We start from the raw sequence: 56,469 nt of genomic DNA, 5'->3' as shown, positions 1-56,469 counted from the left end.
GGTCACCGAGATTCCGTAGGCGGTGGCCAGAGCATCGGAGCTCTCGAAACCAAGAACCAGCGCGATGACGCCGACCAGAAGCAGCGTGTTGACGCCCGGCAGAAAGATCTGGCCGGTATTGGTTTCCGAGGTGAACAGGATCTGCATGCGCGGCAGATAGCCGAGATGGATCGCCTGGCGCACCAGCGAGAAGGCGCCGGTAATGACAGCCTGGCTTGCGATGATGGTGGCGCAGGTGGCGAGAATGATGACCGGAACGAGCGCCCATTGCGGGAACATCAAATAGAACGGATCGCTCATCGCTTCGGGATGGCTCAGCACCATGGCGCCCTGACCGAGATAATTCAGCGTCAGCGCCGGAAAGACCAAGACGAACCAAGCCCACTGGATGGGACGGCGACCGAAATGGCCGAGATCTGCATAAAGCGCTTCCGCACCTGTCACCGTCAGGAAGACGGCGCCGAGAACGACGACGCCGGCAAAGCCTTCTTCGCTCATGAACTGGAAGGCATGCAATGGATTGAAGGCGGCAAGAATACTAAGGTCGTCGAAAATATGCACCAGGCCGATGCCGCCCATCACGAGAAACCAGACGGCGGTGATCGGTCCGAAGAACTTCGCCACCATGCCGGTGCCCTTCGACTGGATGGCAAACAGCGCAACCAGGATGGCAATCGAAATCGGCAGAACGGCGCTTTCGAAATGCGGTGATACGTATTTCAGGCCTTCCACCGCAGACAGGACCGACAGCGCCGGCGTGATCATCGCATCGCCTAGAAACAGCGCGGCGCCGATCAGCCCGAGCAGCATCAGGACAGCCCGATGGCCGCACGCTCCTTTGGTCATGAGCGCCAGAAGCGACAGCGTGCCACCCTCTCCATCGTTATCGGCGCGCAGCAGGAAGAGAACGTATTTGAAGGTGACAATGATGGTCAGCGTCCAGATCATCAGCGAGATGAGGCTGATGATTTCCATCTGCGTGACGCCGTCATGGGCGACGGGCTTCAACGCCTCGCGAAAGGCATAGAGCGGGCTCGTGCCGATATCGCCATAGACGACACCGACAGAGCCGAGCGCAAGCGCGAACAGCCCATGTCCTTTGGTTTTCTCGGCGGCACTGTGTTCTGCTGGGTGGCCCATTCGGCATCTGGCGTTCGAGCCAGCCTTTCAACGGAAAAATGCGGATACTTCGCTCCGCCCGCGAAGAGCAAGGAAGCGCCCTCCGGCGGGAGGCGCCTATAAAGACAGCAATTGCACAAGGCAAGGGCTGCAACTGCATGCTTTCACTATCGCCGCAGACGTCTAGCGGCGATGTTTAACAATTTCGAAACGAAAAGAGAGGCGATTTCAGAGTATTGACCGCCACTGACCGTGTATTCCTGCCCGGGAGACCGTCCAAACTCGAATAGGTTCTATTCGAAAACGATGGCAGGCGCATTGCGCAGCGGCTTGCCCTTAATCTCTGCCCAGGCCTTGGATGCGATCTCCCGATAAACGGCGGCGGATGCACTGTCCGGGTCGGAAACGACGACCGGCGTGCCCGCGTCGGAGCGTTCGCGGATGTCCATCGTCAAAGGGATTTCGCCGAGGAAGGGAACGCCGATGCGCTCGGCTTCCGACTTTGCGCCACCATGGCCGAAGATGTCGTAGCGGGTGCCCGTATCGGGAGCGAGGAAGTAGCTCATGTTCTCGATGATGCCGAGGATTGGTATCTCGACCTTGCCGAACATGGCGATGGCCTTGCGGGCGTCGATCAGGGCGAGATCCTGCGGGGTCGAGACGATCACGGCACCGGCGAGTGGCACCTGCTGGGCGAGCGTGAGCTGCACGTCGCCAGTTCCAGGCGGCATGTCGATCACGAGAATATCGAGCTCGCCCCAGCCGACTTCGCGCAGCATCTGCAGCAGTGCCGACTGGATCATCGGGCCGCGCCAGATCATCGCGGTGCCCTCCTCGACCAGAAAGCCGATCGACATCGCCTTCAGACCATAGTTCTGCATCGGGGCGATCTTCCGGTCTTCAAGCTGCTGCGGCTTGCCGGAGATGTTGAGGAGACGCGGGATGGACGGGCCGTAGATGTCAGCATCGAGAATGCCGACCTTGAGACCGTTGGCCTGGAAACCCAGCGCCAGATTGACTGCTGTCGTCGACTTGCCGACGCCGCCCTTGCCGGACGCTACCGCGATGATGGCACCCACGCCCGGAACGCCGGCTTTCGGTGCGGGCTGTCTCGGCCCGGGTGTGGCGGGGGGGTGCGGATGCGCGTGACCGGCGGCAGGCGCTTGCGGCTTTGGCGGAGGTGCCGTCTTGGCAGGTGCCGTTCCAGCTCTGCGATCGGCCGTCAGCGTAACCAGCGCGCCGTTGACGCCCTGCATCGCGGCGACCGTCCGTTCGGCGGCCATGCGCAGCGGCTCGAGTTCGGTTGCGCGATCGGCCGGCACGGTAATCGAGAAATAGACCTTCTTGTCGGAGATAAAGACATCGGAGACCATTCCGCGAGAGACGATATCACCCTCGAGGTCGGGTCCACGAACCTTCGCGAGAACCGCCAGAACCTGTTCCTTGGTGACGTCGGACATTGCCTGCTCCTGATAGCGATCTCGACACAAACTGCCCGCGCCGGATCCAAGGCTTATATAGGAAGTGTCACCGGTCTCGAGCAAGACGCTTCGTTGAAACGCCCCACGTCAGAAAAAAGAAAGCCGCTACCCGGATGGCAGCCAGACGGCGCCCCGAATAGCGGCTTGTTTTTATCGCGCCTCTTGGGACGCTTTCAGCCCCCTCTGGACCTGCCTGTAAACAAGCACGAACCATGCCAGACCGTAATGCGGATGTTTACGTAGTCGAAACAGGGTGTTAGGGACAGGCAACTGGAGAGCGTTGGGAATTTGCCCAGTGAACGATCAATTGACCGCGTAGAAAACAGAGGCGTTGATCAAATAATGATCGCCGGCATCGTTACTTGATGATGCCGGATCTCAACGCCTTGGCAACCGCCTGGGTGCGGTTGACGGTGTCGAGCTTGCGGGCCGTGCGGTTGAGATAATGGTTTACGGTGTGCTCGGAGAGTCCAAGGATTTCGGCAATTTCCGCGCTGGTCTTACCCGCAGCCGTCCAGTTCAGGCAATCGACTTCGCGTTCGGTCAGGACATCGTTGGTCTTGACGTCGAGGCTGCGGATCTGCGCCAGCTGTTCATAGACGTGAACCGAGAGATAATGCAGTTCCATCATCTGCTGCTGGTCAAATGTCTTGCCCGTACCGCCGAAGCAAACGGCGCCGCGATTGCCGAGCCGGTCATGGACGGGGAAACAGGCGCCGCGCTGGATGCCGAACCCGGAAAAGATCTGCGTGACCTCGTCGCTCGAATTGATCACGCCGCGATCGCTCGAGAGATCGAAGACGAAGGGCGTCGTGAACTTGCGCAGATGTGCAAGGCCGGAGCTGGTCTGCATCAGACCGCTTTTGTCGAACTGCGACATCAGCTCTGCCGGCCAATTGGTAACGACGGTATTTTCGGACAGTTCGCGCGACGTGATCGACGGAAGGTTGAGAACCATGAAGGTGCGACAGTTATAATACTGCGTCACTCGCTTCAGGAACCGGATGACATCAAACTGGGTCTGCAGGGTGGCGATTTCGGCGACACTGCCGTCGAGAAAGGACATCTCTTCGGCTTTTTCGGTCTTAGACATATACTGCTTCTTGCTCCGGCCAGACCTTACGCACGCAAACGTCACCACGTGATGGTGATAGGTTCTCGCATTTGCGAATCTTGTCGCATGGTTTCAGGAATTTGTCAGGGAAAATCTGATGACGCGGCTAGCCATCGCGCCGGTTCGCGTTAATTCTGCAACGAACAGAAGCTTCTGCGGAGGATGCCCGTGACCACAGCCGATTTTGTCTCTCACCCGTTCCAGGGTAGCGTATTGTCCTCGACGCCTTGTGAACTTGGCGAAGGAGCCAGCTTTGATGCGGACACCGGGACGATCTGGTGGTTCAGCATTCTCGAAAAGCAGCTTCGCTCGCTCGACATCAACACCGGCAAAGAATCTGTGCAGATCCTCCCCATAATGGGAAGCGTTCTCGTGCCGGTCGACGCCGAGCGGCAGCTGATCGCCTCCGATCAAGGGCTCTTCATACGGGATCGCGCTACCGGCGAACTGACCCTGCACTGCGACCTCGAGAAGGACAAGCCGGACAACCGCTCCAACGACGGCCGGCTGCACCCTTCCGGTGCGCTGTGGATCGGCACGATGGGGCGCACCGCTGCGGAGGGCGCGGGTGCGATCTATCATGTCGTGGGCGGCAAGGTCACGACGCTGTTTGACAAGATGAGCATTCCGAATGCGATCTGCTTTTCGCCGGACGGAAGCACCGGCTATTATGTCGACACGCGCATCAACCACCTCATGCGTGTCGACCTTGATCCATTGACCGGACTCCCGACGTCAAAACCCACCCTCTTCATCGATGGCAGCGGCAGCCCCGGTGGAATGGATGGCGCGATCTGCGATCAGGACGGCACGATCTGGAACGCCCGCTGGGGTGAAGGTGCGGTCGACCATTATGGTCTGGACGGTGTCCTTCTCGCGCGTTTCGAAGTGCCCGCCAAGAGAACGACCTGCCCAGTCGTGATCGGAAATGGGCGCTTGGCTGTCACATCAGCCTGGGAGGGAATGGACCAGGACGCCCGAACCTCCGATCCGCTGGCGGGAGCGTTGTTCGAACTCGCCGTTCCAGTCACGCTTGGTCGGGAACCCCGATATTCGGCCTGACTTTAAGAATCTATATTTTCGCTGATGAGGCCCCCAACCCGCCAAGTGCTGAAATGTTCCGCAGTTTCTGCCTAATAAAACGGCATGGAAATGCGGAACCAAACCGGCGTTTCGGCCATTTCCCTACCGAAGCCAAGCAGAACGAACGCGTCCTTCTTGGTCGAGACGGCCCTTCAATCCGAGAAGCCGTCCTTCACGACGAATTAGATGGAAAAGGTAGGAACACGATGAAAAAGACTCTCAGCACGATCGCCGCAGCAGCCGTTCTCATGGCGTCCACCACACTTGCACCGGCTTTTGCCCAGACGGCACAGCCTGCTCCGGCGACACCGGCAGCACCTTCGGCACCGGCCGATACCACGACAACGACCCCGGCTGCACCAGCAGGTGGCATGGCTACCACTGCAGACGGCAATTACCTGACAGAACAGGCGACCACCCAGGTCAGCGCCAACGATTATATCGGCAAGTCGATCTACAACTCGGCTAACGAAAGCATCGGTGACGTCAACGACCTCCTGTTTGAAGAAAACGGCGGACTCGTTGCAGCAGTTGTCGGCGTCGGCGGCTTCCTCGGCATCGGCGAAAAGGATGTAGCCCTTCCGATCAGCAAGCTGACGCTCACCCGCGACGCACAGAACAACAACGAAGTGCGTCTGTCGACCACCGAAACGGCCGAAGCGCTGAAGTCTGCTCCAGAGTTCAAGACACTGGACGACAAGCAGGCAGCATCCGACACATCGACCACGTCGTCCACGATGAACCCGGCTCCGGGCACCCCGGCAGCACCGGCTGAAAATGGCGCCACAACGCCGTCGACGGCTCCTAAGAACTAATTTTTAGGGACCTGGAACGGGCTACACGCCGCGTGACAGACGATTGAATGGAAGAGGCGGCACTGATAATGCCGCCTTTTTCGTGCGCGGTTTACAAAAGCGAGCAGTATCGCAGCGCATCGTAGATTGCTGCATGGACATTGCGGCTTGCCACAGCGTCGCCGATCCTCACGAGATCGAAAGCGGCATTAGGGTTCTTCGGCAGCAGCGGTGCTTTTCTGTTAATCAGCATCGCGTAATCCACGGCGCCAAGATTGCGCGAGAGCGGCTTCAGCTCGAAATAGAGATCCGCGTTCGCGGCCGTGCCATGCTCGACCACGACCTGTGCGACACGCCTTTCCTCGACCACATCCCTTGCGTAATCGGATCCGAGGCTTGCCACCAATGCATTGCCGTCACGCCGCACCGACTTCAACCGCGTGTTGATCGTCACGCGGACACCCTTCTCGGCAAAAATCCGTGCGTAGGGGACATGGTTCATGCCCCCCATCTCAGGTGCGAAGAAGCGTTCGGGGGAGACAAGCTCGAGATCCGCGCCTGATGTGGCGATGACTTCGGCGGCACTCATACCCGGATGGCCGCCATTGTCATCGAACAGCAGAACCGGGCCTGCGGGTTTGGCAGATCCGGCGAGAATATCCCAGCTGGAGGTCAGAAGCTCTTCGCCCGCCTCAAGTTGCGGCGACTGCGGTATGCCGCCGGTCGCGACGACGACGAGATCTGGCTCGAGTTCGAGGACATCGTCGGCGCCGGCAAACACGTCGTAGCGGATCTCGACACCCAACCGCTCAAGCTCCGCCAGCCGCCAGTCGATGATGCCGATCATTTCGCGGCGGCGCGGATTGCGAACCAGAAGATTGATCTGACCACCCGCCTCCCCCGTTGCCTCGAGCACGGTGACTGCGTGGCCGCGCTCTGCCAGCACGCGGGCCGCCTCGAGCCCGGCAGGACCGGCACCGATCACGACGGCCCTTCGGACAGCTGCTGCCTTTTCGATCACATGCGGCAGCAAGGCTTCGCGCCCCGTCGCCGCATTGTGGATACAGAGAGCCTCTCCTCCCTCGTAGATGCGATCCAGACAGTAGGTCGCACCGACGCAGGGGCGAATGGTCGCCTCCTTGCCACTTGCTACCTTGTTCGCGATATGCGGATCGGCAATGTGGGCACGGGTCATGCCGACCATGTCGAGCTTACCTTCGGCGACCGCATGCCGGGCCGTTGCAACATCGGCGATACGGGCCGCATGAAAGACCGGGAATTTCATCGCCTTCCTGACATCGCCGACAAAGTCGAGATGCGGCGAGGATCGCATGCCCTGGATCGGGATCACCTCGTTCAGATCCGCATCGTGATCGATATGGCCGCGGATGACGTTCAGGAAGTCGATGCTGCCCGACGCCACCAGCCGGCGGGAGATCTCGATCCCCTCTTCGCGGGAAAAGCCCTTGTCCCAGTTCTCGTCGGCAACCAGGCGGATGCCGACGATGAAATCCGGACCGACGGATTTGCGCACCGCATCGATCACCATGGTCGAAAACCGCATGCGGTTTTCGAGCGATCCGCCGAACGCATCGTCGCGGTGGTTGGTGGCGGGCGACCAGAACTGGTCGATCAGGTGGCCATAGGCTTCGATCTCGATACCATCGAGACCCGCCGCCTGCATGCGGCTGGCGGCATCGGCATAGTCTGCAACGATGCGCTCGATATCCCAGTCCTCGATCTCCTTCGGGAAGGCGCGGTGGGCGGGTTCGCGAATGGGAGATGGCGCCAGCACAGGAAGCCAGGCGCCCTTGTTCCATCCGGTCCGGCGCCCGAGATGGGTGAGCTGGATCATCACCGCCGTGCCGTATTCATGACAGTCATCGGTGAGCTTCTTCAGCCACGGCACGATGTCGTCGCGATAGGCGTGCAGGTTGCCGAATGCGGGTGGACTGTCCTGCGAGACGATCGCGGAACCGGCGGTCATGGTGAGCGCGATGCCGCCCTTTGCCTTTTCGAGATGGTAGAGCCTGTAACGATCCTTCGGCATGCCGTCTTCGGAATAGGCCGGTTCGTGCGCCGTCGACATGAAGCGGTTCTTGAGGGTGAGATGCTTCAGCTGAAACGGCTGCAGAAGGGGATCGTTTGAAACGGACATGGTGATCTCGCAATGCGGCTTGCAAAACCACATCATCGCGCAGCGGACAGCCCCGTGCGAGCATCAGACGCGGCGCGGACTGTCCACTCCGCGCCCTCTCCTCAACGGTGGTGGAGGCGGAAGATCAGTCCCGTTCGGGGGTCATGAAGTCGCGGTGATGGGTGCTCAGATACCGCAGCGTCGAGGCCGTATCGGCGGGTCTGCCGTGGTAATAGCCCTGCCCCATGGCACAGCCCAGCGATCGCAGCATTTCCGCTTCTTCCGGCTGCTCGATGCCCTCGGCGACCACTTCCAGTTCCAGACCGTCGCACATGGCGATGATCGCCCTGACGATGTGTCCAGAGGCACGGTCCGAGGTGATGCGGGAGACGAAGGCGCGATCGATCTTGACCTTGTCGAAGGTGAAGTCGCGGAGACGTCCGAGACTGGACTGACCGGTGCCGAAATCATCGAGCGAGATGCGCGCGCCTGCCTTGCGAAGATCCGTGATGATGCGCTCTGCCGTATCGGCCGAGGTCATCACAGCAGTCTCGGTGATCTCGAATTCCAGCCGATGCGGATCGAGCCCGACGCGGGCGAGCGTCGAAAGGATGCTTTCCGTGGTCGTCGGGTCCATCAGCTGGGCGGAGGACAGATTAAAGGACAGGAACAGATCCCGCGGCCAGGACAGCGCTGCCTCGGCTGCCTTGCGCAGCAGGGTTTCCGACAGCGCATCGATGAAACCGCGCTCTTCGGCAAGCGGCACGAAGACGGCAGGCGATACGAAACCGAGATCCTTGTCGTTCCATCTCGCGAGTGCCTCGAACCCGACGACCGATCCATCGTCCAGGCGCACGATAGGCTGGAAATGGACATCCACGGCATCGCTGATGATCGCATGGCGCAGCGCCTGTTCAAGCTGCGTCGCGCGCATCATCTCCTGCGCGATTTCCTGGGAATAGACCGTGATCTGGCCGCGACCGCGGCGTTTGGACCGGTAAAGCGCGGTTTCAGCGCTCTTCAGCAGTTCCTCGAAATGCTCGCCGGCGAAGGGGTAGATGGCAAAGCCGAAGGACGCCGAGAGACGCACATTGCGATCCCCCAGATCATAGGGTGCGGAAAGAACATCCCGGATCATCTGGCCGATCCGTTCGGCACCGGTGCGCTCGAAGACGAGCGGCAGCACGAAGGCAAACTCGTCGCCGTCGTGACGAGTGACCGTTGCGCCATCCGGAATGCAGGCCTTGAGGCGATGCGCCACCTGGCAGAGGATCTCGTCGCCCGCTTCCATACCGAACAGGTCGTTGATCGGCTTGAAACCATCGAGATTGGCAATGCAAACAGTAAACGGGGCGGGATCGGCTGCACGCTCTGCGGCGAGAAGGTGAACCTTGTCGCGCATACGGTGTCGGTTTCCAAGACCCGTAAGCGGGTCGCTATAAGCCTTGGCCTGCAGCTCATGCTGACGGAGCTGCGGCAACGGGTTTTCCGCCAACGTCATAAGTTTATCCGCTTGCACCACATTTGATAGGCGACGATGCGGGACAAAGCTTAACATTTCATAGCGGAACCGTAGCGTTTCGGGATAGCCGTCCGCGCTTCCGATCCATGCTCAAGACAGCATCTGCTGCGAACCGGCAACGACGAGAAATTTCGCGAACAGGGTTTCCAGCACATCGGGACTGATCGGCTTCAGGATCACGTCGTCCATTCCCGATGCAAAGCATTCCTCGCGGTCGCGGTCGAATGCCTGGGCGAGGACGCCCACGATCGGTGTCGACGCTTGCCCTTCTTCCTCGAGCGTGCGGATCGCCCGCGCTGCCTCGAAGCCGTTCAGGGTCGGCAGAGTGACATCCATCAGCACCAGCGAGGGACGAAGCTCGTGCCACATCCTGACCACCTCTTCTCCATCGACCGCAATCGCATAGCGGTACCCGAGGCTTTCGAGGATTTGCGAGAACACGATCTGGTTCACCTCGTTATCTTCAGCAACAAGGATATCGACGCAGGGCTGAGGGTCATCGGGCAGGATCTGCCAGTTGTCTTCTTCGTCCTGTTCGACAGGTCCACGCAACTTGGTCAGTTCGCGGCTGAGGGTGGGAACGAGATGCTCTTCGAGAGCCGCAGCATCGAAGGCCACGACCTGTTTGTCGTAATTTGAGCCGATGGCGCGGCAGGCGGATGCCAGATCGCGATCCGCGACGATGAGATCGACCCTGACCGCGGCGTTGGACACGAGTTCGAGGCAAAGCGCCAGTTCGTGTTCATCAACGACCGAGGATGCCTCGACCTGAAAATCCGAAAGGATCGCCTTCGCGGTTCCGGTGAAAAGCGGGTCGCTCGAGACGATCAGGATCTGGCTGCCGGCGATATCGGGATCCGCGCCCTGCAAAGCGTCCCGCATCTTGCTCTTGCGATGCAGCTTGGCGGAAAACAGATTGGGGTCGTCGAACAGGCGGATAAAGCCACGCCCGTCCTCTTCCACCTCCACCATTCGGGAAATGTCCTGCATGACGGTGACAAGATAGTACCGGCCCGGTTTGCCGATCCGGTACTTGTTGGCGACGATCACCATCTGCGAGCCATCCGGACGCGTCAGACGCTCCGGGAGCTGGATCTCCTCGCCGTCTTCCACCACCCGGCGGTTGATACCGTCGAGCCGCTGGGCCAAGGCCGGAGCATGGATGTCGGTCCCCGTGCAGCCGAGCAGCGCTTCGGCGGGGAGATCGTGAAAGCGGCAGGCAGCCTTGTTGACGGCGACGAAGGCGAGATTGGTGTCCTTGACCATGACCGGGAACGGCAGGTTGTCGAGGATATCCTCGGTCAACTGCACGCGCTCCATGTCGGCGCGCCACTGCTCTTCGCGCTTGCGCTGTTCGGACACGTCCCGGAGGATGCAGACGCCGTAGCCCGACGGCAGGCGCCGTTTGGCAAGACTGATCCAGCGATCGGCACCACGGCGCATCAGCGCCTCGTGCCGCTCCTTCCAGAGCGTGGCAATATTGTCGGAAATCCAGTCGTCGCGGCTGAGCAATCGTTTTGTGCCGCCGGTCTCGGACATGAACCGTCGGCCGCCGTCATAGATGGCACCAAGGAGATCGCGCAGCCGTGTACCGGGTGCAAGGACGCTGTCAGGAATGCCGAGAAGGATGGTCAGTTGTTGACCGGCAAAGATCAACAGGTCGTTCTTGTCGTAGACGACAAGGCCGCCTGAGTGCCCACCCGAGATCGCCTCGGAAATCACTTCCATCATCGCAGTCTGAATGTCCGCGTCCGCCGACGCCAAATCATTCATGTGACAAAACCCCCTGTGTGTTCACAGACTCGGCCAATCGCCGGCACCATGCGGTGCAATCCGTCTCAATTAATCAAGTCGGGTAAGACACATGCTGGCTTCAAGTCCTCGAACAAAGGGCCGATCCTCGTGTACGGGTGCCCAGCCGGCCCATACATCGGTTCCTCTGCGGAGAGCTGGCGCTCTCCCGGGTTCATCCTGTTCAACTCAGATTGAATATCGGTTTTCGGTTAAGGCCGAATTAAGATAGGCTTGCTGCAGGGCTTGCAGGGGACAAACCATCCGGCAGCCTTTCCTTCCCGCCGGAAATCCTTGAAAATAGCGCCATGTTCATCAAGCAGCTTTCCGAAACGCTCATCAACCAGATCGCTGCCGGCGAGGTCATCGAGCGACCCGCAAGCGCTGTCAAAGAACTTGTCGAAAACGCCATCGATGCGGGTGCGACGCGCATCGAGATCGCCACGGCGGGCGGTGGCAAGTCTCTTCTGCGCGTCACGGACAATGGATCGGGCATGGAGCCCGCCGATCTCAACCTCGCGATCCGCCGCCACTGCACCTCGAAGATCGCGACGACGCTCGACGATATCAGAACGCTCGGCTTTCGCGGCGAGGCACTGCCGTCGATCGGGTCGGTCGCGAAACTCACGATCACCAGCCGGCGCCAAGGTAGCGACAGCGGCTCGCAGGTGTCGGTGACCGGCGGCAAGACGACCGCGGCGCGGCCGGCACCGGCCAATCCCGGCACGGTGGTCGAAGTTCGTGACATCTTCTTTGCGACGCCGGCACGCCTGAAATTCCTCAAGACCGAACGGGCGGAAGCCGGTGCGATCACCGAAATCGTCAAGCGGATGGCGATCGCTTTTCCGCATGTGCGTTTCGTTCTGTCGGGCTCCGACCGCACCACGCTGGACCTGCCGGCGACCGGCGAGGACCATCTGGCGCGCATGGCGCAGGTTCTTGGACCCGAGTTTCGCGACAATGCGATCGAGATCGACGCGATGCGCGAGGATGTGGGGCTGACCGGCTTCGTCGGCCTGCCGACATTCCACCGGGGCAATTCGGGACATCAATACGCGTTCGTCAACGGACGGCCGGTGCAGGACAAGCTCATCCTGTCGGCCATCCGCGGCGCCTATGCGGAGCGGATGCCGTCCGGTCGCTATCCGGTGGCGGTGCTGTCGATCACGCTCGATCCGGCGCTGGTGGATGTCAACGTACACCCGGCCAAGGCCGACGTCCGGTTTCGCGATCCGGGCCTGGTGCGCGGGTTGATCGTCGGCGCCATCCGCGAGGCGTTGCACCGCGAGGGCGACCGGGCGAACACGACCGGCGCATCCGGCATGATGCAGGCGTTTAGGCCGGGGTTTTCATCCGGCCCCGCCTATCGGCCCCCGACGCCCGCTCCCTGGAGCCCTGCGGCATCGCCGTCGCGGCCGCTGCAGGCACCGTTCGGGTTCGGGGAACGGGCGCAGCAGAATTTCGACGGTTTGACCATGCCGGCGGCCCGCACGGACGATGCCATATCTGAAACGGTGCACGTTTCCGAAGACAGGCAGCGCCACCGGCTGGGTGCGGCGCGCGCGCAGGTGCACGAGAACTATATCGTCGCCCAGACGGAAAACGGCTTGGTCATCGTCGATCAGCATGCGGCCCATGAAAGGCTGGTCTACGAGGCGTTGCGTCAGGCTTTGAACGACAAGCGGCTGGCGTCCCAGGTTCTGCTCATTCCGGAGATCGTCGATCTGCCGGAAGAGGAGTGCGACCGGCTGATGCTGCATGCGGAGGAACTCGACCGGCTGGGGCTGGCGGTCGAGCGGTTCGGTCCCGGCGCGGTTGCGGTGCGCGAGACGCCGGCGATGCTGGGCGAAGTGGATGCATCCTCGCTGATCCGCGATCTCGCCGACGAAGTGGCTGAATGGGGAACCGCTGGGGCCCTGCGCGGCAAGCTCGAATATGTCGCGGCCACCATGGCCTGCCACGGCTCGGTGCGCTCAGGGCGCCGGCTTCGGCCCGACGAGATGAATGCACTTTTGCGCCAGATGGAGGCGACGCCGGGTTCCGGCACCTGCAACCACGGCCGCCCGACCTATATCGAACTCAAGCTCTCCGACATCGAACGCCTGTTCGGGCGGACTTGAAGGCGCGCCAGACGCGGTGTAGGGAATGACGGCATAACGCGCGAGCAATCCGATGTTTTTTCGCAGGAGACGCAGACAGATGAACCGGTTCGAAGGCGGCAGCTTCCGCGAGGCGAAAATCCGGTACCTGGATGGCGACTACCAGATCGTCAGCAGCGGTTCATACGTGATCTGCGCGATGACGGGTGCTCAGATCCCGGTTGACGAGCTCAAATACTGGAGCGTGGCGCGCCAGGAAGCCTATGCCGATTGCGCGTCCTCGCTGGAAGCCGACAAGCGCGCCGGCCTGCTGCCGAACCAGAGCCGGGCTTAAGCACAATCAACCGACGCGCGTTTGCGCCCTGATCAGGGTTTCACGCCGCTCTTCAGGCGACGCTCCCGAAACCTTGCGAAAGCCGCATCGATGATCTGGCCGGGCGCCTTCGGATTGTCGAAGCGCATCTCCACGTCCACCACCTGTACCCGGTTGAGCAGTTTTTCGGCCGGACCGTGATGACCGACGAGACGCACCGCGTCCTTGGCCGTCGTCACGAGATGGAGCCCGTCCCTGTCGGCTTCCTCTAGCAGGCTTTCGATTTCATCCGCCGTGAAGAAATGATGATCCGGGAACGACTGGCGCTCTGAAATCAACCCGCCGACGCTGTTGACGGTGCGGTAGAATTTCTCCGGATCGGCAATCCCGGTAAAGGCGAGAAGATTTGTGCCCGCCAGCGACTGGCCGGGGCTTGGATCGAGTGTCGCGACGTGGACCTGCTTGCCGGCGCGCGATGCCTGGCGCACGATCCTGTCGGCCGCGTCGCCGGTGCCGACCTTGAGGATGGCGGAGGCCTGGCGCATCTGCTCGGCCAGCGGTGCCCGCACGGGACCGCCCGGCACGAGATGGCCGTTGCCGATGCCGCGGACGGAATCGATCACGACAAGCGCGAAATCGATCGAGAGACGGGCGCTCTGGAACCCGTCATCCATGATGATGAGATCGACGCCGTTTTCCGCCAGCATCCTTGCACCATCAACGCGGCGGCGGGAAATGACGGTCATCGCTTCGCGCTCGAGAAGCAACGCTTCGTCACCGACGGCTTCGGCCCTGTGTTTGGAGCGATCGACCATTGTCGTGACGTCGAGCGATCCACCATAGCCGCGGGTGAGGAAACCGGGCGTGAGGCCTTTCTCCTTGGCAGCGCGGGCAAGCGTGATCGCCGTCGGTGTCTTGCCGGCACCGCCGACGGTGAAGTTTCCGACGCAGATGACCGGCAGGGGCGCCTGCGCCCGCTTCGACTTCGCCATGCGGCGGCCGGAGACGGCACCATAGACGAACGAAACCGGCGACAGCGCCCAGACGCGCCAGTCGGCCTTGGTCCACCAGAAGGGCGGCGCTTCGGAAACCACCGCTCAGCCCGCCGCAGCCGGTGCCGAGACCGGCAGGAGGGCGGCAAAGGCGGAGATATCGTCGAGGCAGAGATCGGCGGCAGTCGACAGCGTCTGGCGCGAACCGGTCCCGGTCAAAACCGCGACCTTGATGCCGGCGCCGGCCGCCTCGCCCATATGCATGTCGTGATTGTTGTCGCCGACCATCGCCACCTGTTCCGGTTCGAGACCGACGACCTCGCAGAATTTCAGGAACATGCCGGGTTTGGGCTTCACACCAAAACCGCTGTCATAGCCGCAGATGAAATCGACATGATCGATAAAGCCGAAACGGATCGCCGTCTGGCGGATGGCTTCCTCATTGTCGCTGGAGGCGATGCCGAGCTTCAGGCCGCGTGCCTTCAGCGCGCCGAAGAAGGCGGCGAGATCGGTGACCGGAACGGAATATTCGGCAGAGCGAACGAAGAGTGCATCGAGCTGACGGGTGAGATCTGCCACATCCATGGGGGCGCCTGCGGACACGAAACCTGCGGCGATCTCGGCGGCATTGCCGGCCGCAAGCAGGCTATCGGCACGGGTGTGGCCGGATACGGGATCCATGCCGCCGGCTTGCAGGAGGCGCATTTCGAGATCCGCATCGCCGCCCGACGCGATGCGGGCCGCTTCGCGGTTCACCGGGCCCCAGCTCGCATCATAGTGCAAAAGCGTGCCGTCCTTGTCGAACAGGATGCCGGCGATATGCGAGAAGTCCATATCCGCCACGTCGCTTGTCGCCCCGGCCATCAGCGTGCAGCACCGGCGGCGGCTGTCTTCGGCTGAAGCCTGGCGCTGACGGTGAGCGGATTGACGTAAGGTTCGAGCGCCTTGACGGTCTTTGCCAGTGCACCGCGCATTTCGTCCATCGCATCATGGCCGGCTTCGACCATCTTGCGGCGGGCAAGGTCGTTGATCATCAGGTAATGCACGGCCTTTGCCAGCATCTCGACATCGCGGACCATCCGGGCGCCGCCCTTCTTGACCAGATGCTGGTAGGCATCGCGGAAATTGTCGATGTTCGGGCCGGACAGAACCGCAGATCCGAGCATGGCCGGCTCCAGCGGGTTCTGGCCGCCCTCGTTGGTCAACGACTTGCCGACAAAGGAGATTTCGGTCAGCCGCAGATAAAGACCCATTTCACCGATGGAGTCGCCGAGGAAGATATCGGTTTCCGGCGTGATCGTGTCGTTGCGCGAGCGGCGCGCGACGGTGAGACCTTCCGCCTTCAGCATGTCCTCGATCGCATCTGCGCGATCCGGATGACGGGGCACGAGGATGGTCAACAGGTTGCTTTTCGGCTTCAGCGCCCGATGCACGGTGGCAGCGGCCTTTTCCTCACCATCGAAGGTGGAGATCGCAGCCCAGGTCTTGCGCTCGCCGATTTCGGCCTTGTAGCGGGCCAGAAGCTCCTCGTCGCATGGCGGCGGGTCGGTGTCGGTCTTGAGGTTGCCTGACACGATGACCGGCCAGGCGCCGAGATCACGGAAACGCTCGGCATCGAGATCGGACTGGGCCACAACGAGCGCCAGCTTTTCGAACAGCGCTTCGGCGATGGTATTGTGATTGTGCCAGCGCGTGAACGAGCGATCCGACAGCCGGGCGTTGACGCGGATCTGCGGGATCCGGCGGCGTGCCAGCTCGGCCACCGTCGTCGGCCAGATTTCGGACTCGGCCGTAATGCAGGCATCCGGTTTCCAGTAGGAGACGAAACGCTTGATGGAGAATTTCAGATCGAACGGCACATACTGATGAATGACTTCATCGCCGAGCCTGGCATCGACCAGCGCTGCGGATGTAACGGTCCCTGTCGTCAGCAGGACATGGATCTCGCGACGACGAAGTTCGCGGATCAGCGGCATGATCGACATGGTTTCGCCGACGCTTGCGGCATGAACCCAGACCAGCGGTCCGCGCGGGCGCGGGAGGCTGGCATAGCCGAGCCTTTCGAGACGGCGCGAGGAATCTTCCTTGCCCTTCATCGACCGGTACGTGAGGTACGGCCCGGCAAAGGGATAAAGCGCGATGCCGGCCAGGCGGTATCCCGCCAGGGCCATGCGAGCCATACTGCCGCTCATCGCTTTTGCCCCCACTGCATGATGGCCGTCATCAATCCCGGTCGTCCTTCTGATATCGTATCAGTCGCCGAATTTCTGTCATGCACAAATGCGTCAAAAAGGGGTCCCGGACCCTATGTTCCAGACCTTGGCATTTCGAAACCTGGCAGATCAGGCTTGCTTCAGCGTTACTTGGGGCCTGGCTCGAGCAGGCGATGCATGTGAACGATGAAATAGCGCATCTGGGCGTTGTCGACCGTCTGCTGTGCCTTGCTGCGCCAGGCCGTCAGGGCCGTTGCATAATCGGGATAGATGCCGACGATATCCAGCGCCGCAAGATCCTTGAACTGAACCTCTTCGAGGCTCGAAAGTTCGCCACCGAAAACCAGATGCAGAAGCTGTTTCTTGTCAGTCGTCGCGGTCATGTCCATCCTGTCCCGTTTATCCTCTCCGCCCGATCCTCATCTGCGGCATTACGCCACAAAGGTCAAGCGGCCGGAAATCGCTGGATCTGCGGCAATAGCCGTTCCAGTGCATGCTCTGCGCCAGCCACCAGCATCTCGTGGCGGACCTGCCGCCGGTTGTAGGTGAGCGGGCTTCCCGCAAGGTCGGTCAACCGGCCGCCTGCGCATTCCAGGATAAGGTCGGCGGCGGCGAGATCCCAGTCATGCGAGTTGCGCTTGACGACGGTGCCATCGAGGCGTCCGTCCGCGACCATCGCCAGCCGGTAGGCGAGCGACGGGATATGCCGATGGCGTTCGACATGGCTGCGGAACGGCAGATCAAATTTCTTCACAAGGTTTTCATCGGCAGCGATCACAAGCTTATCATGATCATCCTTGGTAACAGAGATCGGCGCACCGTTGCGGATCGCCTGACCGCCCTTGACGGCAAAGAACTCCTCGCCGAGCGCCGGCGCGACCAGAACACCCGCCACGGGTCGGCCGTGATGGACGACGGCGACCGAGACGCACCAGGTCTTTTCGCCATTGATGAAGGCGCGGGTGCCGTCGATCGGATCCACCACGAACAGCGTGTCGAGTGAAAGCCTGGCGTCGTCGTCATCCGTTTCTTCCGAGAGCCAGCCGTAATTGGGACGGGCGGTCAGAAGCAGGCTCTGGAGAATGTCGTTTGCCGCAAAGTCTGCGGCACTGACGGGCGACGAGCCCTCGTTTTTCCACCAGACTTCCGGCGACTGGCCGAAAAAGCCATGCGCGATCTCGCCGGCCTGACGGGCGGCATCCCGGATCAGGTCAAGATCCTCAAGCCACTGACCCTCCGCACCATCCATCGGTCAGCTTCCTGCCAGGGTCATGCCTTCGATGGCGATCGTCGGTGAGGCTGTGCCGAACTTGCGGTCGATATCGTTTGCCGGCGTCATCCGCATGAACATGTCCTTCAGGTTGGAGGCGATCGTCACTTCGGACACCGGATAGGCAAGCTCGCCGTTCTCGATCCAGAAGCCGGTCGCGCCGCGCGAATACTCGCCGGTGATCATGTTCACGCCCTGGCCGATCAGTTCGGTGATGTAGAAACCGGTGCCGATCTGGCGGATCAGGTCTTTGGGCGAAATATCGCCCGGTTCCAGCGCGAGGTTCGTGGAGGCCGGGGTGACCGACGTGCCGCCGCGCACGCCGCGGCCATTGGTCGGGAACCCGATCTCGCGGCCGGTCGAGGTAGAGAGGAACCAATGGTTCAGCACGCCGTCCTCGATCATCACGAGACGCTCGCCCTTCACACCCTCGCCATCGAAGGGGCGCGAGGAGGAACCGCGCACGATCAAAGGATCGTCGGTGATATTGAGGCCTGGTTTCAGCACCTGCTGGCCCATCTTGTCGCGCAGGAAGGATGTCTTGCGGGCAACCGATCCGCCGTTGATGGCGCCGGCGATATGGCTGACAAAGCCGCGCGCGATGCGCGGATCGAAGACCACGGTGACATTGCTGCCGGTATCGACCTGGCGCGGATTGATGCGCTTGACCACCCGCTCGCCGGCACGCCGGCCGATCAGCTTCGGATCGTCGAGATCGGCTGCAAACAGACGGCTGTCGAAATCGTAGTCGCGCTCCATCTTCGTGCCCTCGCCGGCGATGACGCTGACGGAGCGGCCGAAGCGGCTGGCCATATAGGCGCCGGAAAATCCGTGCGAAGTAACGAGAACCATTCCGCCCATGCCGGCAGAGGCGCCGGATCCCGACGAATTGGTGACGCCTGCGACATCGAGGGCCGCCTGTTCCATCTCGAGCGCCACGTCGCGCATCGTATCGGCGGAGACTTCGGTCGGATCGAACAGGTCGAGATCGGGGTAATCTCTCGCAAGGTCCTTTTCATCCGCGAGGCAGGCGAAGGGATCCTCGGGCGAGACCTTTGCCATGGCGACTGCGCGTTCGGCCAGCACCTTCAGATCGAAACCCGGATTGGCGGAAACGCTTGCAACCTTGTTGCCGACGAAGACACGCAGCGAGAAATCGTCGCTTTCCGACGATTCGGTTCCTTCCACCTTTCCGAGCCGGACGCTGACGGAACTGGAGCGGGAGCGGACGACCACCGCATCCGCCTTGTCGGCGCCCGCCGCCTTGGCCAGATCGATCAGTTCGCCGGCACGCGCCAGAAGGGAGGCGGAATCGATTTGCGAGGTCATGTTTGCAAGCCTTTCGTTTGCACCCCATTTATTGTGCACCGACCAAAGCATCAAGGGCAGCGCTCCGATTCCCCGGTTGACCTTCCGCATTCCCGACCCGAAAGTGCCCCATGACTGCAAACGGCTCCCACTTTACCGAAATGTTGATGCTGCTTGCCGGTGCGGTGATCGCCGCCCCGCTGTTTCGCAGGCTCGGTCTTGGCACCGTGCTTGGATATCTCGCGGCCGGCATCCTGATCGGTCCGGTGCTGCAACAGGTGACCGATACGCAGGAAGTGCTACATGTCGCCGAATTCGGCGTCGTGTTCCTGCTCTTCGTCATCGGGCTGGAGCTGAAACCCTCGCGTCTGTGGCAGATGCGGGCCGATGTGTTCGGGCTTGGGCCGGCGCAGGTGGCGATATCGGGTGGCATCCTGAGCGGTTTCGCCTACCTGTCGGCGATGGCGGACTGGCGCGGCAGCCTGATGATCGGCTTCGGGCTTGCCCTGTCGTCCACCGCCTTTGCGCTGCAGATCCTCAATGACACAGGTGAGATGAACAGCCGCTACGGCCAGCGCTCCTTCTCCGTTCTCTTGTTCCAGGATCTCGCGATCGTGCCGCTTCTGGCGTTGATCACAATCCTGGCACCCGGCACGAGCGAGGCTGCCGCCACCCCGATGCTGGACTTTGCAATCGCTGTCGCTGCCGTGGGCGCCATGGTGGTTGCCGGCAAGTACCTGCTGACACCGATGTTCCAGATCATTGCCAGCAGCGGTGCCCGCGAGGTGATGATTGCCGCCGCCCTTCTCGTCGTGCTCGGTTCGGCGGCTGCGATGCAGGCCGTCGGTCTGTCGATGGCGATGGGTGCTTTCCTCTCCGGCGTCATGCTGGCGGAATCCTCCTATCGGCACGAGCTGGAAGCGGATATCGAACCCTTCCGCGGCCTGCTTCTGGCGCTGTTCTTCGTCGCTGTCGGGCTTTCGCTCGAAGTCCAGGTGATCTTCGAAAACCTTGCCTTCCTGATCCCGGCCGTTGCCGTGTTCATGGGCGTGAAGGCGGCCGTGGTCTACGCTCTCTCGCGTCTGTGGGGTTCGCCGCCCAATGACGCGCTGAAGATCGCGTTCCTGTTGCCGCAGGGTGGCGAGTTCGGCTTCGTGCTGTTTACCACCGCGACCGCGGCGGGCCTCCTCTCTTCCGCCACCGCTTCGCTTCTGATTGCCGGCGTGACGCTGTCGATGGCGCTGACGCCGCTTGGCTCTGCGCTTGCTAGGCGCCTGCAGAAGAGCGAGACGCGCGAACATCTGGAGGAGGATTTCGAAGGCGCCGGAGCCGATGTGCTGATGATCGGCTTTTCCCGTTTCGGCCAGATCGCGGCGCAGATCCTGCTTGCCGGCGGCAGTTCCGTGACTGTCATCGACGACAGTCCGGAGCGTATCCGGCAGGCGGCCAATTTCGGCTTCCGGATCTATTTCGGCGACGGTGCCCGCAAGGACGTTCTGATCGCGTCCGGTATCGAGAAGACGAAGATCGTCGTCGTAGCAACCCAGAAACGGGAAACGACGGACCGGATCGTCGACCTGATTGCGTCGGAATTTCCCGATGTGCGCCTGTTCGTGCGGTCCTACGACCGGGTTCATTCGCTGGCGCTGCGCGAAAAGAACGTCGAATACGAGTTGCGCGAAACGCTGGAGTCCGGGCTGCTGTTTGGGCGACGGACGCTGGAAGCGCTCGGCATGAGCGAGGCTGCCGCCTCCGAGATCGGCGACGATATCCGCCGTCGCGACGAGGAACGGCTGCAGGTCCAGGCCGTGCAGGGTTTGGGCGCCGGCCGCGAGATGCTCTTCAACAGTCCCGTTCGCCCCGAGCCGCTGATCAAGCCGAAACGCACCGGCAAAAGCCCGGAGGAAAAGGCTTCCGGTGTTTCGATCGGCAAGTGGTGATCAGGCAGCCCTTTCCAGAGCCTCGATCGCACGCTTCAGCTCTTCTCTTGTGCCTTCTGAGGCTTCGAGGATGTCGCGCGCCTTGTAGAAATCCATTACGCCGAAGCGATTGACGCTGGGACGCAGGAAGATGTGCGGCGGATTGAGTTTCAGCTTGAGGGCGATGCTGGCCTGCATGGTGAGCTGGCTTGCGCCGAACAGGCTGTCGAAGCGGTTGGGTGGATGCAGGCCATCGCCTTCCGGCGCGCCGACCACATCGATGCCGATCACCACGTCGGCGAGATCCATCAACTGCTCGTAAGGGACGGGATTGAAGACGCCGCCATCGATCATGATGCGGTTGTTGACCCTGACCGGCATGAACAGGCCGGGAATGGCGGCAGAGGCCGCGATCGCCTTGCGCAGATTGCCCGTCTCGAGGATCACCTCCGCCTGGCCATAATAATCGGTGGCGGAGATCTTCAAGGGTATGACGAGATCGGCAAAATCCTGCGGGATCTGGCTCGGCAGGAAGGCCTCGAGGATCGGCTCCAGATTGAAGTGACCGAAGCGAAAGCCGCCGAGTGCATCGCGCATCGTGGACGGGCCAAGGCCCCAGAGCCGGTTCACCAGCGAGCCGCGGTTGCCGACGGTCTCGACGGTATAGTCGCGAATCTCGCGGCCCGACATGCCCGATGCCATGGCGGCACCCATGATCGCGCCGATCGAAGAGCCGGAAATTGCTACCGGCCGGATGCCGAGTTCGTCCAGCGCTTCAATGACATGGATATGGGAAATGCCGCGTGCGCCGCCGCCGCCGAAGGCGACCGCGTAGCGCAGATCGCCCTTCTTGCCGCCAGGGCGATCCGCAGTCTCATGATCAGCAAGGGTCAGCCTCGTGTTCATGGATCGCCTCCCGCCTTTGCTCAGGCCGGCTCGTAGCGGAAGAAATCCATCCGCGTATCGCCGAATGTTCGGCTTTCGAGCAGCTTGTAGGCCGGATCGACTTCAACCGTCACATCGGCGCGTTCTTCGAGAATCGCGAGTGCGCCGGGCACCAGCCAGCCGCCGACATGGGCGGCAAACAGAGCCCCCTCACCCAGCTTCTGACCATAAGGCGGATCGGCGAAGAGGAAGTTGTAGGGTTCCAGCGTACCGACCGGGCCGAGCTTGGTGGCATCGCGGCGCAGGATGCGGGCGCGGCCATGCAGGCCGAAAGCGTCGATGTTCTCCCACAGGAGACCGCGACCTTCGACACCGTTTTCGACGAACAGCGCATGACGACAGCCGCGCGAGACGGCTTCCAGTCCGACGGCACCGGTGCCGGCGAAAAGATCGATCACCCGCGTGCCATCCAGCGCCTGCGGATAGACATGGCCGATGATGTTGAACAGGCTTTCGCGCGTCCGGTCGATGGTCGGCCGGATCGCGCTGGTTTTCGGCGTGGCGAGCGTGCGGCCGCGGAATTCACCCCCTACGATGCGCACGGATCAGCCTCTCGGGGTCCGCGGTTTTCCACCTGGGCCGCCTGATCGAGCGCCAGCCGGACGTCCGCCTGGCTTGCCACCCGAGGGACGGCCACCCGAAGGCTTGCCACCGGACGGCTTACCGCCAAAGCTTGGCTTACCACCGCTCGGCTTGCCACCGAAGGATTTGCCGGCAGGCCGTGCACCTCTGGGCTTATCGCCGAACGCGGGCTTGTCACCGAACGGACGATCCGAGCGCGGACGATCGGGACGACCTTCTCCAGCACTGAACGAGCGGGCTGGACGATCACCATCCTCGCGCGGGCGACGGTCACCAGTCGGGCGGTCACGCGTTGGGCGGTCACCGGTGGGGCGATCACCGCGCGCCGGCCTGTCGCCATAAGGGCGATCCGAGCGCGGACGATCGGAACGGCCCTCGCCGGCGTTGAAAGCACGGGCGGGACGGTCGCCATCCTGACGTGGGCGACGGTCGCCGGTCGGGCGGTCACCTGTCGGGCGGTCACCACGGGAAGGACGATCCCCAAACGAACGCTCGCCGCGGGGCTTGTCGCCATAGGCACGATCGCCGCTTTCGCGCGGCTTGCGGTCGCCGAAGGAGCGCTCGCCTCTCGGGCTGTCACCGCGGGGGCTATCGCTGCGGGGTCTGTCGCTTCTCGGCTTATCGCCGCGGGGTTTGTCGCCGCGCGGCTTGTCACCGAAGGAACGCTTGGCGCCGAATTCGCCCTTTTCCGGCTCCGGCGGAGAATCCGCACGGATCCAGTCGGCGTCGTCATCGGCGCGCTTCACGATCACGCGGCGGTCATTTTCCGGCACCTGTTTCCTGAACAGCTGCTCTGCCTGGGCACGAGCGGAAACCGCCCGGACGCTGCCGTCGGCGTTTGGACGCGCACCCGGCGCCATCCAGACATTGGCGGTGCGGCTGGTGCCCATCGGCGGACGCTTCTTCGGCTTTTCGTCGCCGAGATCACGGTCGTTGGACTTGAAGCCTGGCTTTGCGCCGAACTTGCCCTCGGGCTTTGCGCCGAATTTGCCGGCCGGCTTTTCGGAGAACTTGCGTTCGGTCGCCTTGGTATCGAGACGGCCGAGCGAGCGCTCGCGTCTGTCCTCGTCGCGAGGACGTGCCGGGCGATCCGCCGGGCTCGACCATTCGGAGCGGGAGGAGCGCGCCGGCTTCTCGTCTTCAGCAGCGGCAGGCGTTTCGTTGTAGATCGGCGCGTCGAAATTCGCCTTCGCTTCTTCGATCAGGCGCGGACCGAGCTGGTCGCGCAGCGTGCGGCCGCGCACTTCCATGACCTCGCCTTCCGGCAGGTCACCGAGCTGGAACGGGCCGTAGGAGATACGGATCAGGCGGTTGACTTCAAGCCCGAGCGCGCCGAGGACGTTCTTGATCTCGCGGTTCTTGCCTTCGCGAAGACCCATGGTGATCCAGACGTTGCGGCCCTGCGAACGGTCGAGCGTGGCTTCGATCGAGCCGTAGAGAACGCCATCGACGGCAATGCCGTCCTTCAGCTTGTCGAGCGCTTCCTGATCCACCTCGCCATGGGCGCGGACGCGGTAGCGACGCAGCCAGCCGGTGGTCGGAAGTTCCAGCACGCGCGACAGACCGCCGTCGTTGGTCAGAAGCAGCAGGCCTTCGGTATTGATGTCGAGACGGCCGATGGAGAGAACCCGCGGCAGTTCGCCGGGCAGGTTTTCAAACACGGTCGGACGTCCTTCCGGATCGGAATTCGTCGTCACCAGGCCGCCGGGCTTGTGGTAGAGCCACAGGCGCGTGCGCTCGACACCGCGGATCGGCACGCCATCCACCTCGATCGCATCGTCGAAGGTGACGTTGACGACAGGCGTATCGAGAACCTTGCCGTTGAGCGACACACGGCCATCCATGATCATCCGCTCGATATCGCGGCGGGACGCCACGCCGACGCGGGCGAGGATCTTGGAAATGCGCTCGGGCTTGCCATCCGACGCTGCCGTTTCGGCAGAGGCTGCCTGACGGCGCATCGGCTTTGCCGGCTTGTCGGCGGCAGCGTTTTCGCCACGGGGCTTTTCAGCGCGCGGCGCAACGGAGCGCGGACGTTCTGAGCGGGGCGCGTCGGAACCGGGCTTTGCGGGCGCCCGTTTCTTGAAGCCCGTCCCCGTCTTTGTCTTGCCGGCTGCAGCATCTGCAGATTTCGGCTTGATCTCGCGGATGAAGGTTTTGGCTTCGCCGCGCTTCGGCTTGTCTTTTGAAGTCATTTGTTGTTTGCCTGAAGCATGATGTCTACGGAAACGAACCGGACATTCGTGTTCGTGGATGGTGATGAAACACGCGCACAGCGCGCTTCGTGTTGAATGCTTCCTACCAGTTCATGCGAGCCGGGTTAAGAGGAAATCGCGGAAATGCCCAAGAGCGACGGTTTCATGGATGCCGCACTCACAGAAGCCAGGCTTGCAGCGGCACAGGGCGAAGTTCCCGTGGGTGCCGTGCTGGTCATGGACGGCCAGATTATCGCCAGATCCGGCAACCTGACCCGCACCAAGAACGACGTGACGGCGCATGCCGAGATTGCGGTTATCCGGGCTGCGGCCGGGGTTCTCGGCCAGGAACGGCTTAGTGGTGCCGATCTTTACGTGACGCTGGAACCATGCACCATGTGTGCGGCGGCGATTTCGTTCGCGCGAATTCGCCGGCTGTATTACGGCGCGGGAGATCCGAAGGGGGGCGCTGTGGAAAATGGCGTGCGTTTCTTTGCACAACCGAGCTGCCATCACGCGCCGGACGTCTATTCCGGGCTCGGAGAGCGGGAAGCCGCCGACATTCTGACAGGCTTCTTTCGCTCACGCCGGGATTAGGCAAGACAAGGTCTTACTGGAAGGGCTTCCACCAGCTGCTGTTCGACGCCTGGGTTGCGCTCTGCGCTTCCTTCTTGCGACGGCGCTCCTTCTCGTTCTCGGGTTCTCCGAGATCCTGAAGCGTTGCGGCATCGGCGGCACGGAATTCAGCCGGCGGCTCGGACAGGGAACGGCGGCGCGAGCCCATGTTGACCGTTTCGACATCCTGCTTGGCCTTGCGGAAGGCTTCCCATTTTTCCGTTTCGGTCATCTGACCGCCCTGGCCACGACCGGCCATCAGCGGCGAACGGTAATTGTTGTTGCCTTCGTTTTCCTTGGCTTCCAGACGCAGGCGCGCACGGGTCTCTTCCGGAGATTCAACCCAGTTCGGGTTGCTTTCGCGGTTGGCGAGCGACTGCTGGGGTGCAGGAAGACTGCTCTGACCCTTGCCGGCAACGACCAGCGTCGGGCGAGGATTGTAGCGCAGCTTTTCTTTCTCTTCATCGCGGGCGCTGCCGAGAGCGACAGCTGCTCCAAGATCGTCGCCGAGCTGGGCCATTGCCGTCTTGTCGGTGCCATAGGTCGGGCCGCCCATGCAGCCGGAAAGAGACACGGTTGCAGCCAGCATGCCAACCGCACCGATCGCGGCACGAAACGCATAAGTCGTTTTCATCAAACCCCTACCATCGGCGCCCGTCCTGACGCCTTCAAAACCGGAAGTCATCTCGTGCCGGAACATTCCGGCCAATTTCAGGCAGGAATACCGGATGACGCGGCCAAGCGCAATCATCCGGTAATCTGCAAGCCATCAGAGCCGGCCAAGCTTGGCCAGTTCTGTCAATGCAGCCGCATCGCGGGCCGAAACATCCGGCCAGGCGGGATCTGACCCGACATCCGTCGTCACCCGCCACGAGCGGGCGCATTTGACGCCGTCAGCAGGCTTCGGCTCAACCGACACGCCGGACACTTCCGCCAGACGGAACGCCGTCTGCGGGCCTTCGTCTGCCACGATCGTGATCGCGGACGTGATGCAGGTCTCTTCGAAATCCAGTCCTTCCAGCGCCTTCAAAAGCTCGGCATCGGCGACATGGACGACGGGAGCGGCTTCAAGCGACGACCCGATGCGCTTGTCCTTGCGCTCGATTTCCAGCGCGCCTGTGACGACAGAGCGAACCTTGCGGATCTTTGCCCATTTCTCGGCAACCGCATCGTTCTTCCACTCGGCAGGCACATCCGGGAACTGTTCCAGATGCACGGAGACGGCATCGGGCTTCAGGGACAGCCACGCCTCTTCCGTGGTGAAGGGCAGCATGGGTGCAAGCCACGTGACCGTGCATTCGAAGATCTTGCGGATGACCGCAAGCGAGGCGCGTCGGCGCAGCGACGACGGAGCGTCGCAATAGAGCGCATCCTTGCGGATGTCGAAGTAGAAGGCCGACAGTTCGATATTGCTAAAATCGATCAGTGCGCGGGCGATCTTCTTGAATTCGAACGCATCGTAACCGGTGCGCACGACTTCATCGAGTTCGGACAGCCGATGCAGCATGAGCTTTTCAAGTTCCGGGAGCTCGGCATAAGCGATCTCTTCGCCGTCGTCGTGGGCCAGCGTGCCGAGCATCCAGCGAATGGTGTTGCGCAGCTTTCTGTAAGCATCGACATTGGTCTGGATGATCGTCTTGCCGAGGCGCTGGTCTTCCCAGTAATCGGTGGTCATGACCCACAGGCGCAGGATATCGGCGCCGGCATCCTTCATGACGTCCTGAGGCGCCACGACATTGCCGAGCGACTTCGACATTTTCTGGCCCTTCTCATCCATGGTGAAACCATGGGTGACGACCGTGTCATAGGGCGCGCGGCCGCGGGTGGCGGCCGATTCCAGAAGCGACGAATGGAACCAGCCGCGATGCTGGTCGGAGCCTTCGAGATAGACGTCGGCCGGCCATTTCAGGTCCGGACGGTCTTCGAGGGTAAACGTGTGCGTCGAGCCTGAATCGAACCAGACGTCGAGGATATCCATGACCTGCGTCCACTTGGCGCCGTCATGGGCATTGCCGAGGAAGCGTTCCTTGGCGCCTTCGGCAAACCAGGCATCGGCCCCTTCGGCGTCGAAGGCTTCCAGGATGCGGGCATTGACCTCTTCATCCTGCAGGACATTGCCTTCCTCATCGGCAAACACGCAGATCGGGACGCCCCAGGCGCGCTGGCGCGACAGGACCCAATCCGGGCGCTGCTCGATCATGGCGCGCAGGCGGTTCTGGCCGGCGGCGGGCACGAAGCGGGTATCGTCGATGGCGGTCAGCGCACGGGTGCGAAGCGTCGTTCCGTCCGCGAGGTCCTTGTCCATATAGACGAACCACTGCGGCGTATTGCGGAAGATGATCGGCTTCTTGGAGCGCCACGAATGCGGATAGGAGTGCTTCAGGCGGCCACGGGCAAACAGCGCTTTGCGTTCGATCAGCGCCTTGATGACGCGATCGTTGGCATCGCCCTTCTTGCCGTTGTCATCCATGACGCGAGCACCCTCGAAACCGGGGGCGTCGGTCGTGTAGGTGCCGCTATCATCGACCGGGAACGGGATGCGCGGATCGATGCCGCGGGCTTCGAGTTCCTTGACGCTGGACATCCAGGCCTCAAAGTCCTCGCGGCCGTGGGATGGGGCGGTGTGGACAAAACCGGTACCGGCATCATCGGTGACGTGGTCGCCGGCGAGGAGTGGGACGGCGAAGTCGTAGCCGAGATCCTTGAGGGGATGAGAGAGCGTCATCGCAGCGAGGTGAGCAGCGGAAACGCCGCGCAACTTTTTAAGGGAAAGCTTGGCCTTCGTTGCCGATTCTTCAGCCAGCGAGTCAGCAAAAATTAGCTTTTCGCCCGGCTGCGGACCAAACTCATTGGTGGCTTCCGTCACCTCATAAAGGCCGTAAGCAACCTTTGGCGAGTAAGCGACGGCACGGTTGCCCGGGATGGTCCAAGGGGTGGTCGTCCAGATGACGACATGCGCGTCGCGCAGGTCTTTCTTTATCGCTAAGTCATCCTCGGCAAGTTTCTGTAGATCCTCGTCGCCAACCCACTGGCCGCCAGTCCCAAAGGCAGCAGTTGTCACCGGGAACTTCACCCAGATCGTGTCGCTCTCGTAGTCGTGGTATTCCACCTCGGCTTCGGCAAGCGCCGTGCGCTCGACCACCGACCACATGATCGGCTTCGAGCCGCGATAGAGCTGGCCGCTCATGGCGATCTTCAGAAGTTCGCCGGCGATCCGGCTTTCCGAATGGAAATCCATGGTCAGGTAGGGTTTGTCGAAATCGCCGACGATGCCGAGGCGCTTGAATTCTTCGGCCTGGATGGCGATCCACTTCTGCGCATAGGCGCGGCATTCCTTGCGGAACTCGATCATCGCGTCCGGCTGCTTCAGGTCGGGCTTGGCCTTGCCCTTGGCGCGGTAATTCTCTTCCTCGATCTTCCACTCGATCGGCAGACCGTGGCAATCCCAGCCGGGAACGTAGTTCGCATCATAGCCGCGCATCTGGAACGAGCGGGTGATGACGTCCTTGAGGATCTTGTTCAGCGCATGGCCGATATGGATGTTGCCGTTGGCGTAAGGAGGGCCATCGTGCAGCACGAATTTTTCGCGACCGGCGGCGGAGGTGCGCAGCTTCTTGTATAGGTCCATCTCGCGCCAGCGGGCAACGGTTTCCGGCTCTTTCTGCGGCAGGCCTGCCCGCATCGGAAACTCGGTCTCGGGCAGATAGAGGGTCTTCGAGTAATCGAGCTTTTCAGTCACTGTATCGGTCATATTGGCTATCGTCTCTGGCGCCGGGACAGGGGCGCATGCGGATGAATTCGGTGGCAGAAGCGCTCCTGGAAGCGCCGAAAACCCGGACCCTCCGGCCGACTGTTCAAGCCGCGCGGAAGGCCGGGCCGATAATTCGTATGATCATCGCGGCCATGATCCTGGCCCGCCGGAAATCTGTCATGGGGGCGGTTATTACGGTGTTTTTCGGGTGAAAGGAAGGGGCAAAACGGTAGCCCGTCCTGCGCGCTTGTTGGCAATTCGGACAGCGTGTATCTTCCAGCCTGAGAGGTAACGCCGATGACGAAAGACGCTTCGTTGACACTGCAGATCGATCGGTCGCTGCATGACGAGTTCATGGAAGCTGCCGAGGCTGCCAATCAATCGCCATCGAAAGTTCTGCTGGGCCTGATGCAGGACTATATCCTGCAGCAGAAGATGGCTCCGGATTATCTCGCATTTCTGCAGAAGAAGGCAGACATTGCTCGCGGCGAACTGACCGCGGGCGAAAGTTTTTCGGGCTAGGACCGTTAATCCTTCGGGTTCGCCTTCATCACCGCCACCAAGGCATCGTTGATGCGATCCTGCCAGCCGGGGCCGTCGTCCTGGAAATATTCGATCACGGCGCTGTCGAGCTTCAGGGACACGAGTTCCTTTGCCTGAGGAGCGGCGCGTCGTTCCACTGCCGGAGCAGCGGGTTTCTTGACCGGCTTGAACAGCGCTTCGGCCGCTTCCATCGGGTTTACGGGCCTGCGGGGTGGAGTTGCCATGGGATATCATTCCTGCGTTGCGGACTACTGATGACAGATATATGGTTTTCGGGAAACCGCAGACCTTCAGAGTAGACACCGTGAAGAGAACATTCTTTATCAAAGCTGTCTGGGATGAAGAAGCCAGGGTCTTCTATTCGGAGAGCGACATCGAGGGCCTTCATATCGAGGCGCCCGACGTGGATTCTTTTGAAGACGTCATCTTCGATGCAGCCATCGATCTCATCGTTGCCAATCATATATCCGCAGAGGATCTGGCACAGACGCCGGTGAAGGACCTCATCCCGGCAATTCTCTGGCAACGGCCCGCCGAGATGACGGCGGCCGCCTGATGGTGGACGGTTTTTACAAGACCGTCCGCTCGATCATTTCAGAACTCGGCTATGTTTACCTGACGAATGCCAAGGGCTCTCACGAAAAGTGGCAATCGAAGGCGACGGGGAAGATAATTCTCGTACCCCGCACTCTTCTCAGCCGCCACACAGCGAATGCCATTCTGAAAGACGCCGGGTCGGACAGGCGCCTCTAAAGCCTAAAACGCGATCTTCATGTCCAGCTCGCCGAGCGGCTTTACGCCTGACAGCAGTGCCCTCGCCTCTGCCTCGTCGTTTTTCATCTGGGCGACCAGGGGGTCGAGGCCGTCGAATTTGAGTTCGGGGCGCAGGTAGCCGAAGAAGGAGACCGAGCAGATTTCGCCGTAAAGGTTTCCGGAGAAATCGAACAGAAAGGTTTCGAGAAGCGGCGCGCCGTCTTCCGTCACCGTCGGGCGGCGGCCGTAGCTTGCGACGCCGTCGTGAAGCGTGCCGTCGGCTCGTCTGAAGCGCACGGCGTAGATGCCGGGTTTCAGTTCCGTTTCAGGTGCAAGCTTCATGTTCGCGGTGGGATAGCCGAGCTGGCGGCCGAGCTGTTCGCCGCCGATCACCTCTGCCTCGACCGTATAGCGATAGCCGAGCAGACCTGCGGCAGCCACGACGTCTCCTTCGGCGATCAGATCGCGGATGCGGCTCGACGAGACGACTTCTGCGTTTTCATCGCGAAAGGCATCCACCAGCGACACGGTGAAGCCGTGACGATCTCCGGCCGTCATCAGGAAGGCCGGTCCGCCTTCACGGCCCTTGCCGAAATGGAAATCGAAGCCCGTGACGACGGCGCTTGCGCCCAGCCAGTCGGTCAGGATCGTCTTCACGAAATCCTCGGCCGAACGGGTCGCGAAGTCGCGATCGAACGGGTACTCGATGACCGAGCGGAACCCCATCGCTTCCAAGAGCCGTGCCTTGAGTGGCGCCGGCGTCAGCCGGAAGACAGGCTGGTCGGGCTTGAAGACGGTGCGCGGATGCGGCTCGAAGGTCAGAACGAGTGCTGGCACGCCGCGGCTGGCGGCAAGCTCCAGCGCACGATCGAGCACGCTGCGATGGCCGCGATGGACGCCATCGAAATTGCCGATCGCGACGACGCCGCCCTTCAGGCTTTCGGGCAGCGGCTCCTTCATTTCGTTGCGGTGAAATACGGTCATGACAGGTTCCGGATCAGGCGAGGCGCGGCATCCAGAATTTTGGCGCCGCGTTCTCGCTTTTCAGCCATTCCTGCATGATCGCCTCATCGGTTTCGCCATCGACGGAATATTCCGCGATGTGAATGCCGGCACTGATATAAAGCAGGTCGAGGCCTTGCGAAAGCGCGCCACGAACATCGGTCGGCATGCCGTCGCCGATCGCGAGAACCCTCGCCTTGTCGACATCGCCGCGCTCCTGGCGGGCAATCGAGAGCGCCTCGTCGTAGATCGGCTTGTGCGGCTTGCCGGCCACGCGCACCTGGCCGCCGAGTTGTTCGTAATAGGCGGCGACCGCACCGGCGCAGGGGATGATCCGGTGACCGCGCTCGACCACCAGATCCGGGTTCGCGCAGATCATCGGCACGTCGCGGTTGATGAAGGTGGTCAGCATCTGGGTATAGTCTTCGGGCACTTCCTTCTCGTCGTCGAAGAAGCCGGTGCAGACGACGCAATCGGCGTCGGCTTCAGAAACGATCTCGATACCCAGTCCATCGAAGAAGTTGAGGTCGCGTTCAGGCCCCAGCAGAAACACCTTCTTCGGGCCTTCGGCGACCAGATGCCGGGTGACATCGCCAGACGTGACGATCCGGTCATAGGTTCCATCGGGAACACCGAGGTGCCTCATCTGTTCGATGACGCCGGGTGCGGGACGCGGCGAGTTGGTGATCAGGACGACAGTGGCGCCGGCTTCTCTGGCGGCGGCCAGGGCCGTGCAGGAATGCTGGAAGGCTTCGACGCCGTTATGGACCACGCCCCAGACGTCCGAAAGCACGACATCGTAGCCCTCGATCACGTCGTTCAAATTCTGGATGCGATTTGCCATGTCAAAAGTTCCTGCCGGTTTTGCCTGCTCGATTAGGAGGCTGACATCGCAAACCGTTGGCGAGATTACAAGGGAGAAGGCGGTGAAAGCGGGCCGCGCGACGTAGATCCCGGCAAAACTTCATATTTTTGCAATGATACGATCCTCACGACATCAGGAAGATCTGGGCGAGAAAACCCGCCGCCGCGCTGATGGCGAGCACCGGCACCATGCCGAGCTTCAGGACGAACAGCATGATGGCGGAGGCTGCGAAAAGCAAAAGAGCGACGGGATCGAGGCTGGACCAGACCGGGACGGAAAGGCCAAATGCTGCTGGCGCAAAGAGATCGACGTGGCGAACCTCTCTGAACAGAACATGCAGGCCGAACCAGATCGCGAGGTTGAGGATGACGCCGACGACCGCGGCGGTGATGACAGACAGCGCGCCGGAGAAAAGGGCGTTGCCGCGCAGGCGCTCGATCAGAGGGGCGCCCGCAAAGATGAAGACGAAGCTCGGCACGAAGGTTGCCCAGGCGACAAGCAGGCCGCCGATTATTCCGCCCGTGACGGGGCCGAGACCGGAGGCTTCGCGGAAGCCGACGAGGAACCCGACAAAGGACAGAACCAGCACGAGCGGGCCCGGCGTGGTTTCGGCAAGCGCCAGTCCGTCCAGCATCTCGCCCGGCTTCAGCCAGCCGTAATCGGCGACTGCAACCTGCGCCACATAGGCCAGCACCGCATAGGCGCCGCCGAAGGTGACCAGTGCCATCTTGGAGAAAAACGCGAACAGGCTGGACAGGCTTTCCGGCGCACCGAAGGCCCAGAGCGCCAGAACAGGCGACTGCCAGACAAGGATCCAGAATACAAGCGTTGCGATCGTGCGGGCGACACCAGGTGTTTTCGCGCCGGGATGACTGTCCTCTTTGGCGACGCTGCCTTGCGGTTGCTGCCCCCCTGCCCGCGTCATCAGATAGCCTGCGAGACCGGCCACAAACACGACGAGCGGAAACGGCAGGCTGAAGAAGAACAGGGCTATGAAGGCAACGGCCGCGACCCCGCGCAGGAAGGTAGTCTTCAACGTTCGGCGTCCGAGGCGGATCACTGCCTCCACCACGATTGCAAGGACCGCCGCCTTCAGGCCGAAGAACAGGCCGGCAAGCCATGTCGCATCCTGATAGAGGACGTAAGCTGCTGAGAGACCCAGAATGATGGCGAGGCCGGGAAGGACGAAAAGCAGGCCGGAGACGATGCCACCGCGCACGCCGAATAGAAGCCAGCCGATATAGGTGGCTAGCTGCTGCGCTTCCGGGCCGGGCAGCAGCATGCAGTAGTTAAGGGCGTGCAGAAACCGCTCTTCCGAGAGCCAGCGTCTTTCTTCCACCAAAGTCTTGTGCATCATGCCGATCTGTCCGGCAGGCCCTCCGAAACTGAGGGCACCGATCCGGGCAAACACGGCCACGAGCTCACGAAAGCTCGGCGCTGCGCCCGGGTTTTGGTCGTTAAGCGTATTCTGCATGGCCGCTCCCTGAGCCCTGAATTTTTCAAGCCCGTTCTTGACTCAGCTCGCAGCCATCCTTATCTCGGGTCTCGTTAGCACTCTCGATAGATGAGTGCTAAACGTCACTCCGCGGGTCCTTGAGACCCGTCCATGTCATTTGATCGAGGGATTAGACAATGACAAGCACCAATTTTCGCCCCCTGCACGACCGCGTTGTAGTCAAGCGCGTCGAGTCTGAAGAAAAGACCAAGGGCGGCATCATCATTCCCGATACCGCCAAGGAAAAGCCAGCTGAAGGCGAAATCATCGCCGTTGGTCCTGGCGCCCGCGACGAAAGCGGCAAGCAGGTTGCACTCGACGTCAAGGTCGGCGACCGCGTTCTGTTCGGCAAGTGGTCGGGCACCGAAGTCAAGCTCGATGGCGTCGACCTTCTGATCATGAAGGAAGCCGACATCATGGGCATCATCGGCTGATTTTAGCCGACTGCTCTTCTTCCAATATTTGCTGACACCCCTTTTCAGGAGTTCCCAACATGGCAGCTAAAGAAATCAAGTTTGGCCGCACCGCGCGCGAAAAGATGCTTCACGGCGTCGATATCCTCGCTGACGCAGTGAAGGTCACGCTCGGCCCCAAGGGTCGTAACGTCATCATCGACAAGTCCTTCGGCGCTCCGCGCATCACCAAGGACGGTGTTTCGGTCGCCAAGGAAATCGAACTTGAAGACAAGTTCGAAAACATGGGCGCCCAGATGGTCCGCGAAGTTGCTTCGAAGACCAACGACATCGCCGGCGACGGCACAACGACTGCTACCGTTCTTGCACAGGCCATCGTTCGCGAAGGCAACAAGGCCGTTGCAGCCGGCATGAACCCGATGGACCTGAAGCGCGGCATCGATCTCGCCGTTGCGGAAGTCGTCAAGGATCTCCAGGCCAACGCCAAGAAGATCTCGACTTCGGAAGAAGTTGCACAGGTCGGCACGATTTCGGCAAACGGCGACGCACAGGTCGGCCGTGACATTGCTGAAGCCATGCAGAAGGTCGGCAACGAAGGTGTTATCACCGTCGAAGAAGCCAAGACCGCTGAAACCGAACTCGAAGTCGTCGAAGGCATGCAGTTCGACCGCGGCTACCTGTCACCTTACTTCGTGACCAACCCGGAAAAGATGGTCGCCGATCTCGACGACGCTTACATCCTTCTGCACGAGAAGAAGCTTTCGAACCTTCAGGCCATGCTGCCTGTTCTCGAAGCTGTCGTTCAGACCGGCAAGCCGCTCCTCATCATCGCTGAAGACGTCGAAGGCGAAGCTCTTGCAACGCTCGTCGTCAACAAGCTGCGTGGCGGCCTGAAGATTGCTGCTGTCAAGGCTCCTGGCTTCGGCGATCGCCGCAAGGCCATGCTGGAAGACATCGCCATCCTGACGGGCGGCACTGTCATCTCCGAAGACCTCGGCATCAAGCTCGAAACCGTAACGCTCGACATGCTCGGCCGTTCGAAGAAGGTCTCGATCACCAAGGAAAACACGACGATCGTCGACGGCGCCGGTCAGAAGACCGACATCGAAGGCCGCGTTGCACAGATCAAGGCACAGATCGAAGAAACATCTTCGGACTATGACCGCGAGAAGCTGCAGGAACGTCTTGCCAAGCTCGCTGGCGGCGTTGCCGTCATCCGCGTCGGCGGTTCCACGGAAATCGAAGTCAAGGAACGCAAGGACCGCATCGACGACGCGCTCAACGCGACGCGCGCTGCCGTTCAGGAAGGCATCGTCCCAGGCGGCGGTACCGCACTCCTGCGCGCTTCGACCAAGATCACGTCCAAGGGCGCGAACGACGACCAGGAAGCCGGCATCAACATCGTCCGCAAGGCGCTGCAGTCGCTGGTTCGCCAGATCGCAACCAACGCTGGTGACGAAGCTTCGATCGTTGTCGGCAAGATCCTCGACGGCGACAGCGACAACTTCGGCTACAACGCCCAGACGTCGGAATATGGCGACATGATCGCCATGGGCATCGTCGACCCGGTCAAGGTCGTTCGCACGGCTCTGCAGAACGCAGCTTCGGTTGCTTCGCTGCTGATCACCACCGAAGCCATGATTGCCGAACTTCCTAAGAAGGAATCGGCTGGCGGCGGCATGGGCGGCGGCATGGGCGGAATGGGCGGAATGGACATGATGTGATCAGGCCGTAAGGTCTGCACATCTGATCCTTCAGGTTCAGTGTTTCGGAAAGGGCGTCGGGCAACCGGCGCCCTTTCTGCTATTGAGGCATACAGCATGCATAGCATTTCCCCCTCTGAACTTACCGAACGACAAGGACTGATAATTTTTATTCGTATAAAATAGTAATTCGGCAGTGACGCTCTTCTAAGCAACTTCACATTAACTGCGCTTAATCAAACACCAACGCGCAGGTTGCCATGAAGCACGTATCTTTGATCGGTAAATTTCTGACGCTCATGTCGTTCTTCGGCATATTCGTCGTCGCAACTGCCTTCTACAGCAGCAACAGCATTCGAACGCTGGATAGCGAGTATGGCGGGCTTCTCCAGCAGGAAAGCCTGGCAACTTTGGCAATTGCACGCGCCAATCGCTACATGCAGACCGGGCACGCTGCCGCTGGCGACCTGCTTGTGTCGCGCACTGACGAAGAGAACGCGAGCAATCTTGCGGCGTTTGAAAAAGCCAAATCCTCTTTTGGTGGCTGGATGGACAAGGCGATGGCGGCCCTTCCCGCTAATGCCAAGCTGGCGCCGATCAAGGCGGAAGGTTTGAGCGTTCTCAATGACGCTTGCGGCCCTGTGGTTCAGGCCGCAGCTCAGGCCACGGACGAGGCTGCCGTGCTGGCGTCTCAGGAAGCCTTCATGAGGGACTGCAAGCCGAAGTTTGCGGCCGTTACCGAAAAACTCACGGTGGTGACCGACGAAGTGATGACAGCTGCAAATCAGGAAAGCGAAAATCTCAGCGCCAGTGCGAAGACAACCATCTACGCCACTTTCGGGGCCGTTATCGGAGGTCTCGCCCTCGTGCTCGTCGCAGGCTTCTTCCTGATCCGTGCCTGGCTTGCACGACCCATCCAGCACTTGCAGCGCACGATGCTGACCCTTGCAAACGGGGATCTGTCGGCGCTGGTGGCCGGCGCGGACCGCCGCGACGAGGTCGGCAGCATGGCCAAGGCCTTGCAGGTGTTCAAGGACAATGCTCTGCGCAGCAAGGAAATGGAGCATGAAGCCGAGCTGAACCGTACGACCCAGGAAGCGGACCGTGTCCGCAACGCGGAGAGCGAACGCCACCGCAGCGAGGCGATGGCCGAGGCGACCAATGGTCTGGCGGAAGGCCTCAAGCGGCTCTCGGCCGGAGACCTCACCTTCCAGTTGGACCGGGCTTTCGCCGCAGACTTCGAAGGCTTGCGAGCGGATTTCAACGACTCGGTCGCCAAGCTGCGCGACACGCTCCACTCCGTCGCCAACGCCACCAACGCGATCGACGGCGGATCCCGCGAACTCAGCCAGAGCGCCGGCGACCTGTCGAAACGTACCGAACAGCAGGCCGCCTCGCTCGAAGAGACAGCTGCAGCGCTCGACCAGATCACGGCCAATGTCAGCACCTCCACCAGCCGCACGGAAGAAGCCCGGTCGATGGCGATCGAAGCCAATCAATCGGCTGCCCAGTCCGGCGCCGTCGTTGCAAAAGCGGTCGATGCGATGCAGCGGATCGAACAGTCGTCCTCGCAGATCTCCAACATCATCGGCGTGATCGACGAAATCGCCTTCCAGACCAACCTTCTCGCCCTCAATGCGGGCGTTGAGGCGGCGCGCGCCGGTGAAGCCGGCAAGGGCTTTGCGGTGGTTGCCCAGGAAGTGCGCGAGCTCGCGCAGCGCTCCGCGCAGGCCGCAAAGGAGATCAAGGACCTGATCCGGAACTCGGCGTCCGAAGTCAAGAATGGCGTCGAACTGGTGAGCGCCACAGGCACTGCGCTTCAGGTGATCCAGAATCATGTCGTGGCGATCAACTCGCAGCTCGATGCGATTGCCACGTCCGCAAAGGAACAGTCGGTCGGCCTGTCGGAAGTCAATGTTGCCGTCAACCAGATGGACCAGGTAACCCAGCAGAACGCCGCGATGGTGGAAGAAGCAACGGCGGCAAGCGCTGCGCTTGCCCAGGAAGCCCAGCGACTGCGCGAGCTCGTCGGTCGGTTCAACACCGAAGGCGACCGCGGAATGTCCGCATCGGTGCGCGTCGCCGATCACGCAACCGCCCGCGCCACCCCCTCGCCGGCACGCACCCTCGCCAAGAAGGTTGCGTCAGCCTTCGGTTCGCTAGCGCCAGCCGCCTCCAACTGGGAAGAGTTCTGATTGACCACATTGACGAACCGAAAGGGCGGTCTCCGGGCCGCGCTTTTTTCGTTTCGCGCCCATAAAAAAACCGCCCGGCAGAGCCGGACGGTCAAGGGTCATTTCAAGTGCCGCTCGGCTTAGTACATCGTGCGGCCGTTGTTGTTCTTGCGGTAGATGTTGCGCGACGCGTTGTTCTGGCGGCGCTCGATCTCGCGGCGCTCGCGCGGGGTGATTACGCCATCGCGGGCTGCGCGGTTCTGGGCGCGATCGATGCGGTTCTGCTGGCGAGCGATGTTGCGAAGCTCCTGCGGCGTCAGTTTGCCGGTGACGGCACCGCGGTAGATCCGGTTTTCCTGCCGGTTTTCGCGGCTTTCGCTGCGGTATGTCTGCGCAAAGCTCGGCACTGCAAATGCAGACGCCATGACGAGTGCGAGCGTGGTGATGGCGATCTTCTTCATATCTTCCTCCTAGTTCGAGGTCGAACTCAATGTGAGAACGACCCGATGGTAGGTGCCAAACGGTGAACCCCGGCTGAAGGTTGCGTTCACCTTCGCTTGCATATGCGGTTTTTTGCACATTCTAAAATGGCCGTGATCGTTCGCTTTTATGAGACAAACAGTCTCCGATCGTTCATCTTTCGCGTTTGGCAGAAAGGGGTAATGTCCGGTTCAAGAATTCACACGCGGCGGGGAGAAAGATCCAGCGCCGCAACCCGGAGACTTCCCATGTCCAGCACCAACAACATCATCATTCTCGTCGCACGCATTCTTCTGTCGTTCATGTTCATCTTTGCCGGCTTCGGCAAGCTGGCCGATCCTGCAGGCACTGCCGGCATGATCGCAGGCGCCGGCATGCCGGCTGCAACTGCCCTTGCCTATCTCGCCGGCCTGTTCGAATTCGTTGCCGGTCTTGCCGTTCTCGTCGGCTTCCAGACCAAGATCGCCGGCTGGGCCATCGCCCTGTTCTGCATCTTCACCGGCGTGATGTTCCATTCGGGCACCGTTGCCGTTCCCGGCTGGCCGGATGCCGCTCTTGGCTGGATCAACACGCTCAACGGCATCATGCTGATGAAGAACGTGACCCTTGCCGGCGCCTACATCCTGCTCGCCACCTACGGCCCAGGTCTCTACTCGGTCGACGCTCGCCGCGGCAAGGTTGCAATCGCAGCCTAACCTCTAAAGCGTTCCCTGCCATGAAGGCCCGCCAGTCAACTGACTGGTGGGCTTTTTTTATTCTGGAATTGCTATGATGTCCGGCGGCGGATGTTCTTTGCCAGCCAGACGGTTGCGCCACCGCATTGCGGATCCTGGGCGACGCTCGCCACCACCTCGAAGCCGTTTTTCGTGAGGAGCGCTTCGTATTCCTCCGGTGACAGGCTGGCGTGGTAAAGCGGTTCACCGCCGAACTCCCCCATCGCCTCTCCTTCGAAATGGCCGGCGGTAAACATCAGCGCCGCACCGGGGCCAGCGAGTGCTGCAAAGCGCGGAAACATGGCGCGCTGGTCCTGCGGGTTGAGGTGGAAGAAGCTGTGCCAGGCGATGATGCCATCGAACTTGGTCGGCTGGTAGAACTTGCGCATGTCGGCAACGATCCAGGCGCGGCCCGGAAACCGTTCGCGGGCAAGCCCGATCAGCGTTTCCGACGTATCGACACCGGTGAGGCGAAGATTGCGGCGGATGAGGTCGGCGGCGATGGGTTCCGCTGCACCGCAGCCGAGATCGAGCACGTGACCGCGCGGCGGCATGGTGGCCGCAAACCTGTCGAGCCACGGCCTCTCGAACAGGGTCTTGCCGCGCAGCTTGTCGAAGGCAGCTGCGTGGCGTTCGTAGAGCCCGATGATATTGGCGTCTTCGCCGGCCATCAGAGCGCGTTGCGCACGGCGTCGACGATATCCGCGATGCGCGGATCGCTCTCATGCGCGGATTTGCGCGCTCTCACCAGGCAGGCCTGCGACTTGAGGATGACGCCATCCGACAGGATCTTCAGGTGGTTGGCGCGCAGTGTCGAGCCGGTCGAGGTAATATCGACGATGATATCGGCCTGTCCCGCTGCCGGGGCGCCTTCCGTGGCGCCGAGGCTTTCGACGATGCGGTAAAGCTGAATGCCGTGCTGCGACGAGAAATGCTGCTGGGTGAGCCGCCAGTATTTCGTGGCGATCTGCAACCGCCGACCGTGACGCGCGCGAAAATCGGCGGCGACATCGCCGAGATCGGCCATGGTATCGACGTCGAGCCAGATTTCCGGAACGGCGACGACCACATCCGCATGGCCGAAACCGAGGCGGGCGACGATCTCGACCTGCCGGTCCGCATCGACCAGTCCCTCGCGCACGAGATCCTCGCCGGTGACGCCGAAATCGACGGCGCCGGCGCCCAGTTCACGGGCGATCTCGGAGGCCGAGAGAAAGGCGATCTCGATATCCTCATGGCCTTCGACGCGACCGCGATAGGAGCGGTCATTGCCGACGGCGACGATGGGAAGGGCGGCGCGCTCGAAGATCGCCGAGGCATCGTCCTTCATGCGGCCCTTGGAGGGCAAAGCGATGGTAATGGTCATCAGCGCGCCCTCGCCTGTTCGATCCGGTCGAGCCACAGCGAGAAGCCGACGGCCGGAATGTCGTCGACGGCGCCGAGCAGCGTCAGCAGCCGATCGAAGCGACCGCCGCCGACCAGAACCGCGTCCGACCCCTTTTGCGTGACCTCGAAAACGAGGCCGGTGTAATAATCGAGCGGACGACCGAAGGCGGCACGATAGGTGATGCGCGACGGGTCCATGCCGAGATCCTGTAGCGCTGCAACGCGGGCTTCGAATTCGCCCAGCGCGTGGCCGAAGGACAGGCCTGCGGCATCGGCAAAACCGGCAAGAGCGGCGGCTGCTTCCGAAAGTGGCAGTTCCAGCGAGAGGAACTCGCTCAGCAGAAGAAGTGCTGCGCCATCCAGCCGGGTTTCGGCGAGCGCCAGCTTTTCCGTCAGCCGTGCGGCGATCTCGCGTGGCGAGCGGCTGGCATTGGTGGAATAGCCGGTGTCCTGCATGGTCCGGTCGATATGGTCGATCAGCGCCGCCTCGTCCTTGCGCAGGAGATCGGCAAGCTCCGGCGACAGGCCCGCGACCGGCTGCGGGGTGGCGAGCGTCAGCAGCAGTTGCTTCAGAAGCACTGTGTTGCCGAAGGCCTGGATCAGCCGCTTCTGCCAGCCGAGTGGCAGGCCGAGCGAGCGCACCACCGCTTCGAACACGGTCTGATCGCCGAGCGTGATCGTGAGTGCGCGACCGGGCAACAGGCCCGCGATGATTTCGACCGCATCGGTCACGGCCCGGGCATCGGCGCTCGCGACATTCTTCTCACCGAGATCCTCGATGCCGGCCTGATAGAACTCGTTGTCGCCGTCACGGCGCTGGCGAAACACTTCGCCGAGATAGCAATAACGCCGCGGCGTGCCGGTGGCGGTTTCGATATGGCGCAGGCAGACGGGAATGGTGAATTCCGGCCTCAGACACAGGCTTTCGCCGCGCTCGCTTTCTGTGAGGAAGATGCGACGGCGCAGATCCTCGCCGGCCATGTCGAGAAACGGTGCTGCCGGCTGGATCACCGGCGTATCGATGCGGGCCGCACCGCGACCGGCAAATTCATCGAGCAGGCGGCCGGAGAATTCCGGCATGTTGATCAGCGGCATGGGACAGCTCCTGCGGTAGGGGAGAAAGTCCCCCTCTGGGCTGCCGCCCATCTCCCCCACAGGGGGGGAGATGACTCGTGACGGGCGCCGATCTCACCAGCGAGGCGCAGCTGGAGATCCGACGCAGGCGTCACACACCAACGCGCTCCCTCCCCCTTGTGGGGAGGGTTGGGGAGGGGAAAAGCCACCATCACAGACATCATTCGCCCTTCGCCCGCCTGCGGTCTTCGGCCTGGGCGGCCAGGATTTCCTGCACCTTGGCGACGAGATCGGCTTCTGAGACCGTATCCTGCGCGACGCGGGCTTCGCGCCATTCGGCATTGTCGGTGATCTCGCCGGAGAGGCGCTTGCCCTCGAACAGGTCCTTCAGCTGAACGACACCCCCGGCGCGCTCGTCGCCGCCCTGGATGATGGCGATCGGGCAGCCGCGGCGGTCGGCATATTTCAGCTGGTTGCCGAATTTCTTCCAGTTGCCCTGGTACATTTCAGCGCGAATGCCGGCTTGGCGGAGATCCTGCGTGAATTTCTGGTAGCGTCCCATGCTCTCGACATCACCATCCATGACGGTGACGAGAACGGGTGCGACCACCTCATCCTGGCCGAGCTTGCCAAGGTTCTTCAGCGCCGTCAGCAGGCGCGAGACGCCGATGGAGAAACCGGTGGCCGGCACCGGCTGGCCCATGAAGCGCGACACGAGACCATCATAACGACCACCGCCGCCGACCGAGCCGAAGACAACCTTTTCGCCCTTTTCGTTAGTGACGTCGAAGGTGAGCTCGGCTTCGAAGACCGGGCCGGTGTAGTATTCGAGGCCGCGGACGACGGAGGGATCTATTATGACCCGCATCTGTTCGTCCGTGGCGTCTGAACGATATTGGCTCGTGGTCGTTGAGTAACCTGCGGCCGCCAGTAAGCTGGCCATCTGATCCAATTCGGCAACCCCGGCGTCCAGAGTGTCATTGTTCCCAAAGCTGTCGAAAATTATGCGGAACGTCTGATTGAGACTACCCATCTGGGCCATCAGCAGGTCGATCAGCTTATCGGCGTTTTCGGGCTCTAAGCCTGCACCCTTGGTAAAGTCGCCCGACTCGTCCCTCCGACCCGCTCCCAACAGCAACTTCACACCCTCTGGGCCGAACTTGTCGAACTTGTCCATTGCCCGCAGCACGTTCAGACGCCTACCGGCATTCTCCTCACCGCCGAGGCCGATCGCTTCCATGACGCCATCCAGAACCTTGCGGTTGTTTACCCGGATCACGTAATCGCCGCGCTTGATACCCAGCGCTTCCATCGTGTCGGCCATCATCATGCACATTTCGGCATCGGCCTGGACGCCGGGTGCGCCGACCGTATCGGCGTCGAACTGCATGAACTGGCGGAAACGGCCGGGGCCGGGCTTTTCGTTGCGGAACACGTAGCCGGCGCGGTAGGTGCGGAACGGCAGCTGGATCTCGTTGAAGTTTTCGGCAACGTGGCGGGCGAGCGGCGCGGTCAGATCGTAGCGCAGCGACATCCACTGTTCGTCGTCGTCCTGCAGCGAGAAGACGCCCTCGTTGGGGCGGTCGCTGTCGGGCAGGAACTTGCCGAGCGCATCGGTATATTCGAACAGCGGCGTCTCGAGCGGATCGAAACCGTAGCGCTCGTAGACTTCGCGGATTTTTCCGACCATTTCGTTGGTGGCGTGGATATCGGCGCTCGAACGATCGACAAAGCCGCGCGGCAGGCGGGCCTTCAGTTTCTGGGGCTTCTTTTGTTTGTCGCTCATGATCGATATTCCATTGCCTTCGGGCCTTCGGGAAAGGCCGGATTAGTGTGCGGTTTCTTAGAGGATGACAGCCGGAGCGGCAAGGGCGGCGGCTGGCGAACAGGCTAGAGCAGTGGTATATATTGCGCCACCACAGGGGTTACGGCCATGGACAAGCGCGTCACGATCGAAATCCCGGAACCGATGCATCGCCTCCTGAGGCGCTATGCCGATCTGCATGGCTTCGATACCGACGCTTATATTGCTCAGGTTCTCCACAAGCATCTCGAAGATCTCCATGATGTTGCCGTCGCTGAAGCGTATCTAGAAGAAGTCCGAAATGGCAATTCAGGCACGTATACGATGGAACAACTCGAACGCGAGCTTGGCCTGAATGATTGACAGAACCGGCAGCCAGGCCTCTATCGCTCACCCATGATCCTCGAAGCGCTCCATTACACCGCGACCCTGCCGGTCACGCCAGCCGAATTCCGGCCGTTCATCCGGTCATCAGTCAATCTCTGGTCGCGTGCCAGACGTTGCGCCGACGCCTGGGCACCGCATGAGGAGAATTGCAAGACGTTCATTCGCGAGACTATCGCGGACATGAAGCAGCGGCGGACCGTCGTCGTGCTTGGCTCCGGTCTGTTGCGCGACGTGCCGATCGAGGATCTGGCGAAGGGTTTCGATACGGTCGTTCTGGTCGATCTGGTGCACCTCGCCTCCGTGCGGCTGCGGATGCTTGCGCGCAGATACCGGAACGTGCGGCTGATTTCGCGCAATCTCTCAGGCCTCGATTCAGCGCTCTCCGGCGCGGTGCCGGAACCTTTGGCGTTTCTGCGGCAGGTGCCGTATCTCGATCTGGTCGTCTCGGCCAATATCCTGTCTCAGATCGGCGTCGGTGCGAGGCGGCAGCTCGAGGAGACCCGGCACGCGGAACCGGATGCCATCGTCGCCAACCTCGTGAACGCGCATCTCGACGGGATTGCCGCCCTGCCCTGCCGCCAGATCCTGCTGACCGATACCGCCTATAGAATTGTCGACCGGCAGGGAGAGGTTCTGGAGACAACGGATCTTCTGGCCGGCGTTACGCCGCCGCAGGCGGTCCGGGCCTGGACCTGGCCGGTCGCGCCCTATGGCGAACTTGGCCGTGCGTATCAGGCTGTCCATGATGTGATCGCGCGGTAGCTTGATTTGCGCGAAACTGCGTTTTAGCTTTGGTGCATGATGACACGCACGCTCCCCATCGCCGCCGCCGTTCTTGCCCTTTCCTTCAGCCTGGCCGTTGCGCAGGACATGAAGGGGCATGACCATTCCTCGACAAAGCCGCAGGGACAGACGGACACAAGCCCGTCTACGAAGGCTTACAAGGATGCGGCCGCAAAAATGCACAGCGACATGTCGCTGAACTATTCCGGCGATGCAGATGTCGATTTCGCGCGCGGCATGATCGCTCACCACCAGGGCGCGATCGACATGGCCAAGGTCGAGCTGGAACACGGCAAGGACCCTGACCTGCGCAAGCTGGCTGAAGAGATCATCAAGGCGCAGGAAAAGGAAATTGCCGAGATGCAGGCATGGCTGAAGGCGAAGGGACAGTAAGCTTCGAAGCTTGTCCAACGTCGCATCCTTCCGTATCTTGACGGTCTGGAGGCTAGTGACATGCGCCCGATTACCGCAATCGGTTTTGATGCCGACGACACGCTCTGGCAGAACGAACAATACTACCGCCTGACGGAACGGCACTTCCAAAAGCTGCTTGGCGATTTTGGCGATGGCGCCGATATTTCCGCGCGACTGCTGGAGGCCGAGAAGCGCAATCTCGGATATTATGGTTTCGGCATAAAGGGCTTTACCCTGTCGATGATCGAAACCGCGATCGAAGTGACGGACGGCAACGTACCATCCCGCACCATCGGCGAAATCCTCGATATCGGCCGGGAGCTGCTGCGTCACCCGGTCGAGGCGCTGCCGCATGTGGAAGAAACGCTGAGATCGCTGAACGGCCATTATCTGCTGGTGCTGATTACCAAGGGCGACCTGTTCGACCAGGAACGCAAGCTGGCACAATCGGGCCTCGGTGATTTCTTCGACGCGGTGGAGATCGTTTCGGACAAGACTGCCACCACCTATCGGCGCATTTTCCAAAAATTGGCCGACGGGCCTGAACGGGCGATGATGGTGGGCAACTCGCTCAAGTCGGATATCGTGCCGGCCATCGCCGCGGGATCCTGGGGCGTTTACGTGCCGCATGCCCTGACCTGGGTCCTGGAACATGTGGACGCGCCGACCGAAGCGCCGCGTTTCCGCAAGATCGAGAACCTTGGCGAGTTGCAGCGGGTCCTTACCGAAGTCATGGCCGTTTGAAATTCAGCCGTGCCTGCGCGACCTCCGGCTGGCAGAAACAGCCCTCGAAATGATCGTTGACGAGGCCCATGGCCTGCATGAAGGCATAGACGGTTGTCGGGCCAACGAAGGTCCAGCCGCGCTTCTTGAGCACCTTGGACAGTGTGACGGAGACTGGCGTCGTGGGGTTGGCGCATAGCGTGGCGAGATCCATGATCGCGGGTCGGTCTTCCTCGCGAGGTTCGAAACTCCAGAAGAATTTGGCGAGGGTGCCAAACTCATCGCGCATCTCGACGGCGCGCTTGGCATTGTTGATGGTGGACACGATCTTGCCGCGATGGCGGATGATGCCCGCATCGAGCACCAGTCGTTCGACATCGTCTGGACCGAACTGCGCCACGGTGTCGAAATCGAAGCCTGCGAAGGCTGCGCGGAAATTCTCGCGCTTGCGCAGGATCGTCAGCCACGAGAGACCGGACTGGAAGCCTTCGAGGCAGATCTTTTCGAACAGCCTGATATCGTCGGCCATCGGCCGGCCCCATTCCTCGTCATGATAGCGGCGGTAGTCTTCGAGACCGCCGTGCCAGAAGCAGCGGCCCTTCCCATCTTCGCTCGTGATGATGCCGGCCACTTGCTTCTCCCAAACCATGACAATCCAATCCTTAACGTCAGTCTGACAGGTCTTCAGCTTGCGGCAACCATGTTTACACACGGGCCGGTAACCCTGCCAAAAGCTTTATGCGAATTCCAGCGCCGAACACCCCACCCGTTTACCAAACGCTTTGACGTGCCATTCACCATGGCCGCCAGATCCGTAAACGAGTGGACGTGGAACCGATGACGACGAAGACCCTGCTTCTGGCCCTAGGCCTGACGACCGCGCTTTGCAACACAGCTTTGGCAAACGACCGCTACGGCGACCGCCCGCCGGTCATCGTCAGCCCGGATCTTGCCGCTCCGTGGGTGATGCAGCTTGCCGGACCGAATGGACGATCGGCAGCAACCGTGCGCCAATATCGCCAGCCGCAGAACGACCGGCAGCAGACCGCACAGCCGCGGGTAGTTTACCGCGAGCAGGCCCAGCCGCGGCCGGTGCGCCGTGGCATATTCGATCGCGGTCAGCCGAGAGCGCAACAGGTCGCCATGCGGCCCAACGCGCCGGCACGCAGCCGCATCGATCCGCAGTTCCTGCCGCAGATGGTGGCCTATGACACCAAGGAAAAGCCGGGCACGCTCGTCATCGATACGAACAACCGCTTCCTCTATCTCGTGATGGCGGACGGCCAGGCACGGCGCTACGGCGTCGGCGTCGGCAAGCCGGGCTTCGAATGGGCCGGCGAACACAAGGTGACCCGCAAGGCCGAATGGCCGAGCTGGATCCCGCCGCAGGAAATGATCAGCCGCGAGGCCGCCAAGGGCCACTATCTTCCCGCCCGCATGGACGGCGGACCGGAAAACCCGCTCGGCGCCCGTGCCCTCTATCTCGGCTCTACGCTCTACCGCATCCACGGCACCAACGCGCCCTGGACGATCGGCAGCGCCGTCTCCTCCGGCTGTATCCGCATGCGCAACGAGGACGTGACAGACCTCTACGGTCGTGTTGATGTCGGCACCAAAGTCATCGTGATGTAAGCGCCACCGCGGCTGCTGTGGCCATATGGCCACGGTGGCTTCGGCGATCGTTGAGCGCCCGTGTATATTAACCTCGTCTCATCTTGCCGCAGGCGATGGGTCGGGACATGTTTTCCTGCAGTTCAAGACGAAAATACCAGGGGGTAAGGATGAAATCGGGTAAAATGCTGTTTGCCGTGGCCGGCATGATGGTTTCGATTCTGGCAGTCGATGCTTCGACCCAGTCTGCGTTTGCGCAAAGCTCCAGCGGAGCGCGGCCGCAGACGACCGCGAGCGACGTGGCGCCTTCGGTGCGCAACCGCACGGTGCCGGAGAAATTCCAGCGCCGGAAGGTGCGGTTTGCCACCAATGAGGCGCCGGGCACGATCATCGTCGATACGAACAACAAGTTTCTCTACTACGTCGAGGGCAACAACCGCGCTACCCGTTACGGGATCGGCGTCGGTCGCGAAGGCTTCGGCTGGTCGGGCGTGGTTTCGATCGGCCGCAAGTCGGAATGGCCGACCTGGACGCCCCCTGCCGAAATGCGCGCCCGTGAGGCCCGCCGCGGCATCAAGCTGCCCGTCGTCATGCAGGGCGGCCCAGAAAACCCGCTCGGCGCCCGCGCCATGTATCTCTACAAGGGCGGCCGTGACACGATCTTCCGCATCCACGGCACCAACCAGCCCTGGACGATCGGCCTCAACCTCTCGTCCGGCTGCATCCGCATGATGAACAAGGATGTCGAGCATCTTTACGCGCGCGCTGCTGTCGGCTCCAAGGTGGTCGTCATCGGCCCCGGCAGCAAACCGGGCGATGTCGCCTTCGAAGACCGCGGCCTCGACATTTTCCGCACCATCTTCGGCGGCTGATTGTTAGGCTGGATGCATCTCTTCTCGCATTCCTGTGCGCGTCACAGGAATGCGGTCGGTCTAGGTTAACGGACCGAAGAGACTCTTCCGCATCGCGGACGCGACGCTGCTCACTCCCTGTGACAAGCACAGGGATGAGGGTGGAGAGTGGGCGGTGCCGGCGGCAATCAGACGACGATGTCGCCTTCGAGAGTAAGATCGGCCAGCCTCGCCTAGACGAGTGCCTTTGCCTTTCTCGCGAGCTTTGCCGGTTCGGGCCCGCCATAGGCCCAGTCCAGCAGTTCCACCGTGTGGACGATCGGGATGGCTGTTCCAGACGCGATCTGGGTGATGCAGCCGATATTGCCTGTTGCGATCACGTCCGGCTTCGTCGCCTCAATATTCCTGACCTTGCGCGCCTTCAACTGGCCTGAAATTTCCGGCTGCAGGATATTGTAGGTCCCGGCCGATCCGCAGCAGAGGTGGCCTTCTGCGGGATCGCGGACGGTAAAGCCTGCTGCCTTCAGAAGCTGCTTTGGTGCGGCGACGATCTTCTGGCCGTGCTGCATCGAACAGGCCGAATGATAGGTGACGGTGAGCTTTTTCGGCTCTAGCTTGGCAAGATCAAGCGTGAACAGGTATTCGGTAATGTCCTTTGCGAGCGCCGAGACGCGTGCCGCCTTTTCCGCATAAGCCGGATCGAGCCGAAGCATGTGGCCGTAATCCTTGATCGTGGTGCCGCAGCCGGACGTGGTGATGATGATCGCATCGAGACCGCCCGTTTCGATTTCGCGGGTCCAGACATCGACATTGCTGCGGGCGAAATCGAGTGCCTGTTCCTCGCGCCCCATGTGATGCACAAGAGCGCCGCAGCAGCCTTCGCCTTGCGGGCTCACGACCTCGACGCCGAGGCGCGACAGCAGCCTGTGGGTCGCGGCATTGATGCCAGGATCGAGCACCGGCTGGGCGCAACCCGACAGGATCGCCACCCGCCCGCGGCGTTCCGCTTGTGGCATCTGCGATATCGCGGGGGCTGATCCGGCCGGTGGGGCGGCTCTCGGCGCGAGCTCCAGCATGGCTGCGAGGGGCCGAAGCGGCTTGATGCGCTTTAACAGCGGGCCGAATGGCCGGCCGAGCCTTGCCAGCGACAATGCCGTCCTGAACCGTGCCGGATAGGAAAGGACCGCGGCCAGCAGGCTGCGGATCAGCCGGTCGGCAAGCGGCCGGCGGTAGGTGTTTTCGATATGGATGCGGGCGTGATCCACCAGATGCATGTAGTCGACGCCGGAGGGGCACGTGGTGACGCAGGAGAGGCAGGACAGACAGCGATCGATATGGGTGACGACCTGCTCATCGGCCGCCCGATCGTTTTCCAGCATGTCCTTGATGAGATAGATGCGGCCGCGCGGGCTGTCGAGCTCATCGCCCAGCGTCACATAGGTGGGACAGGTGGCGGTGCAGAAGCCGCAATGCACACAGCGGCGCAGGATCTTTTCGGATTCCGCCACATGCGGGTCGAGCAGTTGTTCGGGGGTGAAGGAGGTCTGCATCAGTGCGCTTCTTCCCTGTCAACTTGGCCCCGCCTGCCGCAGGCGGCGCAGGACCTCGATACCGATGATAGTCTCATGATCACCACCCCATCTTGCCCGGCGAGAAGATCCCGGCCGGGTCGAGTTTCTGTTTGACCCGGGCCGAGAGTGCGGCCACGGCATCCGGCACCGGCTCGAATGACGGGGTCGCGGCTCTTGCGGATTTCGAGGCGCGGATGAGCGTGGCATGGCCTCCGCCGAGTGCGCGAATATAGCCGCGCAGGAAGTCGGCTTCGGGATCTGCCTCCATCTGCATCCAGACCAGTCCGCCTTGCCAGTCGTAATAGGCATCGACGCCCGCCTCCATGCGAAGAGCGGCGACCAGCTGGCAGCCGGACATCGGCGCCATCGAGACGCGCCAGAGCGGCCGCCCGGCACCGTCGGCATAGGGGTGGACGTCGCGGATCTCGCGCCAGAGCGGCAGGCTCTCGTCCATGCCGAGCCTGACGACCGGGCCGAAGGCCTGCATCACCGCGACTAGCTTTTCGGCGCGCACTGCGACAGAGGCCGCGAGGCCTTCGAGACGCAGCACGGTTGCTTCGTTCTCGGGCAAGGCGCCATCGCTAAACCGGGCTCGCACGGTCTGGGGCAGATGGGCGGCACCGGACACCTCCACCGGCAGCGCCATGGCGGCCGCCATCGCCTTGGCGGCGGTCTCGTCGTCGAGGCCGGAGATGACGATGGTTTCCACCGTCTGCGGCACCGGAAGTACGCGAAAGGTCACTTCAGTCAGAAATCCCAGCGTGCCGTGCGAAGCGGCGAGAAGCTTGACCAGATCGAGGCCGGTAACGTTCTTCATCACCCGCCCGCCCGCGCGCAGCAGTTCGCCGCTGCCGTTGACGAACCGGATGCCGAGAAGACTGTCCCTAGCCGCCCCTGCCACGAAGCGACGCGGACCGGAGACATTGGCGGCAAACACGCCGCCGATCGTGGGCTCTCCTGACGTGCCCATGATGCCGCGGTGATCCATGGGCTCGAACGCCATCATCTGGCGGTTTGCGGCAAGGGCCGCTTCCACCTCGGCGACGGGTGTGCCGGCCTTAACGGTCATCACCATTTCGGCCGGATCGTAATCGACGATGCCGGTCAGGCCGCGTGATGACAGGGCCTCTGCGCCCTCGGTGGCATTGCCGAAGCCGGAGCGGGTGTTGCCGCCGCAGAGCGCGAACTTCCGGCCATCGGCCACGGCGCTGCGGATGACATAGGCGGCATCGGTTTCGGAATGGGGTATCAGCAAAGGACACCCACTTCAGGAATGGTGTTGGTGGGCATGAAATTCACCTGCGCCCCTCGAGCGGAAACACCTTGGACGGGTTCAGTATCCATTGCTCGTCGAAGGCTGAGCGGATTGCCATCTGCTGGTCGAGTTCGGGCTGGGTAAACTGATGCCGCATCAGGTCGCGCTTCTCGATACCGACGCCATGCTCGCCGGTGAGACAGCCTCCGGCATCGACGCAGAGCTTCAGGATCTCGTTGCCGGCTTCCTCCGCCTTCATGGCTTCTTCGGGATCGTTGGCATTGAACAGGATCAGCGGATGCATGTTGCCGTCACCTGCATGAAACACGTTCGCCACCCGCAGGCCGAAGCGTTCGACGATTTCGGCGGTCTTTTCCAGCACGTAGGAGAGTTTGCCGAGCGGCACCGTGCCATCCATGCAGATATAGTCGGCGATGCGGCCGGTGGCGCCGAAAGCCGATTTTCGGCCTTTCCAGATCAGCGCCGCCTCGGTGGCCGACTGGCATTCGCGCACGGTCTTGACCTGATGCCTTCGGGCGATCTCGACGATATCTTTGAGCGTCGCGTCCATCTCCGCTTCCGACCCCTCCACCTCGACGATCAGGAGCGCTGCGACATCCAGCGGATAGCCGGCCTTGGCGAACGCCTCGCAGATCTCGATCGCCGGTTTGTCCATGAACTCGATCGCCACCGGAATGATGCCGGAGCCGATGATATCGGCGACGCAGGCTCCCGCCTCTTCCGAGCTATCGAACCCGAACAGGACCGGGCGCGCGCCCTCCGGTTTGGCAATCAGGCGCACCGTCGCCTCGGTGACGATGCCGAGCTGGCCTTCCGAGCCGCAGACGAGGCCGAGAAGATCGTAACCTGCGGCATCCAGATGCTTGCCGCCAAGCTCGATCACCGTGCCATCGACAAGCACCATCCGGACGCCGAGCAGGTTGTTGGTGGTGACGCCGTATTTCAGGCAGTGGGCGCCGCCGGAATTCATGCCGATATTGCCGCCGATCGTGCAGGCGAGCTGCGAACTCGGGTCCGGCGCATAGAAAAACCCGTCGATGCCGACCGTCTCCGAAATGCTGAGATTGGTGACGCCGGCCTGCACGGTGGCGGTGCGATTGCTGTAGTCCACTTCCAGCACCCGCGACATCTTGGAAAGGCCCAGAACGACCGCATCCTCCTGCGGAATGGCCCCACCCGAAAGCGAGGTTCCCGCCCCCCTTGCAACGACCGGAATGGCGTGGCGATGGCAGTATTTCATCACAGCCGCAACCTGCGCCGTGGTGCGTGGAAGGACGACGGCAAGCGGGACGCGCCGATAGGAGATGAAGGCGTCGGTCTCGAACGGTGCGAGTTCGCGTTCTTCGTGGATGAGACAGTCCGCCGGTACGAGACGGGCAAGATCGGTCACGATGTTATCCCGCCGCAACAGGACGGACGCGCGTGGCGGCAGGAATGCGATTGCCTCGGCCATGGCCTCCTCCTCAGAACGCGTGGCTTTCTCTATCTCGTTACAGCGTATGCCATGACGGTGTCGCACATCAACTCGAATGCGGGTTGCCCACGCATAAACCACAGATCCGCTCTCGACATTATCAGCGTACAAAGCGCGGTCCGCGCAAAATAGACGTTGACGCAACAGTAGCCGGCTTCAGAATGGGGAATGCGCCTTTAGAGATGATTCTCCTAAAATAATCCTCTTTTGCTCGTTAAGCCCGGCGCAAGCATTATATTAGCAACATACATTTTTTGGAGGCGTTTCGAAATTGGGCTTGATGGACCGACTGACCGGCAATCTTCGTTTGATGCTGCAGCGCCCTGCGCGACAGCAGTATGCCGCGTTGTGCTATCGCCTGACGAAGAAGCGGACGCAGCTGGAAGTTCTGGTCGCCACAAGCCGCGATACGGGGCGTTGGGTCATTCCCAAGGGATGGCCGATGAAGGACAAGAAGGCGCATCAGGTAGCCGAACGCGAGGCTTACGAGGAAGTGGGCGTCAAGGGTAAGGTCGAGAAGGACGCGCTTGGCTTTTTCCACTACCGCAAGACCCTCGACAGCGGCCTGAAAGTGCTGGTGCGCGTGCAGGTTCACGCACTGGAAGTTGCCGATTGCCTGAAGAATTTTCCGGAAAAAGGATCCCGGAAGCTGGAATGGGTCTCCTGCGAGGAAGCGGCCAACCGCGTCAACGAGCCGGAACTGAAAATTCTCTTCCTGCGGTTTGCCGAAAAAATGGATCCGCTTCGTTCAACGGTGCCGATCAAGGCCGCAGGCTGACAGTCCGCTCGACCAACCAAAATCGTATACTGGAATAAATGATGGGCCAAACGCGGCCGCGTCTGGCCAAGCCGACGCTCGACAAGGATCTCGAAAAGCTCTCCTCGGTGGAAGACGCCGCGCGCCAGACGTCGCGCGGGCTTGCAGCACCCGGTGCAGCGCTGTTGTTCATCGTGCTGGTGGCAATCTTTGCCGCTTCCTATGTGACCGGACATCCGGGTGCTGTGGTGGTGATCGCGGCCTCCGCGCTTGCGGCCTACATGGCGATGAATATCGGCGCCAACGACGTTACCAACAATATCGGCGCGGCAGTCGGCGCGCGTGCGATGACGATGGCGTTCGGCCTGGCGTTGGCGGCAGTATTCGAAATCGCCGGCGCGGTGATTGCCGGCGGCAGCGTTGCCGGTACGATCGCCAACAACATCATGCGTGCCGGCGTAATCACCGATCCGAACGTGATGATCTGGGCGATGATGGCGGCACTGCTTTCCGCAGCCGTGCTGATCAATGTCGCAACGTGGCTCGGCGCGCCGATCTCCACCACCCATTCGATCGTCGGCAGCGTGATGGGTGCAGGCATCGCGGCGGCTGGTTTTTCGGCAATCAACTGGGCGACCGTCGGCGGTATTACCGCAAGCTGGGTCCTGTCGCCGCTCCTTGGTGCCGCGATTGCCGCCGGCCTGCTGTTCCTGATCAAGGAAACGATCATCTACCGCGAGGACAAGATCGCTTCTGCCCGGATCTGGGTGCCGATCCTGATCGGCCTGATGGCGGGCGCTTTTGCGGGCTACCTCTCGCTTGTCGGTCTCGGGCAGCTGATGGCTGTTTCGAAGTTAACCGCGACCGCCATCACGCTGGTCACGGGTCTTGCCGTCTGGCGGCTGGTCATTCCGGTCATCGCCAGGCAGTCGCGCGGGCTGGAGAACCGCAACCAGTCGCTGCGCAAGCTGTTTCGCATTCCGCTGGTGTTTGCCGCGGCGCTGATGTCGTTCGCGCATGGGGCGAATGACGTGTCGAACGCGATTGGTCCGCTGGCAGCGATCGTTGCGGCAGCGCAACGCGGCGGCATGTCCGCACCTGTCGGCATACCGCTGTGGGAGCTGGTGATCGGCGGCCTTGGTATCTCGCTCGGCCTTTTGCTCTACGGGCCGAAACTGGTGCGGCTGGTGGGTGCCGAGATCACCAAGCTCAATCCGATGCGCGCCTATTGCGTCTCGTCTTCGACGGCGCTGACGGTGATCGTCGCGTCCTGGGTCGGTCTGCCTGTGTCTTCCACGCATATTGCGGTCGGCGCCGTGTTCGGCGTCGGGTTTTTCCGCGAATGGTACACGCGCCATTCACGCCGCCGTTACGAGTATATGCGGGTCAGGGCCGGCAAAGATCCGGATGTCGGTCAGGAGCACGAACACGACGAGAACGAGGTGAAACGCCGTTTTCTGGTGCGCCGCTCGCATTTCCTGTCGATCATCGCCGCCTGGATGATTACGCTGCCGGCATCGGCTGCGCTTGCAGCGCTGGTTGCGACGGTTATCTTCGCGCTGTTCGTCTGAGTTTTGAGAGTTTTTCTATGCGTGCCAATTTCCGGATACAGCGCCTCTTCATCGACGCCCCTCTTGCGACGGCCGAGCGCCCGGAGGTGGGAGCGGAGCATTTCAACTATCTCGCCAATGTGCTGCGCCTGACTGAGGGTGCCGAGATCCTGGCGTTCAATGGGCGCGACGGCGAATGGCTGGCGAAACTCATCTTTCCGAGCCGCAAGAAGATCGCGCTTGAGCCGATCCAGCAGGTGCGCCCGCAACCGCCGGCACCAGACCTGCATTACCTGTTTGCGCCGCTGAAGGTGGGACGGCTGGACTATCTGGTGCAGAAGGCGGTCGAAATGGGCGCCGGCACGCTTCAGCCTGTCATGACGCAGCATGTGCAGGGCAAGATCACCAGCATGGAACGGCTGCAGGCGAACGTGATCGAAGCTGCCGAACAGTGCGGCATATTGTCAGTCCCGCAGGTGCTTCCGCCGAAGAAACTCGGCGATGTCCTCGACCACTGGCCCTCCGACCGGCGCATCATCTTTTGCGACGAGGGCGATGAGGGACAGAACCCGCTGACGATCCTGTCGAAGATCGAGGAGACCAAGCTGGCGCTGCTGGTTGGCCCGGAAGGCGGGTTTTCCGAAGAAGAACGGGCGCGTCTGCGTTCGCTGCCATTCGTCAGTGCCATTCCGCTCGGACCGCGTATCCTGAGGGCCGATACCGCAGCGGTTGCAGCACTTGCCGTGGTCCAGGCTTCGATCGGCGACTGGCGTTAAACATGCTCCCAACCGGCGCGACAGATTTGACACACAGCTGCCTGTTTTTCTAAACCAGCGTTGAAAGAAATTCACTTGCACCGCACATCATTCCGGTCCACTCAGCCGGACGTTCGCTCTCTAAATACGGCACTCCGAACAAGGTAGTTTTCATGGCCCGCGACACCACCGACCAGACCCCGCTTTCTTCGGTGGCCGAGCTTTCCAGCTACATGGCCGAGGGACCGCGACCGAAGGAAAAATTCCGGATCGGGACCGAGCACGAAAAGTTCGTCTTCTTCAAAGCCGATCATTCGCCCGTGCCCTATGCCGGTGAAGCCAGCATTTCCGCGCTGCTGAATGGCATGCAGGAACGGCTGGGCTGGGAGCCGATCACCGATGGCGGGAACATCATCGGGCTTGGCGAACAATCTGGCATGGGCGCGATCTCGATCGAGCCCGGCGGCCAGTTCGAGCTTTCGGGGGCGCCCCTTGAAACACTGCATGAAGTGGCGGCCGAGGCCGAGCAGCATATCGCGCTCGTCAAGGAAATTGCCGAGCCGATGGGCATCGGCTTTCTCGGCATCGGCGGCAGCCCCAAATGGACGCGCGAAGAAACGCCGCGCATGCCGAAATCCCGTTACGACATCATGACCCGCTTCATGCCGA

53 protein-coding genes (2 of these 53 running past the window's edge) are annotated in these 56,469 nt (G+C 61.7%); 23 read left to right on the top strand and 30 right to left on the bottom strand.

Features of this window, described 5'->3' with window-relative positions; translation table 11 throughout:
• The 3 genes from J3A65_RS21515 to J3A65_RS21505 form a co-directional block, all read right to left on the bottom strand.
• Positions 1–1,140 carry the 5' portion of a potassium transporter Kup gene (locus J3A65_RS21515; RefSeq protein WP_174195716.1) on the bottom strand. The gene continues 762 nt to the left of window position 1, outside the view, so the window shows 1,140 of its 1,902 coding nt (coding positions 1–1,140); it begins with the start codon at positions 1,138–1,140; the stop codon falls past the left edge of the window.
• Positions 1,141–1,412: 272 nt separating this feature from the next.
• The gene (locus J3A65_RS21510) at positions 1,413–2,579 is read right to left on the bottom strand and encodes an Mrp/NBP35 family ATP-binding protein (protein WP_209903310.1); all 1,167 of its coding nucleotides are present in this window, start codon (positions 2,577–2,579) and stop codon (positions 1,413–1,415) included.
• 379 nt (positions 2,580–2,958) lie between these two features.
• Entirely contained in the window at positions 2,959–3,693 is a 735-nt protein-coding gene (locus tag J3A65_RS21505; RefSeq protein ID WP_062453693.1) for a LuxR family transcriptional regulator, read from the bottom strand.
• A 189-nt stretch (positions 3,694–3,882) separates the two neighbouring features.
• Between J3A65_RS21505 and J3A65_RS21500 the strand changes: the two genes are divergently transcribed.
• Together J3A65_RS21500 and J3A65_RS21495 are read left to right on the top strand one after the other, a co-directional pair.
• Positions 3,883–4,776 (top strand): SMP-30/gluconolactonase/LRE family protein, encoded by an 894-nt coding sequence (locus tag J3A65_RS21500; RefSeq protein WP_343060891.1) that lies wholly within the window; start codon positions 3,883–3,885, stop codon positions 4,774–4,776.
• Positions 4,777–5,003: 227 nt separating this feature from the next.
• Positions 5,004–5,612 carry a PRC-barrel domain-containing protein gene (locus J3A65_RS21495; protein WP_062453695.1) on the top strand — a complete coding sequence of 203 codons (609 nt, stop codon included), beginning with the start codon at positions 5,004–5,006 and terminating at the stop codon, positions 5,610–5,612.
• 91 nt (positions 5,613–5,703) lie between these two features.
• On the opposite strand, the gene J3A65_RS21490 is transcribed toward J3A65_RS21495, so the two are convergent.
• The 3 genes from J3A65_RS21490 to J3A65_RS21480 all read right to left on the bottom strand — a co-directional run bounded on the left by J3A65_RS21490 (position 5,704) and on the right by J3A65_RS21480 (position 11,023).
• The gene (locus tag J3A65_RS21490; protein ID WP_209903308.1) at positions 5,704–7,749 is read right to left on the bottom strand and encodes an NADH:flavin oxidoreductase; all 2,046 of its coding nucleotides are present in this window, start codon (positions 7,747–7,749) and stop codon (positions 5,704–5,706) included.
• Positions 7,750–7,873: 124 nt separating this feature from the next.
• On the bottom strand, positions 7,874–9,229 hold the full coding sequence (locus tag J3A65_RS21485; protein ID WP_062579341.1) for an EAL domain-containing protein: 1,356 nt from the start codon (positions 9,227–9,229) through the stop codon (positions 7,874–7,876).
• Positions 9,230–9,340: 111 nt separating this feature from the next.
• Positions 9,341–11,023 (bottom strand): response regulator, encoded by a 1,683-nt coding sequence (locus J3A65_RS21480; RefSeq protein ID WP_209903306.1) that lies wholly within the window; start codon positions 11,021–11,023, stop codon positions 9,341–9,343.
• 326 nt (positions 11,024–11,349) lie between these two features.
• Between J3A65_RS21480 and mutL the strand changes: the two genes are divergently transcribed.
• Together mutL and J3A65_RS21470 are read left to right on the top strand one after the other, a co-directional pair.
• Positions 11,350–13,161 carry a DNA mismatch repair endonuclease MutL gene (mutL, locus tag J3A65_RS21475; RefSeq protein ID WP_209903303.1) on the top strand — a complete coding sequence of 604 codons (1,812 nt, stop codon included), beginning with the start codon at positions 11,350–11,352 and terminating at the stop codon, positions 13,159–13,161.
• Between the two features lie 79 nt (positions 13,162–13,240).
• The gene (locus J3A65_RS21470) at positions 13,241–13,474 is read left to right on the top strand and encodes a DUF2093 domain-containing protein (RefSeq protein WP_062579337.1); all 234 of its coding nucleotides are present in this window, start codon (positions 13,241–13,243) and stop codon (positions 13,472–13,474) included.
• A 32-nt stretch (positions 13,475–13,506) separates the two neighbouring features.
• On the opposite strand, the gene lpxK is transcribed toward J3A65_RS21470, so the two are convergent.
• From lpxK to J3A65_RS21440, 6 genes are all read right to left on the bottom strand, one after another.
• Positions 13,507–14,547: a tetraacyldisaccharide 4'-kinase gene (gene lpxK, locus J3A65_RS21465; protein WP_209903301.1), complete on the bottom strand. Its 1,041-nt coding sequence runs from the start codon at positions 14,545–14,547 to the stop codon at positions 13,507–13,509.
• 3 nt (positions 14,548–14,550) lie between these two features.
• Positions 14,551–15,309: an HAD family hydrolase gene (locus J3A65_RS21460; protein WP_244476070.1), complete on the bottom strand. Its 759-nt coding sequence runs from the start codon at positions 15,307–15,309 to the stop codon at positions 14,551–14,553.
• A complete protein-coding gene (waaA, locus tag J3A65_RS21455; protein ID WP_174195708.1) occupies positions 15,309–16,637 on the bottom strand; it encodes a lipid IV(A) 3-deoxy-D-manno-octulosonic acid transferase in 1,329 nt (442 codons plus the stop codon). Before waaA ends, J3A65_RS21460 begins: the two co-directional genes overlap by 1 nt.
• Positions 16,638–16,804: 167 nt before the next feature.
• Entirely contained in the window at positions 16,805–17,041 is a 237-nt protein-coding gene (locus J3A65_RS21450) for a DUF4170 domain-containing protein (protein ID WP_062454846.1), read from the bottom strand.
• 62 nt (positions 17,042–17,103) lie between these two features.
• Complete coding sequence (locus tag J3A65_RS21445) at positions 17,104–17,907, bottom strand: 3'(2'),5'-bisphosphate nucleotidase CysQ (protein ID WP_209903299.1); 804 nt, start codon at positions 17,905–17,907, stop codon at positions 17,104–17,106.
• 3 nt (positions 17,908–17,910) lie between these two features.
• Positions 17,911–19,257 carry a TldD/PmbA family protein gene (locus J3A65_RS21440; RefSeq protein WP_209903297.1) on the bottom strand — a complete coding sequence of 449 codons (1,347 nt, stop codon included), beginning with the start codon at positions 19,255–19,257 and terminating at the stop codon, positions 17,911–17,913.
• A gap of 110 nt (positions 19,258–19,367) precedes the next feature.
• Here J3A65_RS21440 and J3A65_RS21435 point away from each other — a divergent pair, with 110 nt between their 5' ends.
• Positions 19,368–21,176, top strand: a complete 1,809-nt coding sequence (locus J3A65_RS21435; protein ID WP_209903294.1) for a monovalent cation:proton antiporter-2 (CPA2) family protein — start codon at positions 19,368–19,370, stop codon at positions 21,174–21,176.
• On the opposite strand, the gene J3A65_RS21430 is transcribed toward J3A65_RS21435, so the two are convergent.
• The 3 genes from J3A65_RS21430 to J3A65_RS21420 are packed head-to-tail and all read right to left on the bottom strand — an operon-like array spanning position 21,177 to position 24,877.
• A complete protein-coding gene (locus J3A65_RS21430) occupies positions 21,177–22,061 on the bottom strand; it encodes a patatin-like phospholipase family protein (protein WP_209903282.1) in 885 nt (294 codons plus the stop codon).
• A 20-nt stretch (positions 22,062–22,081) separates the two neighbouring features.
• Entirely contained in the window at positions 22,082–22,642 is a 561-nt protein-coding gene (rsmD, locus tag J3A65_RS21425) for a 16S rRNA (guanine(966)-N(2))-methyltransferase RsmD (protein WP_113109555.1), read from the bottom strand.
• Positions 22,643–22,645: 3 nt separating this feature from the next.
• Positions 22,646–24,877: a pseudouridine synthase gene (locus J3A65_RS21420; RefSeq protein WP_209903280.1), complete on the bottom strand. Its 2,232-nt coding sequence runs from the start codon at positions 24,875–24,877 to the stop codon at positions 22,646–22,648.
• Between the two features lie 144 nt (positions 24,878–25,021).
• Here J3A65_RS21420 and J3A65_RS21415 point away from each other — a divergent pair, with 144 nt between their 5' ends.
• Positions 25,022–25,474 carry a nucleoside deaminase gene (locus J3A65_RS21415; RefSeq protein ID WP_062453707.1) on the top strand — a complete coding sequence of 151 codons (453 nt, stop codon included), beginning with the start codon at positions 25,022–25,024 and terminating at the stop codon, positions 25,472–25,474.
• Between the two features lie 13 nt (positions 25,475–25,487).
• Here J3A65_RS21415 and J3A65_RS21410 read toward each other — a convergent pair whose 3' ends face one another.
• Positions 25,488–26,126, bottom strand: coding sequence for a hypothetical protein (locus tag J3A65_RS21410; protein ID WP_092662408.1), 639 nt, complete (start codon positions 26,124–26,126; stop codon positions 25,488–25,490).
• 135 nt (positions 26,127–26,261) lie between these two features.
• On the bottom strand, positions 26,262–29,243 hold the full coding sequence (gene ileS / locus J3A65_RS21405; RefSeq protein ID WP_209903278.1) for an isoleucine--tRNA ligase: 2,982 nt from the start codon (positions 29,241–29,243) through the stop codon (positions 26,262–26,264).
• 297 nt (positions 29,244–29,540) lie between these two features.
• Here ileS and J3A65_RS21400 point away from each other — a divergent pair, with 297 nt between their 5' ends.
• Positions 29,541–29,765 carry a hypothetical protein gene (locus J3A65_RS21400; RefSeq protein WP_113109552.1) on the top strand — a complete coding sequence of 75 codons (225 nt, stop codon included), beginning with the start codon at positions 29,541–29,543 and terminating at the stop codon, positions 29,763–29,765.
• Between the two features lie 5 nt (positions 29,766–29,770).
• Here J3A65_RS21400 and J3A65_RS21395 read toward each other — a convergent pair whose 3' ends face one another.
• Positions 29,771–30,010: a BrnA antitoxin family protein gene (locus tag J3A65_RS21395; protein WP_092661361.1), complete on the bottom strand. Its 240-nt coding sequence runs from the start codon at positions 30,008–30,010 to the stop codon at positions 29,771–29,773.
• Between the two features lie 80 nt (positions 30,011–30,090).
• Between J3A65_RS21395 and J3A65_RS21390 the strand changes: the two genes are divergently transcribed.
• The gene (locus J3A65_RS21390) at positions 30,091–30,342 is read left to right on the top strand and encodes a DUF1902 domain-containing protein (protein WP_162728240.1); all 252 of its coding nucleotides are present in this window, start codon (positions 30,091–30,093) and stop codon (positions 30,340–30,342) included.
• Positions 30,342–30,539 (top strand): type II toxin-antitoxin system HicA family toxin, encoded by a 198-nt coding sequence (locus J3A65_RS21385; protein ID WP_113109550.1) that lies wholly within the window; start codon positions 30,342–30,344, stop codon positions 30,537–30,539. Before J3A65_RS21390 ends, J3A65_RS21385 begins: the two co-directional genes overlap by 1 nt.
• Before the next feature lie 3 nt (positions 30,540–30,542).
• Here J3A65_RS21385 and J3A65_RS21380 read toward each other — a convergent pair whose 3' ends face one another.
• The 3 genes from J3A65_RS21380 to chrA form a co-directional block, all read right to left on the bottom strand.
• Positions 30,543–31,523 carry a bifunctional riboflavin kinase/FAD synthetase gene (locus J3A65_RS21380; protein ID WP_209903276.1) on the bottom strand — a complete coding sequence of 327 codons (981 nt, stop codon included), beginning with the start codon at positions 31,521–31,523 and terminating at the stop codon, positions 30,543–30,545.
• Positions 31,524–31,536: 13 nt separating this feature from the next.
• On the bottom strand, positions 31,537–32,385 hold the full coding sequence (locus J3A65_RS21375) for a TIGR01459 family HAD-type hydrolase (protein ID WP_209903274.1): 849 nt from the start codon (positions 32,383–32,385) through the stop codon (positions 31,537–31,539).
• A 145-nt stretch (positions 32,386–32,530) separates the two neighbouring features.
• Complete coding sequence (chrA, locus tag J3A65_RS21370; RefSeq protein ID WP_209903272.1) at positions 32,531–33,880, bottom strand: chromate efflux transporter; 1,350 nt, start codon at positions 33,878–33,880, stop codon at positions 32,531–32,533.
• A gap of 158 nt (positions 33,881–34,038) precedes the next feature.
• On the opposite strand from chrA, the gene groES reads away from it, so the two are divergent.
• The 3 genes from groES (at position 34,039) to J3A65_RS21355 (ending at position 38,212) form a co-directional block, all read left to right on the top strand.
• Complete coding sequence (groES, locus tag J3A65_RS21365) at positions 34,039–34,335, top strand: co-chaperone GroES (RefSeq protein WP_062453716.1); 297 nt, start codon at positions 34,039–34,041, stop codon at positions 34,333–34,335.
• A 59-nt stretch (positions 34,336–34,394) separates the two neighbouring features.
• Entirely contained in the window at positions 34,395–36,038 is a 1,644-nt protein-coding gene (gene groL / locus J3A65_RS21360; RefSeq protein ID WP_209903270.1) for a chaperonin GroEL, read from the top strand.
• Positions 36,039–36,277: 239 nt separating this feature from the next.
• Positions 36,278–38,212, top strand: a complete 1,935-nt coding sequence (locus J3A65_RS21355) for a methyl-accepting chemotaxis protein (protein ID WP_209903268.1) — start codon at positions 36,278–36,280, stop codon at positions 38,210–38,212.
• Positions 38,213–38,331: 119 nt separating this feature from the next.
• Here J3A65_RS21355 and J3A65_RS21350 read toward each other — a convergent pair whose 3' ends face one another.
• Positions 38,332–38,652: a hypothetical protein gene (locus tag J3A65_RS21350; RefSeq protein WP_062453719.1), complete on the bottom strand. Its 321-nt coding sequence runs from the start codon at positions 38,650–38,652 to the stop codon at positions 38,332–38,334.
• A gap of 267 nt (positions 38,653–38,919) precedes the next feature.
• Here J3A65_RS21350 and J3A65_RS21345 point away from each other — a divergent pair, with 267 nt between their 5' ends.
• Entirely contained in the window at positions 38,920–39,366 is a 447-nt protein-coding gene (locus J3A65_RS21345; RefSeq protein WP_062453720.1) for a DoxX family protein, read from the top strand.
• Between the two features lie 71 nt (positions 39,367–39,437).
• Here J3A65_RS21345 and J3A65_RS21340 read toward each other — a convergent pair whose 3' ends face one another.
• From J3A65_RS21340 to hisS, 4 genes are all read right to left on the bottom strand, one after another.
• Positions 39,438–40,055, bottom strand: a complete 618-nt coding sequence (locus tag J3A65_RS21340) for a class I SAM-dependent methyltransferase (RefSeq protein ID WP_184654020.1) — start codon at positions 40,053–40,055, stop codon at positions 39,438–39,440.
• A complete protein-coding gene (gene hisG / locus J3A65_RS21335; RefSeq protein WP_209903266.1) occupies positions 40,055–40,750 on the bottom strand; it encodes an ATP phosphoribosyltransferase in 696 nt (231 codons plus the stop codon). Before hisG ends, J3A65_RS21340 begins: the two co-directional genes overlap by 1 nt.
• Positions 40,750–41,865 carry an ATP phosphoribosyltransferase regulatory subunit gene (locus J3A65_RS21330; RefSeq protein ID WP_209903264.1) on the bottom strand — a complete coding sequence of 372 codons (1,116 nt, stop codon included), beginning with the start codon at positions 41,863–41,865 and terminating at the stop codon, positions 40,750–40,752. Before J3A65_RS21330 ends, hisG begins: the two co-directional genes overlap by 1 nt.
• Positions 41,866–42,064: 199 nt before the next feature.
• Positions 42,065–43,630, bottom strand: a complete 1,566-nt coding sequence (hisS, locus tag J3A65_RS21325) for a histidine--tRNA ligase (RefSeq protein ID WP_209903261.1) — start codon at positions 43,628–43,630, stop codon at positions 42,065–42,067.
• Positions 43,631–43,777: 147 nt separating this feature from the next.
• Here hisS and J3A65_RS21320 point away from each other — a divergent pair, with 147 nt between their 5' ends.
• Genes J3A65_RS21320 through J3A65_RS21305 form a run of 4 tightly spaced genes read left to right on the top strand, consistent with a single transcriptional unit; the run spans position 43,778 to position 45,976 of the window.
• Positions 43,778–44,011: a DUF6290 family protein gene (locus J3A65_RS21320; RefSeq protein ID WP_062453725.1), complete on the top strand. Its 234-nt coding sequence runs from the start codon at positions 43,778–43,780 to the stop codon at positions 44,009–44,011.
• 33 nt (positions 44,012–44,044) lie between these two features.
• Positions 44,045–44,797 carry a hypothetical protein gene (locus J3A65_RS21315; protein WP_209903259.1) on the top strand — a complete coding sequence of 251 codons (753 nt, stop codon included), beginning with the start codon at positions 44,045–44,047 and terminating at the stop codon, positions 44,795–44,797.
• 36 nt (positions 44,798–44,833) lie between these two features.
• On the top strand, positions 44,834–45,211 hold the full coding sequence (locus J3A65_RS21310; protein WP_174195687.1) for a DUF305 domain-containing protein: 378 nt from the start codon (positions 44,834–44,836) through the stop codon (positions 45,209–45,211).
• A gap of 60 nt (positions 45,212–45,271) precedes the next feature.
• A complete protein-coding gene (locus J3A65_RS21305; RefSeq protein WP_062453728.1) occupies positions 45,272–45,976 on the top strand; it encodes an HAD family hydrolase in 705 nt (234 codons plus the stop codon).
• Here J3A65_RS21305 and J3A65_RS21300 read toward each other — a convergent pair.
• Positions 45,963–46,604 carry a DNA-3-methyladenine glycosylase I gene (locus tag J3A65_RS21300; protein ID WP_062453729.1) on the bottom strand — a complete coding sequence of 214 codons (642 nt, stop codon included), beginning with the start codon at positions 46,602–46,604 and terminating at the stop codon, positions 45,963–45,965. The two genes, J3A65_RS21305 and J3A65_RS21300, sit on opposite strands and share 14 nt — an antisense overlap.
• Before the next feature lie 188 nt (positions 46,605–46,792).
• On the opposite strand from J3A65_RS21300, the gene J3A65_RS21295 reads away from it, so the two are divergent.
• Both J3A65_RS21295 and J3A65_RS21290 read left to right on the top strand, forming a co-directional pair.
• Positions 46,793–47,587: a L,D-transpeptidase gene (locus J3A65_RS21295; protein ID WP_209903257.1), complete on the top strand. Its 795-nt coding sequence runs from the start codon at positions 46,793–46,795 to the stop codon at positions 47,585–47,587.
• A 149-nt stretch (positions 47,588–47,736) separates the two neighbouring features.
• Positions 47,737–48,438, top strand: coding sequence for a L,D-transpeptidase (locus tag J3A65_RS21290; RefSeq protein WP_245341604.1), 702 nt, complete (start codon positions 47,737–47,739; stop codon positions 48,436–48,438).
• 212 nt (positions 48,439–48,650) lie between these two features.
• Here J3A65_RS21290 and glcF read toward each other — a convergent pair whose 3' ends face one another.
• The 3 genes from glcF to J3A65_RS21275 all read right to left on the bottom strand — a co-directional run bounded on the left by glcF (position 48,651) and on the right by J3A65_RS21275 (position 52,717).
• Positions 48,651–49,967, bottom strand: a complete 1,317-nt coding sequence (gene glcF / locus J3A65_RS21285) for a glycolate oxidase subunit GlcF (protein ID WP_209903255.1) — start codon at positions 49,965–49,967, stop codon at positions 48,651–48,653.
• A gap of 79 nt (positions 49,968–50,046) precedes the next feature.
• A complete protein-coding gene (locus J3A65_RS21280) occupies positions 50,047–51,243 on the bottom strand; it encodes an FAD-binding protein (protein WP_209903253.1) in 1,197 nt (398 codons plus the stop codon).
• Between the two features lie 40 nt (positions 51,244–51,283).
• Positions 51,284–52,717, bottom strand: coding sequence for an FAD-linked oxidase C-terminal domain-containing protein (locus J3A65_RS21275; protein WP_209903251.1), 1,434 nt, complete (start codon positions 52,715–52,717; stop codon positions 51,284–51,286).
• 292 nt (positions 52,718–53,009) lie between these two features.
• Between J3A65_RS21275 and J3A65_RS21270 the strand changes: the two genes are divergently transcribed.
• From J3A65_RS21270 to J3A65_RS21255, 4 genes are all read left to right on the top strand, one after another.
• Positions 53,010–53,516 carry an NUDIX hydrolase gene (locus J3A65_RS21270; protein WP_174195683.1) on the top strand — a complete coding sequence of 169 codons (507 nt, stop codon included), beginning with the start codon at positions 53,010–53,012 and terminating at the stop codon, positions 53,514–53,516.
• A gap of 41 nt (positions 53,517–53,557) precedes the next feature.
• A complete protein-coding gene (locus tag J3A65_RS21265; protein WP_209903664.1) occupies positions 53,558–55,066 on the top strand; it encodes an inorganic phosphate transporter in 1,509 nt (502 codons plus the stop codon).
• A 17-nt stretch (positions 55,067–55,083) separates the two neighbouring features.
• The gene (locus tag J3A65_RS21260) at positions 55,084–55,821 is read left to right on the top strand and encodes a 16S rRNA (uracil(1498)-N(3))-methyltransferase (protein ID WP_209903249.1); all 738 of its coding nucleotides are present in this window, start codon (positions 55,084–55,086) and stop codon (positions 55,819–55,821) included.
• Between the two features lie 152 nt (positions 55,822–55,973).
• Positions 55,974–56,469 carry the 5' end (the start) of a glutamate--cysteine ligase gene (locus tag J3A65_RS21255; protein ID WP_209903247.1) on the top strand. It continues 878 nt past the right edge of the window, so only the first 496 of its 1,374 coding nucleotides appear in the window; the start codon lies at positions 55,974–55,976; the stop codon falls past the right edge of the window.

The sequence above is a fragment of the Rhizobium sp. PvP014 genome (assembly GCF_017876855.1).
Taxonomy (GTDB): Bacteria; Pseudomonadota; Alphaproteobacteria; order Rhizobiales; family Rhizobiaceae; genus Neorhizobium; species Neorhizobium soli.
Note: the sequence above shows the minus strand (reverse complement) of the source record. Positions and strands in the feature narration are given on the sequence as shown.

Excerpts from the sequence above, each read along its gene's own strand:
- J3A65_RS21510 (WP_209903310.1), bottom strand. The coding sequence starts at position 2,579 with ATGTCCGACGTCACCAAGGAACAGGTTCTGGCGGTTCTCGCGAAGGTT.
- J3A65_RS21505 (WP_062453693.1), bottom strand. The coding sequence starts at position 3,693 with ATGTCTAAGACCGAAAAAGCCGAAGAGATGTCCTTTCTCGACGGCAGT.
- J3A65_RS21495 (WP_062453695.1), top strand. The coding sequence starts at position 5,004 with ATGAAAAAGACTCTCAGCACGATCGCCGCAGCAGCCGTTCTCATGGCG.
- J3A65_RS21490 (WP_209903308.1), bottom strand. The coding sequence starts at position 7,749 with ATGTCCGTTTCAAACGATCCCCTTCTGCAGCCGTTTCAGCTGAAGCAT.
- J3A65_RS21485 (WP_062579341.1), bottom strand. The coding sequence starts at position 9,229 with ATGACGTTGGCGGAAAACCCGTTGCCGCAGCTCCGTCAGCATGAGCTG.
- J3A65_RS21480 (WP_209903306.1), bottom strand. The coding sequence starts at position 11,023 with ATGAATGATTTGGCGTCGGCGGACGCGGACATTCAGACTGCGATGATG.
- mutL (WP_209903303.1), top strand. The coding sequence starts at position 11,350 with ATGTTCATCAAGCAGCTTTCCGAAACGCTCATCAACCAGATCGCTGCC.
- J3A65_RS21470 (WP_062579337.1), top strand. The coding sequence starts at position 13,241 with ATGAACCGGTTCGAAGGCGGCAGCTTCCGCGAGGCGAAAATCCGGTAC.
- J3A65_RS21460 (WP_244476070.1), bottom strand. The coding sequence starts at position 15,309 with ATGGCCGGGGCGACAAGCGACGTGGCGGATATGGACTTCTCGCATATC.
- waaA (WP_174195708.1), bottom strand. The coding sequence starts at position 16,637 with ATGAGCGGCAGTATGGCTCGCATGGCCCTGGCGGGATACCGCCTGGCC.
- J3A65_RS21450 (WP_062454846.1), bottom strand. The coding sequence starts at position 17,041 with ATGACCGCGACGACTGACAAGAAACAGCTTCTGCATCTGGTTTTCGGT.
- J3A65_RS21445 (WP_209903299.1), bottom strand. The coding sequence starts at position 17,907 with ATGGATGGTGCGGAGGGTCAGTGGCTTGAGGATCTTGACCTGATCCGG.
- J3A65_RS21440 (WP_209903297.1), bottom strand. The coding sequence starts at position 19,257 with ATGACCTCGCAAATCGATTCCGCCTCCCTTCTGGCGCGTGCCGGCGAA.
- J3A65_RS21435 (WP_209903294.1), top strand. The coding sequence starts at position 19,368 with ATGACTGCAAACGGCTCCCACTTTACCGAAATGTTGATGCTGCTTGCC.
- J3A65_RS21430 (WP_209903282.1), bottom strand. The coding sequence starts at position 22,061 with ATGAACACGAGGCTGACCCTTGCTGATCATGAGACTGCGGATCGCCCT.
- J3A65_RS21420 (WP_209903280.1), bottom strand. The coding sequence starts at position 24,877 with ATGACTTCAAAAGACAAGCCGAAGCGCGGCGAAGCCAAAACCTTCATC.
- J3A65_RS21415 (WP_062453707.1), top strand. The coding sequence starts at position 25,022 with ATGCCCAAGAGCGACGGTTTCATGGATGCCGCACTCACAGAAGCCAGG.
- J3A65_RS21410 (WP_092662408.1), bottom strand. The coding sequence starts at position 26,126 with ATGAAAACGACTTATGCGTTTCGTGCCGCGATCGGTGCGGTTGGCATG.
- ileS (WP_209903278.1), bottom strand. The coding sequence starts at position 29,243 with ATGACCGATACAGTGACTGAAAAGCTCGATTACTCGAAGACCCTCTAT.
- J3A65_RS21400 (WP_113109552.1), top strand. The coding sequence starts at position 29,541 with ATGACGAAAGACGCTTCGTTGACACTGCAGATCGATCGGTCGCTGCAT.
- J3A65_RS21395 (WP_092661361.1), bottom strand. The coding sequence starts at position 30,010 with ATGGCAACTCCACCCCGCAGGCCCGTAAACCCGATGGAAGCGGCCGAA.
- J3A65_RS21385 (WP_113109550.1), top strand. The coding sequence starts at position 30,342 with ATGGTGGACGGTTTTTACAAGACCGTCCGCTCGATCATTTCAGAACTC.
- J3A65_RS21380 (WP_209903276.1), bottom strand. The coding sequence starts at position 31,523 with ATGACCGTATTTCACCGCAACGAAATGAAGGAGCCGCTGCCCGAAAGC.
- J3A65_RS21375 (WP_209903274.1), bottom strand. The coding sequence starts at position 32,385 with ATGGCAAATCGCATCCAGAATTTGAACGACGTGATCGAGGGCTACGAT.
- chrA (WP_209903272.1), bottom strand. The coding sequence starts at position 33,880 with ATGCAGAATACGCTTAACGACCAAAACCCGGGCGCAGCGCCGAGCTTT.
- groES (WP_062453716.1), top strand. The coding sequence starts at position 34,039 with ATGACAAGCACCAATTTTCGCCCCCTGCACGACCGCGTTGTAGTCAAG.
- groL (WP_209903270.1), top strand. The coding sequence starts at position 34,395 with ATGGCAGCTAAAGAAATCAAGTTTGGCCGCACCGCGCGCGAAAAGATG.
- J3A65_RS21355 (WP_209903268.1), top strand. The coding sequence starts at position 36,278 with ATGAAGCACGTATCTTTGATCGGTAAATTTCTGACGCTCATGTCGTTC.
- J3A65_RS21350 (WP_062453719.1), bottom strand. The coding sequence starts at position 38,652 with ATGAAGAAGATCGCCATCACCACGCTCGCACTCGTCATGGCGTCTGCA.
- J3A65_RS21345 (WP_062453720.1), top strand. The coding sequence starts at position 38,920 with ATGTCCAGCACCAACAACATCATCATTCTCGTCGCACGCATTCTTCTG.
- J3A65_RS21340 (WP_184654020.1), bottom strand. The coding sequence starts at position 40,055 with ATGGCCGGCGAAGACGCCAATATCATCGGGCTCTACGAACGCCACGCA.
- hisG (WP_209903266.1), bottom strand. The coding sequence starts at position 40,750 with ATGACCATTACCATCGCTTTGCCCTCCAAGGGCCGCATGAAGGACGAT.
- J3A65_RS21330 (WP_209903264.1), bottom strand. The coding sequence starts at position 41,865 with ATGCCGCTGATCAACATGCCGGAATTCTCCGGCCGCCTGCTCGATGAA.
- hisS (WP_209903261.1), bottom strand. The coding sequence starts at position 43,630 with ATGAGCGACAAACAAAAGAAGCCCCAGAAACTGAAGGCCCGCCTGCCG.
- J3A65_RS21320 (WP_062453725.1), top strand. The coding sequence starts at position 43,778 with ATGGACAAGCGCGTCACGATCGAAATCCCGGAACCGATGCATCGCCTC.
- J3A65_RS21315 (WP_209903259.1), top strand. The coding sequence starts at position 44,045 with ATGATCCTCGAAGCGCTCCATTACACCGCGACCCTGCCGGTCACGCCA.
- J3A65_RS21310 (WP_174195687.1), top strand. The coding sequence starts at position 44,834 with ATGATGACACGCACGCTCCCCATCGCCGCCGCCGTTCTTGCCCTTTCC.
- J3A65_RS21305 (WP_062453728.1), top strand. The coding sequence starts at position 45,272 with ATGCGCCCGATTACCGCAATCGGTTTTGATGCCGACGACACGCTCTGG.
- J3A65_RS21300 (WP_062453729.1), bottom strand. The coding sequence starts at position 46,604 with ATGGTTTGGGAGAAGCAAGTGGCCGGCATCATCACGAGCGAAGATGGG.
- J3A65_RS21295 (WP_209903257.1), top strand. The coding sequence starts at position 46,793 with ATGACGACGAAGACCCTGCTTCTGGCCCTAGGCCTGACGACCGCGCTT.
- J3A65_RS21290 (WP_245341604.1), top strand. The coding sequence starts at position 47,737 with ATGAAATCGGGTAAAATGCTGTTTGCCGTGGCCGGCATGATGGTTTCG.
- glcF (WP_209903255.1), bottom strand. The coding sequence starts at position 49,967 with ATGCAGACCTCCTTCACCCCCGAACAACTGCTCGACCCGCATGTGGCG.
- J3A65_RS21275 (WP_209903251.1), bottom strand. The coding sequence starts at position 52,717 with ATGGCCGAGGCAATCGCATTCCTGCCGCCACGCGCGTCCGTCCTGTTG.
- J3A65_RS21265 (WP_209903664.1), top strand. The coding sequence starts at position 53,558 with ATGGGCCAAACGCGGCCGCGTCTGGCCAAGCCGACGCTCGACAAGGAT.
- J3A65_RS21260 (WP_209903249.1), top strand. The coding sequence starts at position 55,084 with ATGCGTGCCAATTTCCGGATACAGCGCCTCTTCATCGACGCCCCTCTT.